Source organism: Streptomyces sp. NPDC001770 (assembly GCF_053596135.1).
Genome location: NZ_JBSFFN010000048.1, coordinates 1 through 46,612, shown reverse-complemented (window position 1 = coordinate 46,612; position 46,612 = coordinate 1). Strand labels below are relative to the sequence as shown.

Sequence of the window (46,612 nt, the reverse complement as noted above, 5' to 3'; positions counted from 1 at the left end):
TACGCATCCTCGTACAGGGAACCACCCGGCCCAATACCCTCCCAGTACGTGACACCAGGGTCGTTGCGGTCCATCCAGCCATAAGTACGGCGGATCTGGTCGAGCGCGGAGTCCGCCTGTCCGGCCTCGAACCTGGCCACGATCTCGGGGTACGACGTGAAGGCGTACACACGCTGCGACGCGCCCTCGAAGATCGTGTCGTTGTCCATGAAGGCATTGCCGTACGAGCGGCGCGTGGTGGCGTCGAGGTGGGCGAGTACCGAAGCGGCCCGGCCGGCACCGGCGACACCCGCGACGACGGCGATACCGTTGCCGTCCTGGGCGTGGCGCACCGCGCCGGTGCCGGAGTCGAGGTAGGCGCCGGCTTCTTCGTCCCACAGGTGCGCGTTGACGGCTTCGGCCACATGGGCTGCCCGTTCCTCCCAGCGGGCCGCGTCACCGGTGTGCCCCAGCCAGCGCGCAAGGCCGGCGGCGTTGTTCAGCGCCTGCACGTAGAGGGCGTTGTAGTAGGTGATCCTTCCCGTGCGGTCCAGGAAGGCGTAGTCACCGTAGCCGCCGGTGCCGTTGAGGCCCTTGCTGAGCAGTCCGGAGTCGTCGGTGACGCTGGGATACCAGGTATCGAGGACCTTCAGCAGGTTCGGGTAGTACCGCGCCGCATAGGCGTGGTCGCCGGTATAGAGCACGTAGTCCCAGCTGCACGTCACCCACCACAGCGGATAGTCGAACAGCGCAAGGGTGTAGCCGCCGATCGACGCCGGCGGAATCCAGCCGTCCGTCCGCTGATGGTCGGCCAGGTCGGCAAGCACATTGCGTGCGGCGGCCGCGGCTTCGTCGTGTGTCAGGTAAAGGGTACGGGCCGAGACAGCCAGGTCACCGACGTAGGGATCCCGGTCACGCTTCGCACCGTCGTGCAGGACCAGCTTCCCCTCAAGGGTCGCACTCCACGCGCCACGAGGGTCGACGTCGTCGCGGCGGAAGGTGTCCGTGACGAGTTCGTTGGTGTAGGACGCCCCGTACCAGTACCGGTTCAGGTCGTCGTCGGAGCACAGGAACCAGCCACGATACGAGCTCGGCGTGCCCAGATACGCGGTGAAGTCCAGGCTCACGGAATCGATACTGACAGCCCCCCACGACTGCACGGCAGGGGCATCCGACACCAGCGCGTCCAACGTAATCCTGAGGTAACGGAAACCATGCAGCCCGTCCGCGAAGACCTTGTCCCCGGCCTGAAAGCCCTTGTGGTCGAGCCAGTCGGCCCCCTCGGCGGGCACGGCGAACTGATCGGTACCATGTCCGGCCCCGCCCGCCTGATCGGAGCGGGTGAAGTCGCTGCGCTCGCTCAGGAACTGCCTGGTCTCGGAGAACGCCACCCGGACACCGGGCGAGTTGTCGGAAGCAGAGCTGAAACGGATGCGCGGATAGCCGACGACGACCCTGCCGAAATCGACCATCACACTGGGCGGTTCCTCCACCACGACGGCCTCGGGCCAGACTTCATTGATGCGCGTGAACACACCCTGCGAAGTCTCCTGAACCTCCGTCACAGCGACCCGCACCCTGGACGCCCGGACCGAGGCCTTGAACGGCACCGCCCGCTGCACGACATCGTTGTCAGAGATGGTGGCGACCAGACGCCACGAGTCGTCGCTCCATACCTCGACGGTGAAGTCGGCGGGCACACCGTCCCTGTTGGACAGCACGGTGATGCCCGACAACTCACGCGGCGCGGGGAGCGACACGGTCAGCGTGTCGGGGAAGACGCGTTCGGTGTCGTCGTTCCAGAAGGTGTCCGGGTCGCCGTCCACGGCATGGGAAGCGTCGTAGGAACGGGGCTGCCCATCGCTCCCGTTGTTACCCGCATGCACCGAGGAGGCCTCCGCCGTGGTGCCCTCGGGCCAGCGAGGAGCCGGGGCAGGCTGCGGGCGGCGCAGGACGGTGACGGGCCCGCCGGGCTTGAGCAACGCGTCCGCCCTCACGACGTCGCCGGTCGAAGCCATGCTCCTCACAGGACGCACGGTCCGGGACGTGGGCCCCTGAACGTAACGCTGCCAGCCGGTACCGCCCCGGGGCGGCCCGGCCGCGGGGCGCCGGGGGCCCGCAGCGCCCGACGCCAGCGCTGGGGCCGCGCCCGCGAGGGAGAGTCCGGCCGCCGACAGGGCCACAGCCGCGGTACCGGCCGCGATCACGGAGCGGCGGGTGGGACGGACGGCAGGGGTGGGCCCTGCGCCGGGGACGGACTGTATGTCGTTCTCGGACGATCGGTCCGGTGTCATTACGCCTCGCTTCGTGACGATGCCGACTTGATGATCATGCGACTTGAAACGTTTCATTCCCGTTGGGCGTGGTGAAGGTACCGCAAATGCCCGACGGCGTACAGATCTTGAGCAGCCCGCGAAGCCGGGGTACCGACCCGGCCGAAGCCGCGTCCGGACGCAGACCTTGCCCGCGGCTACGGCTACGGCGTTCGCGGCGTCCGGGCTCGTGGGGCCTCTCGCCCCGAGGGTCAGGGGCGAGGGCCGAGGGAGCGGTGGCCCTCCGGTCGCTGGATGATCGCCGCGCGCGTCACGTTGCCGCGACTGCCGCCGGCCCGACCGGCCCCGGCTCTCGAGGGGTCGCCGGAGGGACTCGGGTGACCGGTCGCGACCGGTCCAGTCAGCCTCGGCGGATTCCACCGGGGGTTGGCGCCCTGAGCGGCTTCTGCCGCCGGCCGACGGCAGTTCAAGTATTCCGTCGTCACTCGTACGATCTGCCGCGATACTGCCTTGGCGTCAGCGTCCCGGACGCGCTTCGCCGCACAGCAGCGGATTGAAGGACCGTCTCACGTTGCATCCCCCGCTCTTGAAACGAGAAGGGCGAGGATGCCGGCAATGCTCGTGAAAGCGAGGAGACGTGCTCAGCTGCGCGCGTAGCGGCAGTGGCCCGGCAGGCCATGGCCCGTTCGATGGCCTACGGTGTCGACCGCGTCGTTGTGAGGTCTCGACGCCTTGGCGGGCGATGCGGTGCCGGATGCCGTGCCGGGACAGCCCTTGCCGCGGGTGGCAGTGGTCGTAGCCCTCTTGTCGGCATGGAGCTTTACGGGCTTGCGCCGACAAGATCCTCGGCCGCTCGTCCACGCGGTCGAAACCCCGTCACCTGTGCGGACGTCGGGAACTTCGCCGAGCCGGAATGCGCGAAGCGGCGGCACGCCCGGGGCGCGGTCGTCAGGATGGAGGCATGAACCATGACGACGTCGCGCACTTTGGCCGGCTGCGGCCACTCAGGGTGAGCTCGCCCGAGGGGCCGGTGGCCGCGGTCATGGAGGCCGACGCGGTCGACGCCGTGCGCAACCTCCGGACACTGCTGGTACGAGGCCCCGTGTTCGGGGTAGTCGCGCAGCACCCGCAGGAGGCGCCGCGCTGGCGGGTGATCGAAGAGGTGACGGCAGGCTGCCCCCAGCTCGCCCGGGACAGCCTGAACTCGACTCTGTGGTTCCGAGCCAAGGACGAGGCCCGGAACCGGGAGGAGCGGCGCGCCCTGCTGGCGGCGGTCGCCCTCCTGGAGAAGGAGCCGGTCGACGAACTCACCGTGCTGGGCACGCGCTACCGGGTGGTGCGCGCCGAGGAGTACGCGGGCGTGGGGCGGGACGACAGCGGACCCGAGAAGCCCCGTCCGACCGATCCTGAACCGGCCGTCCAGGTCTGGGACGGCCGCGACACCGACCCTCGGCCGGACGAGGGCCTGATCCTGGACCCGGACGCCCCGGTCACCCCGGCGCAGGCCGCGGAGTACCTGCTGCTGCACGACCTGACCTACGAGGGCCTGCGGTTGTCGCTTCCCGAGGACGCACTCGCCGACTCCCGGCGGGCGTTGGAGAGCCACCCCGAAGTGATGCTGATGCCCACACTGTTCCGGGTGGTGGAGCGCCAGGGTTCCGGCAGGTGGTCGCCGGGCGGCAGCCTGCACGCCCGGGCGCGCGACGCCCGCAGGTCACTCGAGTTCGGCCTCACCTGGCTGGAGCCGCGCCGGCTGGGGCTCATCCCCGAGGACACCATCGACCGGGACATCGACGCCCGCTCGGTAGCGGCCGACACCGCCCATCCCGCCGCCGAAACGCTGGCCCAGTACGCCCGCGCGGGAGACCTGCTGCGCAAGGAACGGGCCGACGAGGTCGAGTGCGACGGCACGGTCCACCGCATCTGCCGTGTGGGGCGGCTGCTGCGCTGGGGCCCCGACGGGCCGGAGCGCGTACGCCCCTCCGACGTCAGCAGCTACCCACCCACGCGGATCCACCCCTTCCTCGACGAAGACGGCACCATCCACCACGACAAGGACGACGACGAGGACACGGATGAGGAAAGGAGTGTGGACGGGATCGGGGGCGGGAGCAGGGATGGGAGCGGTTGAGCGCCGCGTCCACGACTGCGGTGGCCGGCCGTCCCGCGACCACGGCCCCGCCAACGGCGAGAAAGCCGACGCCGCGCTTGGCCGACACAGAGCCCGCACCGTTCGTCCAGCGGACTCCCGGACGCTGACCAGCAGCACGTACAGGGAGGCCCCGTTCCGGGTACGGCAGGAACGGGGCCTCTCGTGGAGCGCTGGGCAGGCCTTGCACCTGCATTTCCCCGCGGGAAGCGGGGCGTCTTTCCTTGGACGACCAACGCACCGGCAACCGTACCGCCGAAGCGGCCGACGCCTTCAAGATCAACTATAGCCCAGGCCGGCCGGGGTCTGCACACCTGGACGCACCGAGCACCAAAAGCCGCACCCCCGACAACAAACCCCCAGCATTCCGCGCGGCGCGCTGGAAGAAGAAGTCGCCGCCGGACGGCGTCAACAGCAACACCCCGGGCCCGCGCCGACGACCGGCCGCCCGACTCGACGCACCACGCCCCGACCGACCTCCCCCGGCGGCGACACCCGCGCTGGAACACCCCCGGAGCAACCCTCCCAAGCCCCCTTGCCGCGTCCCATGCACCTGAAAATCAGAGATAGAACGTTCGGTCTTGACAGGCGGTGGCAACCTCGCCATCCTAAGAACAGAACGTTCGGTCTTGACAGGTTGGTCTCCGGTGACCCGCAGGAGTTCCCGCAGGCGTCGAACCTGCCGGACCGGCTTCCCCTCCACGGGTTTCCCCTCCGTGTCCACGGAGAGAGCGAAAGGGATTGTTGTGAGCGCTGTTGCTGCTGCATCAGGCGTTACCGGGACGGCGTCCGCGCTGCGCCGGCTGTATTTCGTACGGTTCGCGTTCGCCATCGTATGGGCGCTGGTGATGTTCACGATGGCGGAGGAGATCAGCCCGGTCGGGGCCGTACTGCTGGTGCTGTATCCACTGTTCGACGTGGCTGCGGCCGTCGTCGACGCCAGGTCGTCGCGCCTCACCGAAGCACCGGGATCTCCGGTCCTGCTGTACCTGAACATCGCAGTGAGCCTGGCCGCCGCCGTGGGCGTGGGCGTGGCAAGCGCGTCGGGGATTCCGGCGGTGCTGCAGGTGTGGGGCGCCTGGGCGATCGTGTCAGGGCTGGTCCAGCTGATCGTGGCCGTACCCCGTCGCAGGCTGGGCGGCCAGTGGCCGATGATTTTCAGCGGCGGCATCTCCGTACTGGCGGGCGCATCGTTCGTCGCCTCCGCCGGCGCCGACGACCCCGCGCTCACCAGTGCGGTCGGCTACGCGGTTCCGGGCGGCATCTTCTTCCTCATCTCCGCCCTGCGGCTCGGCCGTGCCACGAAGCAGGACTGACGAGCATCGGGCTGACGCGCCCTGGCGTTCACGGCTGACCGTGGCGGCCGTCGCGTGGAGCTTCGGCCGGCGCGTCGGACCGGTCGTCAGGTTCGACGGTCAGCCCGAGCAGGCGCAGTTCGCGGATGGACTTGCCGGCGATCTTGCGGCCGAGAAGGGGGCGGTTGTTGTGGTGGCGGTACACGCCGGCCGGTTCGGCGGCCAGTGGTTCCTCCCAGCCTCGGTGGAGGGCGGTGAGACGGACGGTGAAACCGACCAGGAACGCGAGCGGCGCGCTTGCGCCACGCGGGAGCCCGGCCTGGTCCAGGACGATCCACACCGCTCCGGTCAGCACGGCGGTGGCGGCGAACCACTCGCCGCGGACCGAGCTGCTCGGGCGGCACGCCGCAGGAGACGTCGATGAGGAAGCGTCCGGCGGTAGGGCCCACGACGGCGAGGACGAGGGAGCCCACGACGGGCAGGCCGACGTCCACCCCGGTCTGCGCCCCGACGGTGGCGTACCAGGGCAGGGCGAGGGAAGTGACGAACTGGAAGAGGCCCTCGCGGAACAGCTGCCCTGCGGAGTACGCCAGGTGGTAGCCGGAGGAGCCCGGCGAGCAGACACAGCACGGCGTAGGAGGAGTTGGTCAGCGCGGCCGGGACGCGGCCGACCATGATGTCGCGGCCGACTCCGCCGCCGATGCCCCGAGCGGGGCCCGGAACCCAGGGTTCCCATCGCCCACTGCGTCGTACTCACCGGGCTCCTCCGGTGGGCACGACGGGTGCGGGTGCGGGTGCGGGTGCGACGAGCACGGGTGCCGGGGACCAGCGGGCTCCGGTGGTCAAGGCGTGACGAGGGCGAAGTCGGGGTCGGGGGTGTCGAGCAGGCCCGCGAGGGTCGCGAAGACCTGGGGGTTGCCCTCGACCTGTACGTCGTCCAGCCCCTTGCCGGCGAGGACGACGAGCAGTTGCGGCTTGGTCAGAGTCAAGGTCAGATCGGCGGCCGGGGCCGGCCCACCGGCCTCCGGGTCAGTGCTGCGGTAGGTGAGGGCTCCGTTGGACAGCAGCAGGTGCCAGGAGCGTCCCTCGTCCGTGACGTTCCAGTTCATGGTCAGCCTCTCGTCCCACGCCCGCGGGCCGTCGACGCGGATGGCGAGGGAGTCGATGATCATGTCGACCGTGAGCGCCATCGCCATCTCGGGGTTGGTCGTCTCCAGCGCGGTGTGCGCGACGGTGCCGCGCAGTTCCTGGGCACCCATCAGGTAGAAGTTGCGCCACGTGCCGTTCTCCGCGCCGAAGCCGAGCCTCTCGTACACCGAAGCGAGCGCCTGCTTGGCCGCCGTGTCCCCGGGGGCCGCGAACACCGCGTGCCCCAGCAGCGTCGCGGCGAAGCGCAGGTCCCCGGCGGCCGCGTACTCCTCGCCCTTGGCGACCATCGCGGACACGCCGCCGTAGTCGGCGGCGAACCGCTTGGCCTGCTCGACCGGCGGGTGCTCCCACAGGTGGGCGGGGTTGCCGTCGAACCAGCCCATGTACCGCTGGTAGATGGCCTTGACGTTGTGGCTGACCGAGCCGTAGTAGCCGCGGTTGGCCCACCGGTTCGCGATCGCCGGCGGCAGTTCCATCCGCTCGGCGATCTCCGGGCCGGTCAGTCCCTGGTTGGTCATGCGCAGGGTCTGGTCGTGCAGATAGGCCCACATGTCGCGCTGGCCGGCCAGGTGCTCGACGATGCGTCCTCGGCCCCAGGTGGGCCAGTGGTGGGAGGCGAAGGCGACTTCCGCCAGGTCACCGAAGAGGGCGATCGTCTCACCCAGGTAGTGCGCCCAGATGCGGGTGTCGCGGACCACCGCGCCGCGCAGGGTCAGGATGTTGTGCATGTTGTGGGTCGCGTTCTCCGCCATGCACAGCGCGCGCCGGTCGGGGAAGTAGAAGTTCATCTCCGAGGGCGCCTCGGTGTCCGGCGTCATCTGGAACACGATCCGCACCCCGTCGAGGATCTCCTCCTGGCCGGTGCGGGTGATGTCCAGGGTCGGAGGTACGAGGGTGATCGTGCCCTTGGAGGTCGTCATGCCCAGCCCGGCGCTGATCTGTCCGGCGGGGCCCTTGTGCAGTTCGGCGCCGTACATGTAGACCGCGCGGCGGGTCATCGCGCCGCCCGCGTACACGTTCTCCGCGACCGCGTGCTCCAGGAACCCGGCCGGGGCGAGGACGGGCACCGGCGGATGGCCGTGCGGCAGAACCCCGCGCGAACCGCCGAAGTGGTCGCCGTGCGAGTGGGTGTAGATCAGCCCGGTGACCGGGCGGTGGCCGCGGTGTGCGCGGTACAGGGCGAGAGCGGCGGCCGCCGTCTCGGCGGAGATCAGCGGGTCGATGACGATGACCCCCGTGCCGCCCTCGACCAGCGTCATGTTCGACAGGTCGAGGTTGCGGACCTGATAGATCCCCTCGGTGACCTCGAACAGGCCCTGCTTGTTGCACAGTTGGCTCTGCCGCCACAGGCTGGGGTGCGCGCTGTCGGGACAGTCGTCGTCAAGGAACGTGTAGGCGTCGCCGTCCCAGATCACCCTGCCGTCGTCCGTGCGGACGACGGCAGGGGAGAGCGCGGCGACGAAGCCCCGCTCGGCGTCCTCGAAGTCGGACCTGTCGGCGTAGTCGAGATCACTCATGAGCAACGAATAACCCATTGAGCATCATATTGCCCGCCTGTGTCCCGCGAGCCTCGCGATGTGGCCCCGATGCCGGACTGCGGGGGCCGGGGCCGACCAGGGGCGCCCGAGTCGCGAGGGCCGCCAGACGCCGCATGAGCACGTGGCCGTCGCCGCCGGCGTACCGGCTGGAAGTCCCTGATACCGGTCAGTTCGCCGGGCCACTGGGAGAAGTCGCGCACGGTCGCGGGGCGAGGGGTGCGGTCGGCCGTGTCGCCGGCAACCGCAGGGCCGTTCCGGGCGAAGAGCCGGACCCGGCGCTGAAGATGAACCCGACGTTGGACGAACCTCAACGTCGGATGAACCTCAACGTTTCCGGCCCGATCGGCGTCACCCGTGCCGTTCTCTGACAAAGGAGGTCCGGTCACTGGCTCCCACCGTGGAAGGAGCGCGGCTCCGGGCGACGCGGGGCCCGTACGTGGCGTCCGGAGGATCTCGTGGTGGTCGCGGGCTCGTCCTCGTACCTGGAGCAGCCGGAGTTGTGGCACGGCCCCGGGACCCAGCGGGGTACGAAGATGCCAAGGGTCTTACGCCGTGCGACCACGCTCTCGACGGGCCGCTCACAGGCCGGGCATACGAATTCCGCCTGCCGATCGTTCTGGCGCCCGGTTCTGGCCATACCCTTACGGTAGCCCGGTGCTCGGCCGTCCGACACCTGTCGCCCAGGTGCCGAGCGCGGTGTCCCCGGTGGGGTGCTCCGGCTGGGCGCGTTTCATGTTTCACGCCGAGCGGACGGACACCAGTACGCCGATCTTGTCGATGCGGTGCTCCGGGTTGTCGTGGGCGTCGCGCCAGTGGTTGCCGGCCGCGTCGTCCTCCGGGGTGGCGCAGGTGGAGATGGTGATCATGGCCCGGGCCGGCTTCTCACCGGGCTTGCCCGGTACTTCGGCCCGCTGTTCGGCGAGCGAGCGGGTGGAGCGGAACGAGGTCTCCCGGGTTTCGGTGATCCGGTACTCGTACACCGTGCCGTCCTCCGTCACAAGGACCGCGTCGCCCTTGCCGAGCGACGGGAGGTCGCGCAGCGGTCCCCCGGCGGACAGCCGGTGGGCCGTCACCAGGTAGTTCCCGATCTCGCCGGGCCCGACGCCGCCGCCGTCGCCGTACGGGCTCGCGGCCACTCCCCCGTCCTGGATACGGGTACCCGGCGTGTCGTCCGTCGTGCCCTCGTACGGGACCACGCGGAGGTCCGTGACGCCGATCGCCGGGATCGCGAGGCCGGCGGCCTCGGTACGAGGATCCGTCCTGTCGGACGGCGTGCCGGAAGACACGGGGGAACCGACGGCGGCGGGGACGCCCGGGGAAGGCGCTGCCGCGACGGCCGCGGGAGACCCTACGGCCAGTACGGCCGCGACGGCGACGACGGCCCGGGGAACTCGTCTCACGACAGCTGACAGGGAAGGGTGCATGGCGGGACCCGGCGTGCGGAGGGATGACATGGATCGCGGGGCGCCTCCGGGACATATTCCGGGGCTCCTCCCGCTTCTCCCAGTAGACCACCGGTCGTCCGGCTCCGTCCTGTCGGCAGGTAGCCGTGGACCAGGACGACCGGCTGCCCGGTGCCGTGGTTCTCGTAGTGGGGCTGCCGTGTCGTGCCGGTGGAGTCCGACCGTCCCATGGCGATGTGGGGCGCGGGTACGCAGGCTGTGCCTCCCCCGCCCGGACACGGTCCGGGTCTGGTTCGGGCCGCGAGCTCGGCGGACGGCTTCGCGCCGCCGAACCGTCGTCCCGGCGCGGCGGCGCGGCGCCGTAATCTGGGGGCATGCGCATGCGTCCCACTCTGACCTGGACCCCGCCCGAAGATCTGCCGCCCGGAACCACGGATCCGTCTCCGGTCGCCGAGGCGCTGGCCACCGGCGGTGTGCTGGTGCTCAGCGGGGCGGGCATCTCCACGGAATCGGGGATTCCCGACTACCGGGGTGACGGGGGAAGCCTGAGCCGGCACACCCCGATGACGTACCAGGATTTCACCGCCGACGCGGCCGCCCGGCGCCGCTACTGGGCGCGCAGCCACCTCGGGTGGCGGACGTTCGGCCGGGCCCGTCCCAACGCGGGGCACCGGGCCGTGGCCGCGTTCGCGCGGCACGGTCTGGTCTCGGGTGTGATCACCCAGAACGTCGACGGTCTGCACCAGGCGGCCGGCAGCCGGGACGCGGTGGAACTCCACGGGAGTCTGGACCGGGTCGTCTGCCTCTCCTGCGGCACCTTCAGCGCGCGCCGCGAACTCGCCGCCCGGCTGGAAGCGGCCAACGAGGGGTTCGCGCCGGTGGCCGCCGGCCTCAATCCGGACGGTGACGCCGACCTCACGGACGAGCAGGTCGGGGACTTCCGGGTGGTGCCCTGCGCGGTCTGCGGCGGCGTCCTCAAGCCGGACGTGGTGTTCTTCGGCGAGGCCGTGCCTCAGGAGCGGGTGGCGCGCTGCCGCGCCATGGTCCGTGAGGCGTCGACGCTGCTGGTTCTCGGGTCCTCCCTGACAGTCATGTCCGGTCTCCGGTTCGTGCGCCAGGCCGCCGAGGAGCGGAAACCTGTGCTGATCGTCAACCGGGACGCGACGCGGGGCGACACGCACGCCGTCACCCGCGTCGCGCTCCCGCTGGGGCCGACCCTCACCGCCGTGGCGGACCGGCTGGGGATCGCCGTCGCCGACGAGGTCCCCGGGACCTCCTGACGCCCGGGGCCGGGGAGCCGTGCGGTGCCGCCCCGGTGCGGGAGGTCACCGGGGCAGGCCGCTGAGGGCGAGCAGCAGGGACTTCACGTCGGTGGCCGCGATGCGGTCGCCGACCGCGTGGGGGGCGGAGCAGATGAGGAGCGGGCCGTCTTCGTCGCGTTCCGGGAGGCGGCCGTGGCTGCCGCGTACGGGTGAGGCGTCGAGGGGTACGACCGCCATGCGGTAGCGCATGCCGAGCTTCTTGCGGGCGAGCGCGGTGGCGGCCTTGACCTTGATGTAGGGGTCGAGTGGGTCCATGAACAGTTCGACCGGGTCGTATCCGGGTTTGCGGTGGATCTCGACGAGGGGCGCGAAGTCGGGGGCGCGGGCGTCGTCGAGCCAGTAGTAGTACGTGAACCAGGCGTCCGGTTCGGCCAGGGCGACGAGTTCGCCGGAGCGGGGATGGTCCAGGTGGTGGGCCTTCTTGCCCTTGTCGTCGAGGAGCAGGTCGATGCCCGGCAGGCCGACGAGGGCGGCGCGGGTGGCCTCCAGGTCCTCGGGGCGGCGTACGTAGATGTGGGCGATCTGGTGGTCGGCGACCGCGAAGGCGCGGGAGGCCATCGGGTCCAGGTACTCCATGCCGTCCTGGGTGTGCACCTCCAGCAGTCCGGCGCCGCGCAAGGCGCGGTTGATGTGGACGGGGCGGTCGACGGGAGTGATGCCGTACTCGGACAGGACGACGACGGTGCGGTTCCCGGCGCGGGCGTCGTCCAGCAGCGGTGCCATCACGGCGTCCAGTTCGGCGGCGGCGCGGTGGGAGCGCGGGTCGTCGGGGCCGTAGCGCTGGAGGTCGTAGTCGAGGTGCGGGAGGTAGCAGAGGGCGAGGTCGGGGGTGCGGGTGCGCAGGATGTGCCGGGTGGCGTCGGTGATCCACCGGCTGGAGACGAGGTCGGCGCCGGGGCCCCAGAAATGGAACAGCGGGAACGTGCCGAGTTCGGCGGTGAGTTCGTCGTGGAGTGCGGGGGGCCGGGTGTAGCAGTCGGGTTCCTTGCGGCCGTCCGCGTAGTACACGGGCCGGGGCGTGACGGTGATGTCGGTGTCGGCGCCCATCGCGTACCACCAGCAGATGTTGGCGACGGTGTAGCCGGGGTGGGCACGGCGGGCCGCGTCCCACAGCTTGTCGCCGGTGACGAGGCCGTTGTGCTGGCGCCACAGGAGGATGTCGCCGAGTTCTCGGAAGTACCAGCCGTTGCCCACGATGCCGTGTTCGGCGGGCGTGGTGCCGGTGAGGAAGGTGGACTGGGCGGTGCAGGTGACGGCGGGCAGCACGGTGTCGAGGTGCGCGCGGGAGCCGGTGCGGGCGAGAGCCGCGAGGCGCGGCATGTGCTCCAGCAGGCGCGGGGTGAGGCCGACGACGTCCAGGACGAGCAGGGGGGTGGGGGCCTGGCCGGCGGGTTCGTCGTTCACGGCAGCTCCTTCAGACCGAGGTCGCTCAGCAGGTCGCGGACGAGGTCGAGTTCGGCGGCGATGCCGTCGGCGAGCCGGCCCCGGTCGCGGGGGCGCAGTTCGGGTGGCAGGGCCTGCCAGGTGTAGGTCTCGACCTCCAGGTGGCGGGTGAGCGGGTGGGGGCCGCCGACCAGGCGGGCGAGGGCGGACCGCATGACGGGGAGGGTGGAGGTGAGGGGCGCGGCGGGGGCGGCGTGCAGGGGGACGTGGAAGTGGACGCGCCAGGGGTCCGTGCCGGGCAGGGTGCCGCCGTTCAGCGCTTCGTCGAGGTCGTCGGTGCCGCGCGGGCCGGCCGCGCCGGGGCGCGGCCGGCTGCGGGTCTGGTGGAGGAAGCGGGGCTCGTCGAACGCGGCGAGGGCCTGGCGGACCTCGGGGAGCCGGGGGCGGTCGGCGTCGAGGGCGGCCGAGAGCTGGGACTTGACGATGGTGACGCCGGCCCGGGTGAGGGCGTCCAGGGCAGGGCCGGGGTCCTCGAAGGAGGTGGCGAGGTGGCAGGTGTCGACGCAGACGCCGATGCGGTCGAGGGCGATCGCGGTGAGTGGGGCGATGGCGTCCGCGGTGGTCTCCACGATGCAGCCGGGTTCGGGTTCCAGGCCGATCCGGATGGAACGCCCGGTCACTTCCTCCAGGGCGTCGAGCCGTTCGGCGAGGGTGCGCAGGGCGGTGCGGGCGGCGTCCGCGCGCCGGTCGTCCCAGGGGGTGCGCCAGGCGAGCGGCAGGGTGGAGATGGAGCCCTCGGTGATGTCGTCGGGCAGCAGCGCGGCGAGGACGCGGGCGAGCGAGTGGGTGTACCGGAGCCGTTCGGGGTCGGTCCAGTCCGGCTGGTAGACCCGGTACTTGACCTCCTGGTCACCGAACCCCTGGTACGGGAACCCGTTGAGGGTGACGACTTCGAGACCGCGCCGGGCGAGTTCGAGGCGCAGCGCGCGGAGCGCGGCGGGGTCGGTCACGAGGGCCTCGGCCGCGTCCTTGGCGAGCCACAGGCCGATGCCGAGCCGGTCGAGGCCCAGGCGGCGGCGTACGGGTTCGCAGTGGTCGCGGAGCTGGGCGAGGACTCCGCCGAGTGTCTCGGCGGGGTGGACGTTGGTGCAGTACGCGAGGTGGACGACGGTGCCGTCGGGATGCCGGAAGCGCATGGGTCACTCCCCGCCGCGCTGGATGCTGTTGCCCGCGTGGGTGGGTCCGTCGGCGGACGCGTTCAGGTTCAGGCGCCCGCTGAGTCCGTAGAAGGCGACGGGGTTGCGCCACAGCACCCGGTCGACGTCGTCGTGGGTGAAGCCCTCGGCGAGCATGAGGTCGGCGACCTTGCGGATCTTCAGGGGGTCGCTGTGGCCCCAGTCGGCGGCGGAGTTGACCAGGATGCGTTCGAGGCCGTGGGTACGGAGGATCGCGACCATCCGCTTCTCGTCCATCTTGGTGTCGGGGTAGACGGAGAAGCCGAGCCAGCAGCCGCTGTCGGCGGCCAGGTCGACGGTGGTCTCGTTGAGGTGGTCGACGAGGACCCGTTCGGCCGGCAGCGCGGATTCCCGGACGAGGTCGAGCGTGCGGCGCAGTCCGGTGAGCTTGTCCCGGTGCGGGGTGTGCACCAGGGCGGGCAGCCCGTGGTCGGCGGCCAGCTGGAGCTGGGTGGCGAGAGCGGTGTCCTCGGCCGGGGTCATGGAGTCGTAGCCGATCTCGCCCACCGCGACGACCTGGTCCTTGACGAGGTAGCGGGGCAGTTCGTCGAGCACCGGGGCGCAGCGGGGGTCGTTGGCCTCCTTCGGGTTGAGGGCGAGGGTGCAGTGGTGGGCGATGCCGTACTGCGCGGCACGGAAGGGTTCCCAGCCGAGCAGTGAGTCGTAGTAGTCCAGGAAGGAAGCGGGCGAGGTCCGGGGCTGCCCGAGCCAGAAGGAGGGTTCGACGACGGCGCGTACACCGGCGGCGCTCATGGCCCGGTAGTCGTCGGTGGTGCGGGAGGTCATGTGGATGTGGGGATCGAAGAGGCGCATGAGGATTCCTTGCCGTGGGGGTCGTCCGACGGGTCGGTCGGGGCCGGGGCCCCGGTCAGGGAGAGCACCTGGTGGAGGTCGTCGGGCACCGGCCGTCCGGCGGCGGTGCGTTCGGCGGCGAAGTCGCTCAGCATGCGGGCGAGTTCGGTGTCGCCGTGGGCCCGCTGGGCCAGCTCGGCCGCCGTGTCGACGGGGACGCCCGTGAACAGGCACTTGAGGAGGGCGTGCCGCCAGGCGTGGGTGTCCAGGTGGCGGGCGGCGTAGGGGCCGACTGCGGCGGCCAGGAGCCGGGTGTCGTTGGTGCGCAGGGCGTCCTCGATGAGGGGCAGCGCATCCGGTCCCGGTACGAGGGCGGGCAGGGCGTACAGGACGGCGCGGCGCTCGTCTGCGGTGCCCTGCCTGTAGACACGGGTGAGGGTGTCGGTGCCGGCGCGGGCCGTGCGCAGCAGGAGGACGCGGGTGGCGTCCGCGTGCGCGGGGCCGCAGCGGCGGCCGGCCTCGGCGAGGCGCGCCTCCCATGCGGGCACGGGGCCGTGGTCGCGCGGGGGTGCGGCGGCATCGGCGAGGGCCCGGTCCAGCCAGGTACGGGCGGCGGGGTGGAGCCGGGTACGCAGCAGGGCGTTCAGCGCGTCCGGGGAGGCGGCGGCGAGGGTGGTGGCGCCTGTGCCGGTGGTGTCCGGGGCGGTGGTCCGGGGTGTCATGCGAGTCTCCCTTCGGGGGTGGCGGTGGGCGTGCCGGGCGCAGGGGGTGCGCTGTCCGGACGGGGTGCGCGGTCCGGTGGCGTGCGCCGGGGGACGGCGGTTGCGGCGGCCCGGCGCAGGAACGGGAGGGACCGGGCCGCCTGTTCGGGCCCCGCGTGCGCGTGCCGGGGCAGTTCGACGACGGTCAGGCCCTGGTAGCCGGTGGCGGCGAGGGCCGCCAGGACCGGCGGGAAGTCGATCTCGCCGTCGCCGAAGGGCAGGTGCTCGTGCACGCCGCGTCGCATGTCGTCGATCTGGACGTGCCGCAGCCAGGGGGCGGCGGCGCGGACGCAGTCGGCGGGCGGGAGGGGTTCGAGGCACTGGCAGTGACCGATGTCGAGGGTGAGGCCGAGGTGCCCGGGATCGCCGAGCGCGTGGCGCAGTCGGTGGAAGTCCGCGAGGGTGGCGAGGAGATGGCCGGGTTCGGGTTCGACGGCGAGCGGGATCCCGGCGGCCGCTGCGGCGTCCACGACCGGGGTCATGGACTCCGCCAGCCGCTGCCAGGCGGTCTCCGGTTCCGTGCCGTCGGGGCTGATCCCGCTGAAGCAGTGCACGGCGTGCGCTCCGAGCTCGGCGCCGACCTTGACCGCGCGGACCAGCAGGTCGGTGCGGCGGGCCCGGTCGGCGGGGTCGGCGTCGAGGAGGGTGGGGCCGTGCTTGCGGCGGGGGTCGAGGACGTACCGGGCGCCCGTCTCCACGGTCACGCCCAGCCCGAGCCCCGCCAGGCGGCCGGCGACGCGGCGGGTGCGGGCGCCGAGGTCCGGGGCGAGCGGGTCGAGGTGCATGTGGTCGAGCGTGAGTCCGACTCCGTCGTAGCCGAGGTCGGCGAGGAGGCCGAGGGCGTCGTCGAGCCGGAGGTCGCCGAGGCCGTTGGTGCCGTATCCGAACCGCGGCGGCGCACCGGTTCCCGCGGGGGTTCCCGAGGTCGCGGGAAGGTCGGCCAGGGGGCTCATGTGATGCTCACTTTCCGGGCGGACCTGGCGGCGAGGGGTGCCAGTGCGGCGGTCAGCAGGGCGGTGGCCGGGGCGCCGGAACGGGCGCAGAGCGCGGCCTGGAGCGGGATGGTGGCGCGGATGCCGCCGCCGACGGCGCGCTGGGTGAGGGCGGGTGACGGGTTGAGAGCCGCGTGGAGGCAGGGGCGGGCGGCCGTCATGGCGTAGCCGGTGGCGATACCGGCACGCAGGAGGTCCCCGGCGCCCCTCGGCGGGGCGGGCATGCCGGATGTTCCGCGCGCGCCGGGCCGTGCACCGAGCAGCAGGGTGAGGGCGCCGGCCGTGGCGAACGCGGCGAGCGGTACGAGCGGGGTACCGCCGGTCGTCTCCCGCCGGGAGACCGTGGTGACGGCCAGGGTATGGCCGGCGAGCAGCACCGCGGAGGGCGCCGCGTGCCGGACGGAGCGGGTACCGGGCCGGGCCGCCGCCGCGCCGAGCAGCAGGTCGAGACCGCGTGCCGCCGCCATCGCCGCCGGGCCGGCCGGGGTCCGTTTGAGCCCCAGGTCGTACGCCCACACCACCGCCGCCAGCGGGATCGCGACGGCGAGGGCGGGGCGGCCCGCCCGGGCGGCCAGGGCGAGGCCCGCCGCGGTGCAGACGGAGGCCGCCGCGAGGGCCGTTCCTGGGCGCACGCGGCCGGAGGGAATCGGGCGGTGGGGGCGCTCGGCGGCGTCCTCGTCCCGGTCGGCCCAGTCGTTGAGGGTCATGCCCGCCTCGTAGAGGCAGAGGGACGCGCCGATGGCCGGCAGGGTGCGGTGGCCGGAGCGCCCGCCGGACGCGGACGCTCCGGCCAGCACGTCCCCGGGAACGGTGAACAGGGCTGGCAGGCGCAGCAGTTCGGCCCAGGCCCGCAGGTCGGGGCCGCGTCGGGCAGGGGCGTCCGCCGGAGTGCCGAGGGGGCGCTTCTGCCGGGGCGCGCCCTCCGGACGGGTCGGGAGGGGACGGGCGCGGGATCCGGGGGCGGGGGCCGCAGCCGGCGCCCGTCCGCCCGGGCGGAGCGCTGCGGACCGGAGCGTCGACACCAGGTTCCTCAGCACCCCGCCTCCTCCACGGCGGGCTTCCGCGCGGCGGCTCCCGCCTCCGTGCCGGCCCGGGCCGTCCCGTCGCGCAGCCGCCCGGCGAAGCGGAGCAGCGCCGCGTACTGCTCACCCAGGGCTGCGGGGCTGTCGCCCCACCGGGTCCTTGAAGTAGAACCCGAGATCGTCCAACGGCCCCTGGACACCTGCCTCCTGGGCGCGCAGGGCGAGTCGGGCGAGGTCGATGACCAGGGGGGCGGCCAGTGCCGAGTCGCAGCCCTGCCACAGGGTCTGCAGGACCATCCGGGTGCCGAGGAAGCCGTCGAACGCGACATGGTCCCAGGCGGTCTTCCAGTCGCCGAGCGCGGGTACGTCGTCGATGTGCACCACGCCCTGTGGTGTGGTGCCGAGTGTGTCGGCGAGGACCCGTTCCTTGCCCGCGTTCTTCGCCGCGGCCGCCGCCGGGTCGGCAAGGGCGGCCCCGTCACCGCCGCCCAGCAGGTTGGTGCCGGACCAGGCGCGGACGGCCAGGGCCCGCTGGGCGAACATGGGGCCGAGCACGGACCGCAGCAGCGTCTGGCCGGTCTTCCCGTCCCGGCCGGCGTACGGCAGGCCCGAGGACGCCACCTGACCGGCCAGCTCCGGGTGGTGCAGACCCGTCGACGGCGTGAAGTTCACGTACGCGCACCCGGCCCGCAGGGCCGCCGCCGCGTACAGCGAACTGGGCGGCAGGGTCGCGCCGGTGGCGGCGGGCTCGGTGGACGACACGTTGACGGCCACCGTGCGGTCCAGTCCGTGTCTGCGTGCGAAGTCCTGGATGTCCCGGGCGAAGGCGGAGATCACTTCGTCGGGGTCGCGGGTGTCGCCCACCGCCGGGCCGCCCGGCCTGATCTCCGCGTCCGCCGCGGCGAGTTCGGCGGCCACGGCGGCCGGGAGGCCGTGCGGCAGCACTCCGGCCGCCGCCAGTTGCTCCGCGCGCTTGGGCAGCGGGCAGTCCAGTACGTCGTGGCCGCCGAACACCAGGGAGGCCAGGGACGGCAGGCCCGAGGCGGCGAACGGCGGTGTCTCGGTGACCATTCCGGTGGGCGGGTGCAGGCCGGCGGCCACGGCGGCGCAGCCGGCGACGGTGGTGGTGGCGACGGAGCCGCGGGCGCCGATCAGCCACACTCCCACCCGAGCCGAGGAAACAGACGCGGACATGACAGACATGGCAGCCTCCTTGCCGGGCGAATTCCTTGTGTGCCCTACGTGTGCGGTACGAATGCCGGGCGGGTGCCTTGCGGATGCCGGGCGCGACGCCTGCGGGAACCACCGCGAACCGGCGGCGTGGCGTCCGCGAGCGTGGTCCCGCCCGGCAGGGTCACTGCCTCGCACGGGTGCGGACGTCGGGGGGCGGTGGTGCGCCGGGAGGATGCGGGGGTGATGGGTGGTGCGGTGGTTCCCGTGCACGAACGCCTCCAGAGTGGGGCTGGTTGTACGGGCGGGTGCGGTACGCCGGGATGCGCCGTCATCGCGGTGGACGGACATGGCGTTCGAGGGGCGGGGTCCAGGGCCATCGGGCCGGCGGGTCCCGTCGTTCCGGGCCCATTGGTCCCGCCTTCCGGGCCGGTGACGGCCGGGGCCCGGCCGCGGCCGTCACCGGGTCAGGAGGGCTGGGTGCCGAAGGCCGCGTCGAAGGACGTCTTCGGCGGGTCGAAGTCGAATGCCTTGAGCCGGGCCAGGGCTTCGGGGGCGCCGTGGAGCCGGTCCATGCCGGCGTCCTCCCACTCGACGGAGACCGGCCCCCGGTAACCGATGGAGCCCAGCATCCGGAAGACGTCCTCCCAGGGGACGTCGCCATGGCCTGCGGAGACGAAGTCCCAGCCACGGCGGGGGTCGCCCCACGGCAGGTGGGAGCCGAGGCGTCCGTTGCGTCCGTCCAGGCGCTTACGGGCTTCCTTGCAGTCGACATGGTAGATCCGGTCACGGAAGTCCCAGAGGAAGCCGACCGGATCGAGGTCCTGCCACACGAAGTGGGAGGGGTCGAAGTTGAGTCCGAAGGCGGCCCGGTGGCCGACGGCTTCCAGGGCGCGCCGGGTGGTCCAGTAGTCGTAGGCGATCTCGCTGGGGTGGACCTCGTGGGCGAAGCGGACGCCCTCGGCGTCGAAGACGTCCAGAATCGGGTTCCACCGGTCGGCGAAGTCCTGGTAACCGCGCTCGATCATCGACTCGGGAGCGGGCGGGAACATGGCGACCAGGTGCCAGATCGCCGATCCGGTGAACCCGATCACGGTGTCGACGCCGAAGGCCGCCGCGGCACGGGCGGTGTCGGCGATCTCGGCCGCGGCACGCCGCCGTACCCCCTCGGCCTCGCCGTCGCCCCAGATCCGGGCGGGCAGGATGGCCTGGTGGCGTTCGTCGATGATGGCGTCGCAGACGGCCTGTCCCACCAAGTGGTTCGAGATGGCCCAGCACTTGAGCCCGTACCGCTCCAGGAGCTCGCGCCGCGATTCCAGGTAGGCGGGATCCGCGAGCGCCTTGTCGACCTCGAAGTGGTCTCCCCAGCAAGCGAGTTCGAGGCCGTCGTAGCCGAAGTCGCGGGCCAGGCGGCAGACCTCCTCCAGAGGGAGGTCGGCCCACTGACCGGTGAAGAGCGTGAAGTTGCGCGGCACGAGGGCCTCCTCAGAACGCTATCGGGGTGTAGACGGAGTTCTTCTCTGCGCTCTCCTCCACCGCGGCGAGTACCCGCTGGACCTGCAGCCCGTCCGCGAAGGAGGGTTCGGGAGCGCGCCGTTCGGCGATGGCGTGCACGAGATCGCGGGCCTGGTGGACGAAGGAGTGCTCGTAGCCGAGGCCGTGGCCCGGGGGCCACCAGGCCTCCACATAGGGGTGGTCGGGCTCGGTGACGAGGATCCGGCGGAACCCGGCGTGCGTCCCGGGTTCGGTGCCGTCGTGGAAGGCGAGTTCGTTGAGGCGCTCCAGGTCGAAGCAGAGCGACCCGCGTTCTCCGTTGAGTTCGATGCGCAGCGCGTTCTTGCGGCCGGTCGCGTAGCGGGTGGCCTCGAACGAGGCGAGGGCGCCGGAGGCGAACCGGCCGGTGAAGACGGCGGCGTCGTCCACGGTGACCTCCCCGGTGCCGGCCACCGCCCCGGCGGCGAGGCCGCTGGTGGGCCCGGCGGGCAGCGGGCGCCGCCGTACGAAGGTCTCGGTGAGCGCGGAGACGCCGGCCAGCCGTTCACCGGCCAGGTACTGGGCGAGGTCGACGATGTGCGCGCCCAGGTCGCCGAGCGATCCGGAGCCGGCGTGCTCCTTGCGCAGCCGCCAGGTGAGCGGGAAGGACGGGTCCACCAGCCAGTCCTGGAGGTAGGACACCCGTACGTGCCGCAGTGTGCCGATCCTGCCCTCGGCCACCATCCGGCGGGCCAGGGCGGTGGCGGGCACCCGCCGGTAGTTGAAGCCGACCATCGTCAGCTGCCCGCGTGCGGCTGCCGCTTCGGCGGCGACGGTCATCGCGGAGGCTTCCGCCACCGTGTTGGCGAGGGGCTTCTCGCACAGCACGTGCTTGCCCGCGGCCAGCGCGGCCAGCGCGATCTCGGCGTGGCTGTCACCGGGGGTGCAGATGTCGACGAGGTCGATGTCGTCCCGCGCCACCAGGGCGCGCCAGTCGGTCTCGGCGCTCGCCCAGCCGTGCCGGTCGGCCGCCGCCCGGACCGCGGCGTCGTCCCGGCCGCAGATGGTCGCCAGGACCGGTCTGAGGGGCAGGTCGAAGACGCGGCCCACGGTGCGCCAGCCCTGGGAGTGGGCGGCGCCCATGAAGGCGTATCCGACCATTCCGACACGGAGCGGTGGCTTCGCCGCCTCCGGCCCTTCGATCTGCTCCGGGTGTCCCATGGGTGGGTCCTCCTCATCCTCTTCGTAGATCCGTGGGGGTGCGGAGGCCCTGTCCGCGGCGGCCGTCCGGGCCCGCCCCTTTCCGGGCGCGCGGCGGGACGCGGCGGACACGGCCTGGCCCGTCAGCGGAAGCCGGTGGGCATGTACTGGTCGACGTTGTCCTTGTCTACGACGGCGGAGTAGAGCGTGATCGACGAGGGGATCTCGTACTCGGCGAGGCCGCCGACTCCCTTGGCCTGGCCGAGTGCGCGGGCCAGGTCGATGGCTGAGGCGGCCATCGTCGGCGGGTAGAGCACGGTCGCCTTCAGGACCCCGCTGTCCTGCTTGATCACCTCGAAGGCGGAGAGCGCCCCGGCGCCACCGACCATCAGGAACTCGTCGCGCCCGGCCTGTTCGATGGCGCGCAGCGCTCCGACTCCCTGGTCGTCGTCGTGGTTCCACAGAGCGTCGATCCTCGACTGCGCCTGGAGGAGCTGGGCCGTCTTGGCCTGACCGGACTCGACGGTGAAGTCGGCGGCCTGGCGGGCGACCTTCTTGATGTCGGGGTAGTTCCTGAGGGCGTCGTCGAAGCCCTGGGTGCGCTGCTTGGTCAGCTCGAGGTTGTCCAGACCGGCGAGCTCGACGACGCGTGCGTTCGCCTTGCCCTTGAGCTTCTCGCCGATGTAGTGACCGGCGTTGAAGCCCATGCCGTAGTTGTCGCCGCCGATCCAGCAGCGGTACGCCTGAGGGGTGTTGAAGATCCGGTCCAGGTTGATCACGGGGATGCCGGCGCGCATGGCCTTCAGCCCGACCTGGGTGAGGGCCTTGCCGTCCGCGGGCAGGATCACCAGGACGTCGACCTTCTTGTTGATCAGGGTCTCGATCTGGCCGATCTGCGCGGCGGTGTCGTTGGAGCCCTCGGTGATCTCCAGGGTGACGTCCGAGTACTTCTTGGCGCGGCTCTTGGCGTTGTCGTTGATCGCGTTGAGCCAGCCGTGGTCGGCCTGGGGGCCGGCGAACCCGATGGTGACCGGCTTGCCGGGCTGGTCGGCGGCGGCCGGCCGCTCTGCGGCGGCGGGCTTCTCGTCCTTGCTCTCATTGCTGGTGCAACCGGTGAGCAGCGCTCCGGCGGAGACGGCGGCGCTCCCGAAGAGCAGCCCTCTGCGGCTGGTGAGGTGTGACATGACGGTGAACCCCTTCCTCAGGTCGTGCTCGCGGTGCGGCGCTGGACGAGCACCGCGGCGACGATGATCGCGCCCTTGGCAATCTGCTGGACGTCGCTCTGCAGGTTGTTCAGGGCGAAGATGTTGGTGATCGTGGTGAAGATCAGGACGCCGAGCACGGAGCCGGTGATGGTGCCGCGTCCCCCGGTGAGCAGGGTTCCGCCGATGATCGCGGCCGCGATGGCGTCGAGTTCGTAGAGATTGCCGTTGGTGTTCTGTCCGGACCCGGAGAGGATGATCAGCATGAAGGCGGCGATGCCGCAGCAGAGTCCGGAGAGCAGGTAGAGGTAGAGCCGCTGGCGGCGTACGTCGATGCCGGCGAGCCGGGCCGCCTCGGCGTTGCCGCCGACGGCGATCGCGCGGCGCCCGAAGGTGGTGCGGTTGAGCATCAGCCAGCCGATGACCGTCACGGCTGCGAACACGAGGACGAGGGGCGGGATGCCGAGCACGTACGAGTCCCGCTCGCCGAGGCCGAGGAGCCCGTCGACGGTGACGATCTGCGTTTTGCCGTCGGTGATCTGGAGCGCGAGCCCGCGGGCCGAGGCGAGCATGGCGAGGGTAGCGATGAACGGGACCATGCCGCCGAAGGAGATGAGCAGCCCGTTGACGAATCCGCAGGCCACGCCGACGAGCAGGGCGGTGAAAAGGATGCCCGCGAAACCGAACTCCTGAGTGGCCACCGTGGTCGCCCACACCGAGGCGAGGGCGACGACCGCGCCGACCGACAGGTCGATGCCTCCGGAGGTGATGACGAAGGTCATGCCGACCGTGACGACGCCGATCACGGACGCCTGGGTGAGGACGAGCTGGAGGTTCTGGGTGTCCAGGAACTCGTCCGGCTTGGTGATGCCGCCGACGACGACGAGGGCGAGCAGCACGCCGACCAGGGAAAGGGTACGGATGTCGGCGCGGGCCACCAGGGAGCGCCACCCGGGGAGGGTGCCGGCCGGTTGCGCCTTGTCGGTGCTGTCGCGGGGCGGGGAGGCGTGCTGCGTCATGATGCCGGGCTTCCTTCCAGGACGATGTCGAGTACGCGGTGTTCGTCGAGTTCGCGGGCCGGCGCCTCGTGCACGACGCGGCCCTCGCGCAGCACCAGCACGCGGTCGGCGAGGCCCAGCACTTCGGGGACCTCGCTGGACACGAGCAGCACCGCGAGTCCTTCGTCGGCCAGCCGCCGCACCACCGCGTACAGCTCGGCACGGGCTCCGACGTCGACGCCCCTGGTCGGTTCGTCGAGCAGCAGCACGCGGCAGCCGCGCAGCAGCCAGCGCGCGAGTACCGCCTTCTGCTGGTTTCCGCCGGAGAGGGTGCGGACGGGCACGGAGGGGTTGTCGGGGCGCAGGGACAGTTCCCGGGTGGCCGCGCGGGCGGCTTCCCGTTCTCCGCGGCGGTCGAGCCAGCCGGCGCGGGAGAAGCGGGAGAGCGTGGAGAGGGAGACATTGCGGGTGACGGACTCCAGCATCAGCAGCGCCTGCGCCTTGCGCTCCTCGGGGGCGAGGCCGATGCCGGCACGGATCGCCGCGCGCACGCTGCCCGGCCGCAACGGGGTTCCGTCGACGAGTACCTGTCCGGACGTCGGCCTGCGGGCGCCGTAGAGGGTCTCCAGGATCTCGGAGCGGCCGGAGCCGACGAGTCCGGCGAGGCCCACGATCTCGCCGGGGCGGACGGTGAGATCCAGCGGCTCGAACTCTCCTGCGCGTGCGAGACCGCGGAGCTCGATGACCGGGGACCCGGCGGGCGGGGACGGCGGCCGCCGGGGGAAGACGTACTCGACGTTCCGCCCGGTCATCAGGGCGACGATGTCGCGGGTCGGGGTGGAGTCGGCGGGCAGTCCGCCCGCGACCGCCCGGCCGTCCTTGAGCACGGTCACCCGGTCGCCGATGCGGCGGATCTCCTCCAGGCGGTGCGAGATGTAGACCACCGACACGCCTTCCGCGGTCAGCGTCCCGACGATCCGGAACAGGTTGTCGACCTCGTCCGGATCGAGGGCGGCGGACGGCTCGTCCATGACGATGAGCCGGACGTCGTGGGAGAGCGCGCGGGCCATCGACACGATCTGATGCTGCGCGGCCGACAGCTCTCCGACGAGACGGGCGGGGTCGATCTCGGGGTGGCCGAGACGCCGCAGGAGTTCGGTGGACGAGGTGCGGGCGGCTCTGCCCCTGACCACGAACCCGGCGGTGGTCGGCTCGTGGCCGAGATGGATGTTCTCGGCGACCGACAGGTGCTCCACCAGGTCGAGTTCCTGGTAGATGGTGGCGATGCCGAGGCGCATGGCGGAGATGGGTGAGCGCAGGGTCACGGACTCGCCGCGCCAGTGGATGATGCCGGTGTCGGGCTGGTGGGCACCTGCGAGAACCTTGATCAGGGTGGACTTGCCCGCACCGTTCTGGCCGAGCAGGCAGTGCACTTCGCCGGCCTGGACCTCCAGGTCGACGCCGTCCAGGGCGCGGACACCGGGGAACGACTTGGTGATGCCGGACATGTGGAGCAGCGGTGACTGGAGTGCCATGTGGGTTCCCCTCGGCAGATGTACGGCCTCGGTCAGGACGGGAGCACCTGGTCGTGTCGGGTCGGATTCGGGGCATGCGGGTGCGGTACGAGGTCGCGCTGTGCGGATCGCGGCGGTACGGCGGTTCGCGGTGCGTGACTCGCTGAGCGGTGGAGTGCGGTGACTCGCTGAGCGGTGGAGTGCGGTGACTCGCTGTCCTGTGCGGTGACTCGCTGGGCGGTGCGGGCAGTACGGAGCGGCAGTGGCTGTGTCCGTGCGGAATATACGGAGCTGTGCGGACCTGCGGAGCCGTGCGGGCGGTGCTGGGCGGACGGTGCGGTGCTGGGCGGCCGTGCGGTGCGGTGCGGGTGCGCTGTACCGGGGTGCGGTGTCGGCGGGGACGCCCTACGCGGGTGAGAAGAGGTGGTCGCTGATGAGCCGGGCGGCCCCGATGACTCCGGCGTCGTGGCCCAGTTCTCCGAGGACGATCGGCAGGTTGCCGGTCGCCAGGGGCAGCGACTGGCGGTAGACCTGGGTGCGGATGGCCGCGAGCAGGGTGTGGCCGAGGCCGGTCACCCCGCCGCCGATCACCACCAGGCCGGGGTTGAAGAAGGAGACGAGTCCGGCGATGACCTGTCCGACGTGGGTTCCGCCCGCGCGGATCAGGTCGAGCGCGATGGCGTCCCCCGCGGCCGCGGCGGCTGCGACGTCGACGCCCGTGAGGGTGCCCTTCGCCGCGAGCCGGGCCGCCAGGTCTGCGGACAGGCCCTGCTGGGCCGCTTCGGTGGCGTCGCGGGCGAGCGCCGCACCACCGAAGTGCGCTTCCAGGCAGCCCCGGTTGCCGCAGGTGCACGGCCGGCCGCCGGGGACCGCCTGGATGTGCCCGATGTCTCCGGCGCTGCCCGTCACCCCTCGGTGGACCTCACCGCCGGCGACGATGCCGCACCCGATGCCTGTTCCGATCTTGACGCAGAGGAAGTCGGTCACCGAGCGGGCCACGCCCGCGTGCCGCTCCCCCATGGCCATCAGGTTCACGTCGTTGTCGACCATGACCGGGCAGCCGAGTTCCTGGCCGAGGACCTCCCGCACGGGGAAGCCGTCCCAGCCGGGCATGATCGGTGGTGCGACCGGAACGCCCTCGGGAAAGCTGACCGGTCCGGGCACTCCGACGCCGGCGCCGTCGAAGCCTTCCGCGAGTCCCGATTTCCTCAGCTCCGCCGCCAGATCCAGCACGTGCTCGAAGACCGCGACGGGGCCCTCGCGTACGTCCATGGGCCGGTTGAGGTGACCGAGCACCTCCAGTTCGGCGTTGGTGACGGCGACGTCGACCGAGGTCGCGCCGATGTCGACACCGAGGAAGCGGAGCCCCGGTGCGAGCCGGACGTTGTGGGACCGGCGCCCGCCGCGTGAGGCGGCGAGGCCGTCGGCGGCCACGAGCCCGGTCTCCAGCAGCCGGTCCACCTCCACGGCCAGTCTCGACCGCGAGAGGTCGACCTGCTCGCCGAGTCGCGCCCGGGACTGGGGGCCGTGGTCGCGCAACAACCTGAGCAGGTGGGCCTGGTGGGCGTTCGCCGGTCGTTGGGTCATGCGCCTCACGCGTCCCTCCTGGCCACAACTCGACCTTTCTGTACCGGACTTGCGGATCCTGCTTTCGGTGGAACGTAGCAGCCAACAGCACGGCCGTGAAGAAGTCGTGCGTCGATTCGCGCAGACTTTCTCCGCTCCGAGGACAAAGCCCCTGCTGGATGACCTCGTTCGTCCGGAGCGCTCCTCGTCCACCGGAGGGGGCCGGGACGGCGACGTCTCCGCCCCGCACACCCGCCAGGAGGTGCGGGACAGCCTTTGAAGCGTGCCGCGAAAGGAGTGCCGTCCGCCCGGAAGGCGGCTCCGGCGGCATCCGGAGCGCGCGATCGCACGACGGAGGGGCACCCCGATACAGGACGTACCGGGGTGGTCCGGACAACTCGGCGAGCATGCGTACCGGGTGCCGCCGGACAGACGGGGCCTTCACAACACGCTTGAGACCTCAAAGGGCGCGCGGGAGCGCTCCCATGAGCTTCGACTCCCTGTCACTTCCGCGCGAAAGCGGCGGCGAGCGCCGCCGCGCCGATCAGCTCCGCGTCCCTCCCCAGCTGGGCGGGGAGAACGTCGAGGGACGCGGCGATGGCGGGCTGGGCGCTGCGCTGCACCGTCGCCGCCACCCCCTCCAGAAGCGCGCCGCCGGCGGCGCCGAGCTCGCCGCCGATGATGACCGCGGCCGGGTTGAGCAGATTACTCAGGACGGAGAGCACCTCGCCGAGGATGCGGCCCGCGTCGTTCAGGATCCGCCAGGTGGTCGGATCGTCCGGCCGGTCTCCGAAGGAGGCGCCGGAGCCCAGGCCGGGATGGGTGTGGGCGATCTGCGCCTTGACGGACTCCACCGAGACCACTGCTTCCAGGCAGCCGCGTCGGCCGCACCGGCACAGCTCCGTGTAGCCGGGCAGCGGCGTGTGGCCGATCTCCCCGGCGATGCCGAGTGCTCCCCGGTACGGCTCACCGCCGAGCACCATCCCCGCACCGATGCCGTGGGACGCCTTCACGTACAGGAAGTCGGAGTACCCCTGGCCGGCGCCGCACCTCAGTTCGCCGTAGGCCCCGAGCACGGCGTCGTTCTCGACGTGGACCCGCAGGCCCAGCCGGCGTTCGAGTTCCCTCCCGGGGTCGAGGCCGACCCAGCTGGAGAGGATGGTGGGCGACCGGACCAGCCCGGTGGCGGCGTCGAGCGGTCCCGGGATCCCCGCGACCACGGTCGCGAGGTCGTCGACGCCGTGCTCGCCGCGGAGTTCCGCGAGCATGTCCGCCGCCGCGTCCATGGCCTCGGACGCGCGCAGGTCGACGTCCAGGTCGGCACGCCGTTGGGCCAGCATCCGGCCCGTGTCGTCGACGACGGCGACCTTGATGTGGGTGTGCCCGAAGTCGAGCGCCGCCGAACTGGCCCCGCCGGGAACGCATCTCAGCACCCCCGCCGGGCGTCCGCTGCCGCTCCCCGGCCCCTTCGCCTCCGGGTCCTCCTCCTTCACCCGCTCCTCGGCGATGAGCCGGGAGACCGCGTGATTCACGGTGCTCCGGGACAGACCGGTGGCTTCCACGAGTTGCGCACGCGTGAGCGCACCGCCGCCCTGAATGACCCGGAAGACTTCTTCCCTGGTCCTGTTGCGGGGTGAAAGGCGATCGGAGGCCACATCCATGGGCCGATGATAGTGGCAAGCTCCAGTTTTACCTGTCGTTGGCGAAACGTCCCTTTCTGATTCACGCAGGCCCCGGAACAACCCTCCGTTTTCAGTTATTGGTGGTCGGAATGGTGCCCCAGAACCTCCTCTTTTCGTTCGGAATCCGGCTGAACCCGTACAGCACGCGCGCGCCGCCGGTGAACTGAACCCCGTGCCACGCCGGGCCACCCCGGTCCGGGCCGACGCGCGTGACCGACGCCACCCCGGTCGTCGCCGCGGCCTGGCGTCCGGCCCGCCGATTCCCGCCCGGGGCCGCGACGACCGCCTCCGGCCGTCCGCCCGGAGCGGTCCGACGCGTCCCTGTCCCGCCGGGCGGCGTCACCGGGCACGGTCCGGCTGGAGCCGCGACGACCGCGCGCTTCCGGCCTCCCTCTCCGGCAACGTGGCCCTCTTCGCCGACGGCGCGTACCCGGACCGCGAAGGCCGGCACGGCCTCCGATGCCACCGCCCTTACCGCTGTCCTCAACTCCGCCGCCGGAAAGGGGTGTTGTCCGAGCGAGGGCGATCATCTGCTCAGTGGCCGAGGAATACGGTGGGCAAATCCGCGTGGGCCACCGGCCACGGAGAGGCGAGGGCGCCGGGGCTTCGAGTCCCGGAGCCCCGCGTCCCGGCATGCTTCCGCCACTGTCGATACCTCGCCCCGTCACGCCGGGGCCACAGCGTGTTCACGAAGATCACCAAGAGTCGGAATACAAGCGGATTTCAGGGGCTGTCCCGGGACAGCCCTCACCAGAACACACTTTGCTGAGGACGACCCATGTGCCTTGACGGACACTGCGAGCACCAGGCGGACATCCTCCGCCCCGACGCCGGACGGACCGGCGAACCCGGGAGCGGGCCGGGGCGCCGCGGGCTGCTGGCGGCGGGCGTCGCCGGTGCGGCTGCCCTCACCCTCGCTCCGATGGCGTTCGCCCCGCCGGCCGGGGCAGCGCAGCCGGCCCCCCAGAGCTCGGAGGCGACACACGTCATCAGCGGTCATCTGGCCACCGGCGTGGCCGACTTCGTCTACCTCCCCGTCGAGGTCCCGTCCGGCGTACGGAAGATCGCCGTCTCGTACGCGTACGACAAGCCCGCGGTTCCCTCCGGCACGCCCGGCAACTCCTGCGACATCGGCATCTTCGACGAGCGCGGCACCGGCCTGGGCGGGCAGGGCTTCCGGGGATGGTCCGGCGGTTCCCGTACCTCCTTCGAGATCAGCAACGGCGAGGCCACCCCGGGCTATCTTCCGGGCAAGATCGGCCGCGGTACCTGGCACATCGTGCTCGGGCCGTACCAGGTCGCGCCGCAGGGGCTGAACTACCAGGTCCAGGTGACCCTGACCTACGGCGAGCCCGGCCCGGCCGCCCCCCGCAGCTTTCCGCCCCAGCGGGCCAGGGGCCGCGGCCGTGCCTGGTACCGGGGCGACTGCCACCTGCACACGGTCCACTCCGACGGCAAGCGCCTGCCCGCCGAGGTGGCGGCCGGTGCGCGGGACGCGCGGCTGGACTTCATGGTCTCCACCGACCACAACACCTCGTCGGCGCACGCGGTGTGGGGCGAGTACGCCGGTTCCGACCTGCTGATCATCACTGGCGAGGAGGTCACCACCCGCAACGGCCACTGGCTCGCCCTCGGCCTTCCCCCCGGCGAGTGGATCGACTGGCGCTACCGCAACCGCGACGACGCCTTCCCCCGCTTCGCCCGTCAGGTGCGACGCGGCGGTGGCCTCGTGGTGCCCGCCCACATGTACTGCGCGTACGTGGCGAGCCAGTGGAAGTTCGGCTTCGACGACGCGGACGCCACCGAGGTGTGGACCGGCCCGTGGACGTACGACGACGAGCACGCCGTCAGCACCTGGGACCAGAAGATCGGCGAGGCGGTGCGCGCGGGCGGCCGCTGGGTGCCGGCCATGGGCAACAGCGACGCGCACAGCACCCCGCAGGTCATCGGCCTGCCGCACAACGTGGTGCTCGCCGACGATCTGCGAACCGACTCGGTCATGGACGGAATCCGCGCCGGGCGCAGCTGGATCGCCGAGTCCGCCGCGGTGGAGCTGACCTTCACCGTGAGCGGCGACGCGCGGCAGGCCGGGATCGGCGAGACCCTCAGGGCGCCCGCCGACGCGCCGGTGGACGTCCGCCTCGACGTGAAGGGCGTACCCAACGGCACGGTCCGCTTCATCACCGACGAGGGCCAGATGCACCAGGAGTCGCTGAGCGCCGAGGGTGCGGGCGCGGTGGTGTGGCGTACGACCACGTCGCTCGCCGCGTACGTGCGCGCCGAGGTCCGCCACCCGATGGCGAACGGTTCGGCGGGGCAGGGCAACACCATGGGCGACGCCCTGATGTTCGGCCCGATGGCCGCCCTCACCAACCCGGTCTTCCTGAAGACGTCGGGGCGCTGACGGCAGGACGCGGGGAGCCCGCGGGCGTGGGAACCGGTGCGGACCGGTCCCCACGCCGCTCGTCAGCGGCGGGCGAGCCGCAGGGTGACCAGCTCGAACGGGCGAAGCGCGAGAGCCGCGCCCGCGTCGGTGAGCTCCGGCGCCGCGTCCTGCACCAGTTTCTCGGGTCCAGCGCAGGTCACCGCCGTGGTGGACCGGTGGGAGGAAGTCGGTGGCGAGGACCGGTACGCCGTTGCGGTGGGCGGCGTCCACGACGGGGGCGTTGGGCGCGAGGGTCAGCCAGCCCCTCGCCGGCCGAGCCGCCCCGGAAGAGGAGTTCGCCGATGTACGCCCACCGGCTCAGGGCGTAGTGGTCCGAGCCATGGCTGCGGCCGTCGGCCGCCTGCACGGAGACCGGACGGGGCCCTGCTGCCGGGCCCCGCTCACCCTCCGGCCGTGAACGTCGCCCCGTCGTAGTCCGCGTGGTGGCCTCGTCCGGTGAGGTCCCAGACCCACAGGCCGACGAAGGCACCCGTGAAGCCCATGGCCCGGACCTGCCCGTCGTGGACGTCCTCGGCGTGCTCGTCGGAGAGCACGGTGGCGTCGGCCGCCTCGCCGACCGGACGCCGGCCCGAGCCGGTGTCGTAGTGGAAGCGCAGTTCCCCGCCGTCCAGCTCGCACCCCAGGCGCAGCCTGGCGATGCCGTCGAGGGGAATCCCGCCGGCCTCGTCGACGGTCAGTACGCCCCGGTCACTGCTCGCCCTGCGCAGAACGGGGCGGCCCTCGTCGTCGGCGGTGACGTACAGGTAGTACCAGTTGCGGGTGTTGTAGTACGCGGTGATCCCGGCGAGGTGCTGGAAGGCCTCGGGGCGGTACTCCATGGTGGCTTCGAAGGAGCAGCGGGGTGCGGTCACCCGCTGGGCCACCAGGCTCGGCCCGACGAGGCTGTGCGGGGCGCGGCCTCCCCGGATCCTCAGGTGGGAGGGGCGGTCGGTGAGCGACAGCCACTCCGGTGCCGCGGGGCGCCGGAGCGTGGACCACTGCGCCCCCAGGGCGGGCCGGTCGAAGTCGTCGGCGAGGTGGGCGCCCGGGGCCGGGGCCTTCTCCGGGAGGGGCTCGCTCCGCAGGGAGGCGGGGGCGGCCACTTCCAGGGCCGGTTCGCCCGTCGGGACGCGGGGCCAGTCGTCGGGAGTCCAGGTCACGGGTGCCAGGGCCGTCTCCCGGCCCAGGACGCACGGCCCGTGCCGGCCGAGCGGGCGGGCCACGAGGTAGGCCAGGTACGTCTCACCCGCGGGCGTGGTCACGAGGCTGCCGTGACCGGCCTTCTGCAGGGGCTGGTCCGGGCGGTGGCGTGCGGTGATGAGCGGGCCGTCCGGATCCCGTTCGTACGGGCCGGTCGGAGTACGGGAGCGGGAGACGGTCACCTGGTGGTCGTAGCCGGTGCCGCCGTCGGCCGTCAGCAGGTAGTACCAGTCGCCGACGCGGTAGAGGTTGGGGCCCTCGATCCAGCTGTCCCCGGGAGGCAGGCCGATGAGGACGGGGTCGCCTTTCAGGGCGCGGGCCGCGCGGTCGTAGCGGGTCGCTTCCAGGCCGGCGGACCCGCCGTGCCCGGGCCGCCAGTCGTGGACGAGGTTGATCAGCCAGCTGTCGGGGCCGTCGTGGAAGAGGGACGCGTCGAAGCCGCGCGCGTGCAGCGGGACCGGCTCGGACCAGGGGCCGTGGACCGAGGGAGCGGTGACGAGGTGGTTGGGGGCGTCGGAGAAACCGCCGGTGTACGTCGACACGTTGCTGTAGACGAGGTGGAACAGACCGTCGGCATGGCTCAGGCTGGGAGCCCAGACGCCGCCGGAGTCGGGACATCCGGTCAGGTCGAGCGCCGGCGGGCCGGCGAGCGCCCCGCCCAGAGGCTCCCAGTGGACCAGGTCCCGGGAATGGTGCAGGCGGACGCCCGGACACCATTCGAACGTCGAGGTCGCGAGGTAGTAGTCGTCGCCGACCCGCACGATCGAGGGATCGGGGTGGGAACCGGGCAGCACGGGGTTCCGTACGACCTGGGCAGATCCGTCTCGCACGCGCTTCTCAGCCTTCCGCTCCGTCCCCGGGAGGTCCGGGCTCCTGATGATCAAGGGGGAACGTAGCGTCGAACAGACGCATCGACAACCGTCCGCCACTCGGCCGGGCAGGGCCGCGGCGGAGTCCGGCCACTCGTCACCTCTCTCCCGGAAGGGGATGTTTCACAACAAAAGGCACGCGGTAGGCAGAGGGACCGGCCCGGTTCTCCGGGTCCTCGCCGGGGCGCGGCAGGCGTCCTTCGCCTTCGGCGCCCTCCGTCCGCAGAGAGAGGAACCCCATGGGCTCCGTACCGGTCCTGATCCGTGACGTCCGCATTTTCGACGGGCTGAACAGCGAGCTCTCCGAACCTCGGTCGGTGCTCGTCGAAGACCGCAGGATCGCCGCGATCGGTGGCGGCACGCCGCCGCCGGCGGACGCGCTGGTCGTCGAGGGGGGCGGACGCGTGCTCATGCCGGGGCTGACCGATGCGCACGTGCACCTCTTCGCCGCCGGGAACACCGAGGTGGGACTGGCCATGGGCAGCACCGGCTCGGGCTACTACCGGGCGCTGGCCGAGGCGGGCCGGATGCTCATGCGGGGCTTCACCTCCGTGCGGGACATGGGCGGGGACGTCACCGCGCTGCGGGAGGTCCTGGACGCGGGCGCCTTTGCCGGCCCACGGATCTATCCCAGTCAGGCGGCGCTCTCGCAGACCTCGGGGCACGGCGACTTCTCCTGCGCGTACGACGACGCCACGACGTTCCGCGGCGCGCCGTCGCGGGCCGAGGGGATCGGTTTCATGCGGGTCGCCGACGGCCGGGACCAAGTGCTCGCGGCCGCCCGCGAGCAGCTGAAGCGGGGCGCCACCCAGATCAAGGTGATGGCCGGCGGCGGGGTGACTTCGGCGCACGACCCGCTGGACGTGGTGCAGTACACGGTGGACGAACTGCGCGCGGCGGTCGAGGCGGCCGCCGACTGGGGTACGTACGTCAGCGCGCACGTCTTCAGCGACGAGGGGATCCGCCGTGCGGTCGCCGCCGGGATCAAGTCCATCGAGCACGGTCACCTCGCGTCGCAGGAGACGATCCGGCTGCTGACGGACGAGCGGGTCTGGCTGAGCACCCAGCCGTTCCTGGAGGGCGACCACTCCTTCTCCTCGCCGGAGTCGACGGCGAAGAACAAGCAGGTGTGCGACGGGGTGGCGCGGACCTACGCGTGGGCGCGGGCCGCCGGGACGCAGATCGCCTTCGGAACGGACCTTCTGCTGAATCCGTCCGGGGCGGCCATCCAGAGCGAGATGCTCACCCGGCTGTCGGGCACCTTCGGATTCACGCCCGTGGAGGCGCTGAAGATGGTCACCTCGGGCAACGCCCGTCTCTTCCGGCTCTGCGGGGAACGCGACCCGTACAAGGCGGCCCGCATCGGCGAGATCACGGTCGGTGCCTGGGCCGACCTGCTGATCGTGGAGGGCGACCCCACCCACGATCTGAGCCTGCTCGGCGCGCCCGAGGAGAATCTGGCCGTCATCGTCAAGGACGGCCGGGTCCACCGGAACCGGCTGGCCTGAGGGACGGCGAACCGGCCCGGCGGTCAGCCGCCGGGCCGGGCGGCGGGGGTTCCCCGGAGTGCGGAGACGATCAGCGGCCAGGCCTCCGCTCCCAGCAGCGCGTCCGCTTCGGGGGTGCCGCCGTGGAGATGTTCCGGGGACGCCGGCAGGGCGCTCTCGCCGGGGAACCGGGGGCGGTGGCCGGCGTCGGCACGGCTGATCACCTTGACGCTCGCACGCGCCGCGCGCCGCCGGGCGGCCAGCCGTTCGGCGGCCGGGAGGGAGGGCCACATCGCGTCGTCGCCGCCGGCGACGAGGACGATGTCCGCGCGGGCGTGTTCCACGGGGATCGCAGCTCCGGGGAGCAGGTGGCCGAAGGTGCGGCGGCTGAGTTCGTACCACCCGGTGACGGCGACCGGCTCGCCGGCGGGGCTCGTGGGTGTCCAGGAGTCGTCCATGGGGAGGAAGGGCAGCGCCTCTCCCCGCCAGGTCCACGAGGAGCGGTACGGGTGGCGCCTGCCGTCGTGGCCCGGTCCCACGTTGCACCAGACGGAGTCGGTCGGCGACAACGCGACCACCAGGTCCACCCGAGGGTCGCGCACGGCGGTGAGCAGGGCTGCTTCGGCCCCTTTGGAGACCCCGAGTATCGCGATCCGCGACGCGCCGGTGGATCGCAGTACTCCGACGGCGTCGGTGAAGGTCTCCAGGGGTATCTCGCAGATGCCGGGCGGCTGGCCGGGCCCGCCGAACCAGCGCATCGCGAGTGCGGTCAGCCCCTGTCCGGCGAGCAGCCGCGCCCGGTCCCGCTCCACCCGGCCGCTGGATCCGGCCAGCACCAGGACGGCACACTCGCTCCCTCCGGGGGGAGAACACGAGGACTCCCTCCCACGGAGTGTCCAGTTCCCGCTCGTGCACGTCCATGACTACCCCTCCCGTACGCGTCCCTCCCGCCGGCGAGCCCCGCGGGCCGCGGGGTCCGGGCGGCTCAGGACCGGATCGTACGGTGCCGGGGCCGGGCGGCGGCGAGCGGACCGTGCCGGACGCTCCGGCCGGTCGTACGCCGCCGGGTAGCCGGACCGGCCCGCGCAAAATACTCTGCAGTGACCGATGTGCACGGGAGCAGCCGATGACCCGCCGGAGGAATCCCGCCCCAGCGAGCGCCGCGGATCTTCTCGGTACCCTGCAGCAGCTCACCGCCCGCGCGCGGCGGGAGGTGGAGCTCCACCAGGCCCGGGTCGAACTCGCCGAGGCGCTCCAGCGCACCATGCTTCCGGGCGCGCTGCCCTCGGTCCCCGGTCTGCAGGCCGCGGCCCGCTACCAGCCGACCCACCACGGGCTGGACATCGGCGGCGACTGGTACGACGGGTTCGTGCTGCCGGACGGCACGCTCGGCTTCGCGATCGGTGACGTCCAGGGGCACGACGTCGAGGCGGCGGCGGTCATGGGGCAGATCAGGATCGCGATGCGGGCGATCGCGGGCAGTACCTCGGACCCGGGCGAGGTCATGCGCCGTACCAACGATCTGCTGATGTCGTTCACGGCGCCCCTCTTCGCCACCTGCACCTTTCTGCGGGTGGATCCGGCCACCCACGAGCTCCACTCCGCCCGCGCGGGCCACGTGGCGAGCGTGTGGGCGACCGTCGACGGCAGGTCGGGGGTCGTGGAGGACCCGGGCGGACTGCCCCTGGGCATCCAGAGCGGGGAGGTGTACCCCGTCGCCCGGCGCTCGCTGGACGTGCCCGGCGCGATCGTCCTCCTGACGGACGGACTCGTCGAGGGCCCTTCCCTGGATCTCGACGAGGGTCTCGAAGCGATACGCCGACTGGTGAGCGACCACGTGAGCGCCTCCGCCGAAGAGCTCGCCCAGACGGTCCTCGGGGCCGCGGACATGACGGGCCACGAGGACGACGTGGCCTTTCTCGTTCTCCGCCACGGCGGCGCACCCGCCGGCTGACGCACACCGCGCGTGTCACCGCGGGTGTCGCCCGGGGGGCCGGTGTCTGATGGCATCTGTGATCCGCAGCGAGAAGGCCAGACGCCGGGCCGTGGCCACCGCCCAGCTCCTGGGCGTCGCCGCCGTGTACTACCTGTCCGGCCGTCTGGGGCTGCTGCGCCGGGTGGAGGCGTACCAGTCGGTCGTGACGCCCCTGTGGCCTCCCACCGGCGTGGCGCTGGCCGCTCTGCTGCACTTCGGCGTACGGATCTGGCGCGGCATCGCGCTCGGCGCCCTGTTCACCACGGTCACCATCAGTGGCTCGTTCTCACCCCTGGGGCTCGGCATCCTGGCCGGCAACACGCTCGCGCCGCTGTGCGCCTACGCGGCTCTGCGGTCGGTGGGTTTCCGGGAGGAGCTGGACCGGCTGCGGGACGGGGCCGCGCTGGTGTTCCTGGGTGCCTTCACGGGGATGCTGGTCAGCTCCATGCTCGGGTGCCTCACGCTGGTCCTGACCGAGAAGCTGCCGCTGGAGAGGTTCTGGCCGGTCTGGGCGTGCTGGTGGGCCGGGGACGTGATGGGCGTGCTCGTCGTGACGCCCCTCCTGCTGGTCCTGCGCCGGGCGCGGATGCCCCGGGCCACGGACCGCTGGCTGGAGGCCCTCGCCCTGTTCGTCGTCATGACGGGCGTCTCCCTGCTGGCGACGACGAGCACACTCGCCATGCTCTACCTGGTGTTCCCCGTCCTCATCTGGGCGGCGCTCCGCTTCCAGCTGCCCGGCAGCGCTCCCTGCGCCCTGCTGCTCTCCGTACTCGCGGTGATCTCGGCGACGCACCAGGCCGGGCCGTTCCGGGGGCACGAGATCCTGGAAGTGATGCTCAACCTCGCCCTCCTCAACGGCTCGGTGACGCTCACCTCGCTGCTGCTGTCGGCGGTCGTCACGGAGCAGCTGAACATCCGCCGCGAGATGGAGCACGCCTGTGTGGAGCTGGCTGAGCTGGTCGAGGAGCTGACGCCCCGGTCGGACCGCCGCGCCCGGAGGCCCGCCTCCGGCGAGCGCGTGGCGATCCGGCCGGAGCTCGGCTGAGGCGGACGACCGGGCGCGGGGTCAGTCGCCGGACCGGGGGAAGAACCGGCGCAGGAAGTCGTTGCGGAAAACTCCCTCGGGGTCGTGGCGGGCGGCGAGCTCGTCGAAGCGGTCCCAGTCGGGGTACAGGCCCCGCAGGTCGCCGGGGCCCATGGGGAAGACCTTGCCCCAGTGGGGCCTCGCGCCGAAGGGTGCCAGCGCTTCCTCGACGGCGTGCAGGACCGGGGTGACGGCCTCCGTGTCCGGCTTCCAGGTGAAGTGGAAGGCCACGGAGTCGCGGCCCCGGGCGGGGCTCAGCCAGAGGTCGTCGGCGGCGATCGTCCGGATCTCGGAGATCAGCAGGTGGGGCGCGATGCGGTCGCGGATGCGGTCCAGCGCCTCGAAGGCCGCGGGCGCGTCGCTCCGCGCCACGAAGTACTCCGACTGCAGTTCGTCACCGCTGCTCGGAGTGAATTCGAGGCGGAAGTGCGGCAGCCGCTCGTACCAGGGGCCGCGCACCCCCTGCTGCTGGGTGCAGTTCGCGGCGGGCATGCCGGGAACCGGGTGGCGGGGGCCGTCGGCGAGCACCGCGCCGCGCCACTCGGCGGAGGCCTCGTGCGCGTCCTCGCCATGGACGGCACGCTTCACCCACACCTGGTCGACCGGCCGGTCGCGCCAGCTCGTGAAGAGGCTGACGCTGTAGCCCTCGGCCATGATCTCGTCGAACCCGTGCACCGCCTGGTCGCGGGGCAGGTCTTCGTAGACCCATTGCCGGACGTCGAAGGTGGGGACCAGGTCGAGGGTGAGCCGGGTGACGACACCGAGCGCGCCGAGCGACACCACCGTGCCGGGGAAGTCGGGGTGACCGCGCTCCACCGTGGTGAGGGAGCCGTCCGCGCGGACGAGTTCCACGGCGCGGACCGCTCCGGCCAGCGAACGGTTGCCGATGCCGGAACCGTGGGTTCCGGTGGCGCAGGCTCCGGCGACCGAGATGTGCGGCAGGGAGCCGAGGTTGTGGAGTGCGAAGCCGCTCCCGTGCAGGGTTCCGGTCAGCTCCCCGAACCGCAGGCCGGCGCTCACGGTGGCGGTCCGGGCGGCGGAGTCGATGTCGACCACCTGGGGCAGCCCCGCGACGGAGACCAGGTCACCCCGCGTGTCGGCGATCGCGTTGAAGGAGTGTCTGGTGCCAAGCGCGCGGAGCTCGGTGGCCGATCCCACGATGTCGCGCAGCTCTTCGACGGACGTGGGGGTCAGCACCCGCCGCGCGCCGAAGGTGACGTTCTTGGCCCAGTTCCGCTCGGGCGCGTTCACGCGGCACTCACTCGCCGTGCGGCCCGGCGGGTCGTACGAGGGGTGGGGCGCGGGGCGGCCGGCGGACACGCGGCGATTGCCTGCCCGGGACACGAGCGGGGGCGAGAGTGGTCGATCATGCGTACGAAGCTTAGTCGCGCGGTGCGGGACGGCGGGTGCCGGTGTGCCGTCCGGCACCTCCGGGGCGTTGTCAGTAGGGAAGCGGCCGGCCGGACGGTGTGCGCAGGTCGAGCGGGGGCGGCCCCGAGGGCTGCGGCGGACGGCGGACGATCCTGATGCGGCCCATTGCCACCACCTCCTGTTGGTCAACCGGTATTTGCCCAGGGGGGCGGTGTTCACACTTCCGCGCCGGTGCGGGCTTCGCATCCCGGCGTACGGCCGGGGATGCGGAGCGGGCGCGGTGCGGCGAACCTTGAAAAGACCCGGGGGGGACGACAACGGAAAGGACACGTCATGTCCGCGATTGACAAGATCAAGAAGATGCTCAAGGGCCACGAGGACCAGGCGGGCAAGGCCGTCGACAAGGGCGGCGACATGATCGACAAGAAGACCGGCAACAAGTACCGGAGCCAGGTCGACTCGGCTCAGGACGGCCTCAAGGGGCAGTTCGGGGCGGAGGGCGAGCGGGGCGAGGGAAATCCGCCGCGCCGGTAGGCCGTGCGGCGGCGGCGCCAGGGGCGGCCCGTGATCCGCGGGTCACCGCCCGCGAAGCCCCCGGCCGGGACGGTCGCGGGCGGTCCGGGCACCTGCCCGCGGGACGTTCCGCCGGCCTCTCCCGCTGAGGGGGTCCGTGAGCCTTCACGTTCCGGAAACGGCCGGGTAGCACGTTCTCCATGTCGCTCCCCTACGCTTGGTGAACGAAGCCAAGGCCGAGGACGTCCACCGGCGCACCGTGTCACCGCTGGACGGGAGCCCCGTGTTCCGAACCTCCTTGCCCGCCTTCCCCCTCCCTCCTCGTCCGCTGCCCCGCTGGCTCGGACACGTCATGAAGACGCAGCGCGCCCCGGTGCCCTGGGGTGCCGTGCTGCGAGGCGGGCCGGCCGTGCTGCCGCTGCTGCTGTCGGTCCTCGCCGACCGCCCCTCGCTGGGGGTACCCGCTGCGCTGGGGGCCCTGCTCGCGGGGATCAACGACCGGCCGGGCAGCCGCCGCGGTGCGGTGCTGCGGCTCGGGCTCCCCGCGGTGATCGGCTCCTTCGGGCTGTTCCTCGGCACCTGCCTCGGCGACCTCACCGGCGGCGGGCGCTCCCTGGTGGTCATGCCGCTCGCGCTGAGCGTGCTGGGGCTCGTGGCGGGGGCGCTCAGCTCGACCGGACCGGTGGCCTCCGCCTGCGGGACCCAGCTGCTGGTGGCGGCCGTGATCGGCGCCGGCATGCCGCTGCCCGAGCCCGGCTGGCAGCGCGCGGTCCTCTTCCTCGTCGGCGCGGTGTGGCTGCTCGTACTGCGGCTGGTGCTGCCCTCCCCGGTACGTTCCCGGGCAGGAAGGGGCGCTCCGTACGTGCTCGACGGGGAGCGCGAGGCCGTGGCGGCGGTGTACACGGCCGTCGCCGATCTGCTGCGGGCAGCGGGAAGCGACCGGGCGCCGGGCAGGCGCGCGGCTCTGAGCGCCGCGCTCGACCACGCGCAGGACACGCTGTCCGGGCCGAGGCTGCGGCGGCACGCGAGTTCGGCCGCCGAGCGCAGACTGCACGCCCAGTACGCCGCCGCGTTCCCGCTGGCCGAGGCGGCGACCGCGCTGGCCTGGGCGGGGGAACCGCTCCCCGCCCGCATAGCCGGGGGACCCCACCGGCTGGCACGGGCCGTCCTCACGGGCACCCCCTGCGGTGCGCTTCCCGCGCCGGCCCGGTCCGGATCGGGACTGCGTGCGCTCGACGAGGCGCTGCTGCGCGCCGCCGCCGATTTCGACAACCGCGAGGGCCGCAGACTGCGGACCGGCGGAGCGTCCGGCCGTACGTCCCTGCTGCGGCGCGCCTTCGGCCCGGCCGGGCGGGCGTACGGGATCCGGGTCGCCCTGTGCTGCGGGACGAGCACCGTACTCGCCCAGGTGCTCCGGCACGACCACTGGTACTGGCTGCCGGCGACCGCGGTGTTCCTGGTCAAGCCCGACCTCGGTCCGCTGGCCTCCCGGGTGCTGTGCCGGGCGGTCGGGACGGTGGCGGGAGCCGCGTTCTTCGCCCTGCTGCTCGCGCCGTTCGCCGGGCCGGCGGTCGCGGTGGGAGCGGTCGCGGTGTGCGGGGCGCTCGTCCCCGTGGCCAGCCGGCACTTCGCGGCCCAGACCGCGGTCGTCACCGTGCTCGTGCTCTCGCTGGTGGCGCTGACCGGTGAGCCCTCCGCCGGCGCCGGACGCGTCGTGGAGTCCTTGCTGGCGTGTGTGCTGGTGCTGGTGATCGGCCACGTGCGGATGCCGGGGCACAGGGTGGCCTCGGTGCGCTCGGCGCTCGACACGGCGACCTCGGCCGCGCACCGGTATCTCCGTCACGTGCTGGACGACCCGCGGGACGGGGAGCGGCGGGGCGATCTGCGCCGGGACGCCTACCGGTCCCTGGCGGCGGCCCGGAACGCGATCGAGCTGTCGGCCGCCGAGCTGCCGCCGGTCGCCCGGCGCACGGCGGGGTCCGCCGAGGTCGCCCAGGCACTGGAGCTGCTGATCGACACGACGACCGCCTGCGCCGTGCACCTCGACGGCCGACCGGCCGGGCTGTCCCGCTCGTACGCGGACCGGCTGACAGCCCGGCTGTCCGCTCTGGACGCCGCGCAGGCGGAGGTGTTCCCCCCGGAGCGGGCGGGGGCACCGGTGGCGGCGTGAACGTGCGATGTGCCGCGTCCCGCCGCGGGCGTGGTGCCCGCGGCGGGACGTGTGGCGGGCCGGGTCAGCGGGTGAGCAGGGTCAGCGCGGCGAAGGCGCCCGTCACCGCTCCGGCCCCGGCGACCGACAGGGCCACGCAGCGCTTCCTGAGCTGTTCGTAGCGCTCGGTGTACTCGGCGCGGAGTTCGACGGCCCGCCCGGCGACCCGGCTGAACGACTCACGGCAGACGGCCACCCGGTCGGTGACGTAGACGCGTTCCACGTCCTCGCGCTGCGCGGTGGTGAGCCAGGGCAGCTGGTCGGTGAAGTGCCCCGCGCGGCGGCGTGCTTCTTCGACCTCGGCGTTCCACAGGAGGTAGCCCTCCATGCGGGCCAGGCCCCGGGCGCAGTCCGGATCGGGTTTCACGGATTCCTCTTCTCGTGGCAGCGGGCGTGGACGGGCGGATACCGTCTACTGCTGCTTGTCCCCGGGGGCGATGGTCACCGACGCGTCGGGGACGTTGGTCGCGTCGTCGAGCGCCCGGACGTACGGGTGGTGCAGGTCGAACGCCGGGGACTCGGAACGGATCCGCGGCAGGGTGACGAAGTTGTGGCGCGGCGGCGGGCACGAGGTGGCCCACTCCAGCGAACGGCCGAAGCCCCACGGGTCGTCGACTCCGACCATCTCGCCGTACTTGGCGGTCTTCCAGACGTTGTAGAAGAACGGCAGGATCGACAGTCCCAGCAGGAACGAGGCGATCGTCGAGATCGTGTTCAGCGCGGTGAAGCCGTCGGCGGCGAGGTAGTCCGCGTAGCGGCGCGGCATGCCCTCGGCACCGAGCCAGTGCTGCACCAGGAACGTGCCGTGGAAGCCCACGAACAGCGTCCAGAACGTGATCTTGCCGAGCCGCTCGTCCAGCATCTTGCCGGTGAACTTCGGCCACCAGAAGTGGAATCCGGCGAACATCGCGAACACCACGGTGCCGAAGACGACGTAGTGGAAGTGCGCGACGACGAAATACGAGTCCGAGACGTGGAAGTCCAGCGGCGGCGAGGCCAGCAGGACACCGGTCAGGCCGCCGAAGAGGAAGGTGACGAGGAATCCGGTGGCCCAGAGCATCGGCGTCTCGAAGGACAACGAGCCCTTCCACATCGTGCCGATCCAGTTGAAGAACTTCACACCGGTCGGTACCGCGATGAGGAACGTCATGAACGAGAAGAACGGCAGCAGCACGCCGCCCGTCACGTACATGTGGTGCGCCCACACCGTCACGGAGAGACCCGCGATGGCGATCGTGGCGGCGATCAGACCGACGTAGCCGAAGATCGGCTTGCGGCTGAACACCGGGATGACCTCGCTGACGATGCCGAAGAACGGCAGGGCGATGATGTAGACCTCGGGATGCCCGAAGAACCAGAAGAGATGCTGCCAGAGCAGCGAGCCGCCGTTTGCCGGGTCGAAGATCCGTGCTCCGAACTTGCGGTCCGCTTCCAGGGCGAAGAGGGAGGCGGCCAGGACCGGGAAGGCGAGCAGCACCAGGACACCGGTCAGCAGGACGGTCCACACGAAGATCGGCATCCGGAACATCGTCATGCCGGGCGCACGCATGCAGATGATCGTGGTGATGAAGTTGACGGCGCCGAGGATCGTGCCGAAGCCGGAGAAGGCCAGTCCCATGATCCAGAGGTCACCGCCCACGCCCGGTGAGTGTTCCGCGTTCGAGAGCGGGTTGTACGCGAACCATCCGAAGTCGGCCGCGCCGTTGGGGGTGAGGAAGCCTCCCACCGCGATGAGCGAACCGAAAAGGTACAGCCAGTACGCGAACATGTTCAGCCGCGGGAACGCCACGTCGGGCGCACCGATCTGAAGGGGCATGATCCAGTTGGTGAAGCCGGAGAAGAGCGGCGTCGCGAACATCAGCAGCATGATCGTGCCGTGCATCGTGAACAACTGGTTGTACTGCTCGTTGGAAATGATCTGTGTGCCCGGCCGGGCCAGCTCGGCCCGCATGACCAGGGCCAGCAGGCCTCCGACGCAGAAGAAGGCGAAGGACGTGATCAGGTAGAGAGAACCGATCGTCTTGTGATCGGTGGTGGTCAGCCACCTGATGACGACGTTTCCCGGCTGCTTTCGCCGTACCGGCAATTCGTCCGCGTACGCGGCTTCGCTTTCCACCGGTTCTGAGGTGCCACTCGTCGTCACTGCGACGCTCCTTCGATCGACGGCCCCTTGCGGACCCGCCGACCAGAATGGCCCGACGCGGTTCGACCCTGTGGGACATCCTTCCCGGTGGAGCGCCACCGGGCGTCAAGGACACTCAAACGGCCCAACGGCGGCGGAGTCGCCGCCGAAAGGGCGTCAGCGGACTTCGAAGACGAGCGGCGGCCCGGGGGGCGTCAGCGGAGATCGAAGACGAGCCGGCCGGACACCCTTCCGTCCAGCACTTCGCCGATCGAGCGGTTGATGTCGTCGAGCTTCCGGGTCTCGCGGACGACCCGGGTGCGGCCGAGGCGGTGCAGCCGGAAGACCTCGGCGAGGTCCTCGCGGGTGCCGACGATCGAACCGACCACCGTGATCCCGTTCAGGACGGTGTCGAAGACCGGTAGCGCGAGCGTGCCCTCGGCCGGCAGCGCGACCAGCACCAGCGTCCCGCCACGGCGGAGCGATCCGTACGCGGCGGAGAAGGACTCGTTGCTGACGGCCAGGGAGATGGCCGCGTCGGCGCCGCCCAGCTTCTGGGTCTCCTCGGCGACGTCCTGGGATCGGGCGTCGACGACGTGGTCAGCGCCGAGGTCCCGGGCGAGTGCCAGCTTCTCGTCGGTGACGTCGACGGCGATGGTCTCCGCGCCGAAGATCCGCGCGTACTGGAGGGCGAGGTGGCCGAGGCCCCCGATGCCGGAGACGAGGACCCGCGCGCCCGGCCGGGCGCCCGAGAGCTTCACCGCCTTGTACGTGGTCACCCCCGCACAGGTCAGCGGGGCCGCGTCGAGGGGGTCGATCCCCTCGGGCACCGGCACCACGTAGGTGCCGTGGGCGACGGCGTACTCGGTGTGGCTGCCGTCGACGGAGTAGCCGCTGTTGCGCTGATCCAGGCAGAGGGTCTCCCAGCCGGACACGCAGTGGTCGCAGTGGCCGCAGGCCTCGCCGAGCCAGGGAATCGCCACCCTGTCCCCCACGGAGAGGTGGTCCACCTGGTCTCCGACGGCTTCGACCACGCCGATGCCCTCGTGGCCCGGTACGAAGGGGGGCTCCGGTTTGACGGGCCAGTCCCCCCGGGCCGCGTGGATGTCGGTGTGGCAGAGGCCGGAGGTCTCCATCCGCACCAGCACCTGGTGCGGCGCGGGGACCGGGACGGGCCTCTCCTCCACGGTCAGGGGTTCGGTGAAACTGCGGACCACGGCGGCTTTCACGGGCATTCCTCCGTTCACCGGGCGGGTCGGAGGCGTGGGGAGCCACCACCTCACCGGATCGGACATGTGCCACAAAACATACTAAGCCACCTGGACGATGTCCGACCGGTGCGGTACTGCGCGAGCAGCGATATCCCGGATTTCCCGTACCGCGCCAAGGCCTCGGCGGAGACAGGCCTATCCCCCGGCCCAGCTGCGCAGCTCGGCGGGCGAGGCGAAGTCCGCCACGTTCTTGTCGATCGGATGGTCCGTGTACTGGTGGATGAGCCAGTCCGCCTCGATGCGGGGCTCCCCGGGCTCGACGTAGTCCGCGATCCAGAGGCCGTCGCCCGCGTACGAGGTCCTGTCGACGTCGAGCCAGAACGAGCGGCCGCAGTAGAGCAGGGCCCGATGGTCCGGACGGAGCCGTTTCAACTCGTGGAGGAACTTGTCCTTGTCGCCATTGCCGGCCCGGGTGCCGTCACCGGTCTGCTCCCAGTCCACGGCGAGCAGGTCCCCGGATTTCTCCGGCGTCCGGGCAAGAAAGAAGCGCACCTGTTCCGCTGCCTTGCCGGGCCAGAGGAAATGGTAGAAGCCGACGACACAACCGGCGTCCCGCGCCCTTTTCGCCTGCGCCGCCAGATGCGGATTGACGTAGGAACGCCCCTCCGTCGCTTTGATGAAGACGAAGTCAACTCCGTCCGTGTCGAACGTCTCCTGGTACGAGCTGACATCGATTCCGTGCAGCATGCGGCCACCTTCCAGCGAGGTGCGGGGTGTACGTCCTCGTCCGTTCACATGCCCCCGCTGGGCCCGCCCCATTTCCCCTCCGGCGGGAGAATCGATTCTTCACGAGGAATAGCGGGCCGAGCACGGGGGTTGGGGACGGAGAGCAGTCTTCACTGTGCGGCACTGTCTGAAAAGGTCGGATCATATGCAGATCGGAATCATCGGTGCGGGCCATATCGGCGGCAACCTGACCCGGCGTCTGACCGCTCTCGGTCACACGGTGACCGTCGCCAATTCACGTGGCCCGGAGACCCTCGAATCCCTCGTCTCGGAGACAGGCGCCACCGCGGCGAAGGCCTCGGAAGCGGCGCGCGGCGCGCGGATCGTCGTGGTCACCGTGCCACTGAAGTCCGTCCCGGACCTGCCCGCCGGTTTCCTGGACCACGTGGCCGACGGGGCCGTCGTCATCGATACCGGCAACTACTATCCGCAGCAGCGGGACGGCCGGATCGAGGAGATCGAGGAGGGGCTGCCCGAGAGCCGTTGGACGGAGCGCCGGATCGGGCACCCGGTGGTCAAGGCCTTCAACGGCACGTTCGCCCAGGATCTCCTGGACCGGGGTCTCGCGCCGGGGACGCCCGGACGGCAGGCGCTACCCGTGGCCGGGGACGACGAAGAGGCGAAGCGGGTCGTCCGGGAACTCATCGACGAGCTGGGGTTCGACACGGTGGACGCCGGCTCTCTGGACGAGTCGTGGCGCCAGCAGCCCGGCACGCCCGTCTACGGCATCCGGGGCGACCGCGGAACCGTTCGCGAGGCGCTGGCCGCAGCCTCGCCCGAGCGCACCGCGGAGTGGCGGGCCTGAGCCGTGGCGCGGCGCGTCGTCGATGGCCGGTGAGGCGCGGCGGGACGAGCGCCGTACCGGTCGTCGTCACACGTCCCAGTGGGCGGGGCGGGTGAGCGACGGCGGGGTCTTCGTCGCCCCGTCGCCCTGAGCCGCGTTGAGCTGGACCTGGGTCAGGAAGAGAGTCGCCGTCAGGTCGGCGCGTGAGAGCCGGGTGTCGCGGAGGTCCGCTCCGAGCGCGTCCGCGGCACTCAGGTCCGCGCCGGTGAGGTCGGCCGCGACCAGGCATGCCGACCGCGTGTCGGCGCCCCGTAGGTCCGCACCCCGGAGCCGGGCCCCGAAGAGATCACCGCCCGCACGCCCCTTTCCGGGGCGGCCGGCCGGCTGGCCCGCCGGATGCGGCGCGGCAGAGGCTGAGCCGACGGGGCCGTGCGGGGCCCTGGCAGGTGCCCGCGCGGGATCCGTGTTCATGTCCGTC

Annotated in this window: 36 protein-coding genes and 2 pseudogenes; 10 read left to right on the top strand and 28 right to left on the bottom strand. The window is 72.0% G+C overall.

Going from position 1 to position 46,612, the window contains the following annotated elements; genetic code table 11:
* Both ACWCSV_RS30995 and ACWCSV_RS30990 read right to left on the bottom strand, forming a co-directional pair.
* On the bottom strand, positions 1-1,997 hold a 1,997-nt coding region (locus tag ACWCSV_RS30995; RefSeq protein ID WP_451147908.1), incomplete at its 3' end, for an alpha-L-rhamnosidase-related protein.
* Positions 1,998-2,948: 951 nt separating this feature from the next.
* A pseudogene (locus ACWCSV_RS30990) lies at positions 2,949-3,079 on the bottom strand (IS5/IS1182 family transposase); the annotation flags it as partial.
* Positions 3,080-3,213: 134 nt separating this feature from the next.
* On the opposite strand from ACWCSV_RS30990, the gene ACWCSV_RS30985 reads away from it, so the two are divergent.
* Both ACWCSV_RS30985 and ACWCSV_RS30980 read left to right on the top strand, forming a co-directional pair.
* Positions 3,214-4,383 (top strand): DUF5954 family protein, encoded by a 1,170-nt coding sequence (locus ACWCSV_RS30985; RefSeq protein ID WP_451147906.1) that lies wholly within the window; start codon positions 3,214-3,216, stop codon positions 4,381-4,383.
* 764 nt (positions 4,384-5,147) lie between these two features.
* On the top strand, positions 5,148-5,717 hold the full coding sequence (locus ACWCSV_RS30980) for a hypothetical protein (RefSeq protein WP_451147904.1): 570 nt from the start codon (positions 5,148-5,150) through the stop codon (positions 5,715-5,717).
* A gap of 28 nt (positions 5,718-5,745) precedes the next feature.
* On the opposite strand, the gene ACWCSV_RS30975 is transcribed toward ACWCSV_RS30980, so the two are convergent.
* The 4 genes from ACWCSV_RS30975 to ACWCSV_RS30960 form a co-directional block, all read right to left on the bottom strand.
* On the bottom strand, positions 5,746-6,051 hold the full coding sequence (locus tag ACWCSV_RS30975; RefSeq protein ID WP_451147902.1) for a hypothetical protein: 306 nt from the start codon (positions 6,049-6,051) through the stop codon (positions 5,746-5,748).
* The gene (locus tag ACWCSV_RS30970; RefSeq protein WP_451147900.1) at positions 6,045-6,371 is read right to left on the bottom strand and encodes a hypothetical protein; all 327 of its coding nucleotides are present in this window, start codon (positions 6,369-6,371) and stop codon (positions 6,045-6,047) included. The genes ACWCSV_RS30975 and ACWCSV_RS30970 overlap by 7 nt, the downstream gene beginning before the upstream one ends.
* Before the next feature lie 167 nt (positions 6,372-6,538).
* Entirely contained in the window at positions 6,539-8,362 is a 1,824-nt protein-coding gene (locus ACWCSV_RS30965; protein WP_451147898.1) for an alkyl/aryl-sulfatase, read from the bottom strand.
* 758 nt (positions 8,363-9,120) lie between these two features.
* Positions 9,121-9,807 carry a sortase domain-containing protein gene (locus ACWCSV_RS30960; protein WP_451147896.1) on the bottom strand — a complete coding sequence of 229 codons (687 nt, stop codon included), beginning with the start codon at positions 9,805-9,807 and terminating at the stop codon, positions 9,121-9,123.
* A gap of 353 nt (positions 9,808-10,160) precedes the next feature.
* Here ACWCSV_RS30960 and ACWCSV_RS30955 point away from each other — a divergent pair, with 353 nt between their 5' ends.
* Positions 10,161-11,066 (top strand): NAD-dependent protein deacetylase, encoded by a 906-nt coding sequence (locus ACWCSV_RS30955; protein ID WP_451147894.1) that lies wholly within the window; start codon positions 10,161-10,163, stop codon positions 11,064-11,066.
* A 45-nt stretch (positions 11,067-11,111) separates the two neighbouring features.
* Here the strand turns inward: ACWCSV_RS30955 and ACWCSV_RS30950 are convergent, their stop codons facing one another.
* The 14 genes and pseudogenes from ACWCSV_RS30950 to ACWCSV_RS30885 form a co-directional block, all read right to left on the bottom strand.
* Positions 11,112-12,512: an alkaline phosphatase family protein gene (locus ACWCSV_RS30950; RefSeq protein WP_451147892.1), complete on the bottom strand. Its 1,401-nt coding sequence runs from the start codon at positions 12,510-12,512 to the stop codon at positions 11,112-11,114.
* A complete protein-coding gene (gene eboE / locus ACWCSV_RS30945) occupies positions 12,509-13,687 on the bottom strand; it encodes a metabolite traffic protein EboE (RefSeq protein ID WP_451147890.1) in 1,179 nt (392 codons plus the stop codon). The genes ACWCSV_RS30950 and eboE overlap by 4 nt, the downstream gene beginning before the upstream one ends.
* 3 nt (positions 13,688-13,690) lie before the next feature.
* The gene (locus ACWCSV_RS30940) at positions 13,691-14,539 is read right to left on the bottom strand and encodes a TatD family hydrolase (protein WP_451147888.1); all 849 of its coding nucleotides are present in this window, start codon (positions 14,537-14,539) and stop codon (positions 13,691-13,693) included.
* On the bottom strand, positions 14,509-15,240 hold the full coding sequence (locus tag ACWCSV_RS30935; protein ID WP_451147886.1) for an EboA domain-containing protein: 732 nt from the start codon (positions 15,238-15,240) through the stop codon (positions 14,509-14,511). The genes ACWCSV_RS30940 and ACWCSV_RS30935 overlap by 31 nt, the downstream gene beginning before the upstream one ends.
* Positions 15,237-16,232 (bottom strand): sugar phosphate isomerase/epimerase family protein, encoded by a 996-nt coding sequence (locus tag ACWCSV_RS30930; protein ID WP_451147884.1) that lies wholly within the window; start codon positions 16,230-16,232, stop codon positions 15,237-15,239. Before ACWCSV_RS30930 ends, ACWCSV_RS30935 begins: the two co-directional genes overlap by 4 nt.
* Entirely contained in the window at positions 16,229-17,125 is an 897-nt protein-coding gene (locus tag ACWCSV_RS30925; RefSeq protein ID WP_451147916.1) for an SCO3242 family prenyltransferase, read from the bottom strand. The genes ACWCSV_RS30930 and ACWCSV_RS30925 overlap by 4 nt, the downstream gene beginning before the upstream one ends.
* A gap of 176 nt (positions 17,126-17,301) precedes the next feature.
* Positions 17,302-18,487 (bottom strand): annotated as a pseudogene (locus tag ACWCSV_RS30920) (inositol-3-phosphate synthase).
* A gap of 443 nt (positions 18,488-18,930) precedes the next feature.
* Positions 18,931-19,938 (bottom strand): sugar phosphate isomerase/epimerase family protein, encoded by a 1,008-nt coding sequence (locus ACWCSV_RS30915; RefSeq protein ID WP_451147882.1) that lies wholly within the window; start codon positions 19,936-19,938, stop codon positions 18,931-18,933.
* Between the two features lie 10 nt (positions 19,939-19,948).
* Entirely contained in the window at positions 19,949-21,157 is a 1,209-nt protein-coding gene (locus tag ACWCSV_RS30910) for a Gfo/Idh/MocA family protein (RefSeq protein WP_451147880.1), read from the bottom strand.
* A 122-nt stretch (positions 21,158-21,279) separates the two neighbouring features.
* Positions 21,280-22,320, bottom strand: coding sequence for a substrate-binding domain-containing protein (locus ACWCSV_RS30905; protein ID WP_451147878.1), 1,041 nt, complete (start codon positions 22,318-22,320; stop codon positions 21,280-21,282).
* A 17-nt stretch (positions 22,321-22,337) separates the two neighbouring features.
* Positions 22,338-23,357, bottom strand: coding sequence for an ABC transporter permease (locus tag ACWCSV_RS30900; protein WP_451147876.1), 1,020 nt, complete (start codon positions 23,355-23,357; stop codon positions 22,338-22,340).
* Positions 23,354-24,871 (bottom strand): sugar ABC transporter ATP-binding protein, encoded by a 1,518-nt coding sequence (locus tag ACWCSV_RS30895; protein WP_451147874.1) that lies wholly within the window; start codon positions 24,869-24,871, stop codon positions 23,354-23,356. The genes ACWCSV_RS30900 and ACWCSV_RS30895 overlap by 4 nt, the downstream gene beginning before the upstream one ends.
* A 384-nt stretch (positions 24,872-25,255) precedes the next feature.
* On the bottom strand, positions 25,256-26,437 hold the full coding sequence (locus ACWCSV_RS30890; RefSeq protein WP_451147872.1) for an ROK family protein: 1,182 nt from the start codon (positions 26,435-26,437) through the stop codon (positions 25,256-25,258).
* A gap of 482 nt (positions 26,438-26,919) precedes the next feature.
* Positions 26,920-28,077, bottom strand: coding sequence for an ROK family transcriptional regulator (locus ACWCSV_RS30885; protein ID WP_451147870.1), 1,158 nt, complete (start codon positions 28,075-28,077; stop codon positions 26,920-26,922).
* 799 nt (positions 28,078-28,876) lie between these two features.
* On the opposite strand from ACWCSV_RS30885, the gene ACWCSV_RS30880 reads away from it, so the two are divergent.
* Positions 28,877-30,502: a CehA/McbA family metallohydrolase gene (locus ACWCSV_RS30880; protein ID WP_451147868.1), complete on the top strand. Its 1,626-nt coding sequence runs from the start codon at positions 28,877-28,879 to the stop codon at positions 30,500-30,502.
* A 422-nt stretch (positions 30,503-30,924) separates the two neighbouring features.
* Here ACWCSV_RS30880 and ACWCSV_RS30875 read toward each other — a convergent pair whose 3' ends face one another.
* Positions 30,925-32,553 (bottom strand): family 43 glycosylhydrolase, encoded by a 1,629-nt coding sequence (locus tag ACWCSV_RS30875; RefSeq protein ID WP_451147866.1) that lies wholly within the window; start codon positions 32,551-32,553, stop codon positions 30,925-30,927.
* A 278-nt stretch (positions 32,554-32,831) separates the two neighbouring features.
* Here ACWCSV_RS30875 and ACWCSV_RS30870 point away from each other — a divergent pair, with 278 nt between their 5' ends.
* Positions 32,832-34,100 carry an amidohydrolase family protein gene (locus ACWCSV_RS30870; protein ID WP_451147864.1) on the top strand — a complete coding sequence of 423 codons (1,269 nt, stop codon included), beginning with the start codon at positions 32,832-32,834 and terminating at the stop codon, positions 34,098-34,100.
* Positions 34,101-34,123: 23 nt separating this feature from the next.
* Here ACWCSV_RS30870 and ACWCSV_RS30865 read toward each other — a convergent pair whose 3' ends face one another.
* The gene (locus tag ACWCSV_RS30865; RefSeq protein ID WP_451147862.1) at positions 34,124-34,915 is read right to left on the bottom strand and encodes an acyl-CoA thioester hydrolase/BAAT C-terminal domain-containing protein; all 792 of its coding nucleotides are present in this window, start codon (positions 34,913-34,915) and stop codon (positions 34,124-34,126) included.
* A 290-nt stretch (positions 34,916-35,205) separates the two neighbouring features.
* Here ACWCSV_RS30865 and ACWCSV_RS30860 point away from each other — a divergent pair, with 290 nt between their 5' ends.
* A complete protein-coding gene (locus ACWCSV_RS30860) occupies positions 35,206-36,033 on the top strand; it encodes a PP2C family protein-serine/threonine phosphatase (RefSeq protein WP_451147860.1) in 828 nt (275 codons plus the stop codon).
* Positions 36,034-36,091: 58 nt separating this feature from the next.
* A complete protein-coding gene (locus ACWCSV_RS30855; protein WP_451147914.1) occupies positions 36,092-37,099 on the top strand; it encodes an MASE1 domain-containing protein in 1,008 nt (335 codons plus the stop codon).
* A gap of 21 nt (positions 37,100-37,120) precedes the next feature.
* On the opposite strand, the gene ACWCSV_RS30850 is transcribed toward ACWCSV_RS30855, so the two are convergent.
* Positions 37,121-38,389, bottom strand: coding sequence for a D-arabinono-1,4-lactone oxidase (locus ACWCSV_RS30850; RefSeq protein ID WP_451147858.1), 1,269 nt, complete (start codon positions 38,387-38,389; stop codon positions 37,121-37,123).
* A gap of 453 nt (positions 38,390-38,842) precedes the next feature.
* Here ACWCSV_RS30850 and ACWCSV_RS30845 point away from each other — a divergent pair, with 453 nt between their 5' ends.
* Both ACWCSV_RS30845 and ACWCSV_RS30840 read left to right on the top strand, forming a co-directional pair.
* Positions 38,843-39,043, top strand: a complete 201-nt coding sequence (locus ACWCSV_RS30845) for an antitoxin (RefSeq protein ID WP_451147856.1) — start codon at positions 38,843-38,845, stop codon at positions 39,041-39,043.
* A 331-nt stretch (positions 39,044-39,374) separates the two neighbouring features.
* Positions 39,375-41,192: an FUSC family protein gene (locus ACWCSV_RS30840; RefSeq protein ID WP_451147912.1), complete on the top strand. Its 1,818-nt coding sequence runs from the start codon at positions 39,375-39,377 to the stop codon at positions 41,190-41,192.
* Positions 41,193-41,256: 64 nt separating this feature from the next.
* Here ACWCSV_RS30840 and ACWCSV_RS30835 read toward each other — a convergent pair whose 3' ends face one another.
* The 4 genes from ACWCSV_RS30835 to ACWCSV_RS30820 all read right to left on the bottom strand — a co-directional run bounded on the left by ACWCSV_RS30835 (position 41,257) and on the right by ACWCSV_RS30820 (position 45,311).
* Positions 41,257-41,598, bottom strand: a complete 342-nt coding sequence (locus ACWCSV_RS30835; RefSeq protein WP_451147854.1) for a hypothetical protein — start codon at positions 41,596-41,598, stop codon at positions 41,257-41,259.
* A gap of 45 nt (positions 41,599-41,643) precedes the next feature.
* Positions 41,644-43,374: an aa3-type cytochrome oxidase subunit I gene (gene ctaD / locus ACWCSV_RS30830; RefSeq protein WP_451147852.1), complete on the bottom strand. Its 1,731-nt coding sequence runs from the start codon at positions 43,372-43,374 to the stop codon at positions 41,644-41,646.
* A 194-nt stretch (positions 43,375-43,568) separates the two neighbouring features.
* Entirely contained in the window at positions 43,569-44,582 is a 1,014-nt protein-coding gene (adhP, locus tag ACWCSV_RS30825) for an alcohol dehydrogenase AdhP (protein WP_451147850.1), read from the bottom strand.
* A gap of 177 nt (positions 44,583-44,759) precedes the next feature.
* Entirely contained in the window at positions 44,760-45,311 is a 552-nt protein-coding gene (locus tag ACWCSV_RS30820; protein ID WP_451147848.1) for a GH25 family lysozyme, read from the bottom strand.
* 166 nt (positions 45,312-45,477) lie between these two features.
* On the opposite strand from ACWCSV_RS30820, the gene ACWCSV_RS30815 reads away from it, so the two are divergent.
* Positions 45,478-46,155: an NADPH-dependent F420 reductase gene (locus ACWCSV_RS30815; RefSeq protein WP_451147910.1), complete on the top strand. Its 678-nt coding sequence runs from the start codon at positions 45,478-45,480 to the stop codon at positions 46,153-46,155.
* 66 nt (positions 46,156-46,221) lie between these two features.
* Here ACWCSV_RS30815 and ACWCSV_RS30810 read toward each other — a convergent pair.
* Positions 46,222-46,612: pentapeptide repeat-containing protein (locus ACWCSV_RS30810; protein WP_451147846.1), on the bottom strand; the 391-nt coding region annotated here is incomplete at its 5' end.

Excerpts from the sequence above, each read along its gene's own strand:
- ACWCSV_RS30985 (WP_451147906.1), top strand. The coding sequence starts at position 3,214 with ATGAACCATGACGACGTCGCGCACTTTGGCCGGCTGCGGCCACTCAGG.
- ACWCSV_RS30970 (WP_451147900.1), bottom strand. The coding sequence starts at position 6,371 with ATGGTCGGCCGCGTCCCGGCCGCGCTGACCAACTCCTCCTACGCCGTG.
- ACWCSV_RS30965 (WP_451147898.1), bottom strand. The coding sequence starts at position 8,362 with ATGAGTGATCTCGACTACGCCGACAGGTCCGACTTCGAGGACGCCGAG.
- ACWCSV_RS30960 (WP_451147896.1), bottom strand. The coding sequence starts at position 9,807 with ATGCACCCTTCCCTGTCAGCTGTCGTGAGACGAGTTCCCCGGGCCGTC.
- ACWCSV_RS30955 (WP_451147894.1), top strand. The coding sequence starts at position 10,161 with ATGCGCATGCGTCCCACTCTGACCTGGACCCCGCCCGAAGATCTGCCG.
- eboE (WP_451147890.1), bottom strand. The coding sequence starts at position 13,687 with ATGCGCTTCCGGCATCCCGACGGCACCGTCGTCCACCTCGCGTACTGC.
- ACWCSV_RS30940 (WP_451147888.1), bottom strand. The coding sequence starts at position 14,539 with ATGCGCCTCTTCGATCCCCACATCCACATGACCTCCCGCACCACCGAC.
- ACWCSV_RS30935 (WP_451147886.1), bottom strand. The coding sequence starts at position 15,240 with ATGACACCCCGGACCACCGCCCCGGACACCACCGGCACAGGCGCCACC.
- ACWCSV_RS30930 (WP_451147884.1), bottom strand. The coding sequence starts at position 16,232 with ATGAGCCCCCTGGCCGACCTTCCCGCGACCTCGGGAACCCCCGCGGGA.
- ACWCSV_RS30910 (WP_451147880.1), bottom strand. The coding sequence starts at position 21,157 with ATGGGACACCCGGAGCAGATCGAAGGGCCGGAGGCGGCGAAGCCACCG.
- ACWCSV_RS30905 (WP_451147878.1), bottom strand. The coding sequence starts at position 22,320 with ATGTCACACCTCACCAGCCGCAGAGGGCTGCTCTTCGGGAGCGCCGCC.
- ACWCSV_RS30900 (WP_451147876.1), bottom strand. The coding sequence starts at position 23,357 with ATGACGCAGCACGCCTCCCCGCCCCGCGACAGCACCGACAAGGCGCAA.
- ACWCSV_RS30895 (WP_451147874.1), bottom strand. The coding sequence starts at position 24,871 with ATGGCACTCCAGTCACCGCTGCTCCACATGTCCGGCATCACCAAGTCG.
- ACWCSV_RS30890 (WP_451147872.1), bottom strand. The coding sequence starts at position 26,437 with ATGACCCAACGACCGGCGAACGCCCACCAGGCCCACCTGCTCAGGTTG.
- ACWCSV_RS30885 (WP_451147870.1), bottom strand. The coding sequence starts at position 28,077 with ATGGATGTGGCCTCCGATCGCCTTTCACCCCGCAACAGGACCAGGGAA.
- ACWCSV_RS30880 (WP_451147868.1), top strand. The coding sequence starts at position 28,877 with ATGTGCCTTGACGGACACTGCGAGCACCAGGCGGACATCCTCCGCCCC.
- ACWCSV_RS30870 (WP_451147864.1), top strand. The coding sequence starts at position 32,832 with ATGGGCTCCGTACCGGTCCTGATCCGTGACGTCCGCATTTTCGACGGG.
- ACWCSV_RS30860 (WP_451147860.1), top strand. The coding sequence starts at position 35,206 with ATGACCCGCCGGAGGAATCCCGCCCCAGCGAGCGCCGCGGATCTTCTC.
- ACWCSV_RS30845 (WP_451147856.1), top strand. The coding sequence starts at position 38,843 with ATGTCCGCGATTGACAAGATCAAGAAGATGCTCAAGGGCCACGAGGAC.
- ACWCSV_RS30840 (WP_451147912.1), top strand. The coding sequence starts at position 39,375 with ATGAAGACGCAGCGCGCCCCGGTGCCCTGGGGTGCCGTGCTGCGAGGC.
- ACWCSV_RS30820 (WP_451147848.1), bottom strand. The coding sequence starts at position 45,311 with ATGCTGCACGGAATCGATGTCAGCTCGTACCAGGAGACGTTCGACACG.